Raw genomic sequence first — 57,003 nt, 5'->3', positions numbered from 1 at the left:
CGCTGGTCGGCGAATTCCGCGTCCACTATGCCGGTTTCTTCGATCCGGGTTTCGGCCATTCGGCCTCGGGCGGCACCGGCAGCCGGGCCGTGCTCGAAGTGCGCAGCCACGAAGTGCCGTTCATCCTCGACCACGGCCAGATCGTCGGACGGCTGGTCTACGAGCACATGCTGAAGCGGCCGCAGGCGCTCTACGGCACAGATCTCGGCTCGAACTATCAGGCGCAGGGCCTGAAACTGTCCAAGCATTTTCGCGCCGCGCGCTGATCGCCCACTATGATCAGACCATGCTTGCCTGACCTTACGGGTCGTGCTTGGCTGTCTTAGCCGTCAATACGGTTGGAACAAGGGGAACAAAAAATGCAGATTTCAAGATGGATCGCATCGGCAGCAACAGCCGTCATGCTGGCGATGTCAGTCGGGTCGCTGTCGGCGCAAGCACAGGAAAAGTTGAAGATCGCCACTGAAGGCGCCTATCCGCCGTTCAACACCATCACCGCGGATGGCAAGCTCGTCGGCTTCGACATCGACATCACCAATGCGCTTTGCGCTCAGATGAAGGTCGAATGCGAACTTGTCACGCAGGACTGGGACGGCATGATCCCGGCGCTCCAGGCCAAAAAATTCGACGCCATCATCGCGTCCATGAGCATTACCGAGGAGCGCAAGAAGCAGGTCTCCTTCACCAACAAATACTATACGACGCCGCTTTCGCTGGTGGCCTTGAAGGACAGCGATATTGCCTCGACCGAACCGGCGGCACTCGCCGGCAAGACAGTCGGCGCCCAGGCTTCGACCACCCAGGCCGACTATGCCCAGGATGTCTATGGCAAGGCCGGCGCCGAGGCGAAGCTCTATCCAACCCAGGAGGAGGCGGTCGCCGACCTGATGAACGGCCGTCTCGATGCCGTCCTTTCAGACAAATTCGTGCTGATGGACTGGATGAAGAAGTCGAGCGACGACTGCTGCAAGATGGTCGGCGACGTCAAGGGCACGGAGACCGAAGCCGGTATCGCCGTGCGCCAGGAAGACACTGCGCTGCGCGAAAAGCTCAACGCCGCGATCGACGCGATCGTCGCCGACGGCACCTACAAGAAGATCCAGGCCAAATATTTCGACTTCGATATTTATTGAGAGGTCGAAGCTGCCAATCTCCCCCCTTGAGGGGGAGATGGCCGGCAGGCCAGAGGGGGTCGGTCCGGCCGGGCCCGGCTCTCTTTATCGCAGACGCAGGGGGCTGGCGCTCTACGCGAGACGACCCCCTCTGTCGCCCTCGGCGACATCTCCCCCTCAAGGGGGGAGATCACGCCGTCACAGCGCCTTCACCGCCACCTTCACCGGCTGCTCGATTTCAAGCGGGTTGCGCAGCGGCAGGCCGAAATCCTTGGCCTCGATTTCGAAGACATCGCCGGCCTCGGTCCTGACGCCGTCGGCGAAGGACAGTGTCGCGGTGCCGAACATGTGCACATGCACGTCGCCCGGCTGGCGGAAGGCCGAATATTTGAAGTGGTGATGTTCTAGATTGGCGATGGTGTGCGACATGTTGGCCTCGCCCGACAGGAACGGTTTTTCCCACAGCAGCTGGCCGTCGCGGAGGATGCGCGAGGAACCCCTGACGTCGGACGGCAGCTCGCCGATCAGGATCTCCGGCCCGAACGAAGCGTTGCGCAGCTTGGAATGCGCGAGGAAAAGATAGTTCACGCGCTCGGTGACGTGATCGGAAAACTCGTTTGACAGCGTGAAGCCGACGCGGAACGGGACGCCGTCGTCGCCGATGACATAGATGCCGGCGACTTCCGGCTCCTCGCCGGCATCCTCGGCGAAGGCGGGCGACAGAAGTGCCGCACCGGGCGCCACTGCCATGGTGCCGTTGCCCTTGTAGAACCATTCCGGCTGCACGCCGGTCTGGCCCTTGGCCGGCTTGCCGCCCTCCAGCCCCATGCGGAACATCTTCATGGAATCGGTGAGTTGCTCCTCGCCGTCGCTGCTGAGCTTCTTGTGCATGGAATCGCGGGTCGCGGCGGAGCCGAGATGTGTCAGCCCGGTACCGGTGAGGTGGAGATGCGCCGGGTCGGGATGGTTGATCGGCGACAACAGCCGCCCCTTCTTGTAGGCGGCATCGAGGTCGACCGCTTCACCAAAACCCTTGCGCTCGATGAGGGCGACAAGCCCGGTGCCGGTGCGCGCGGCCTCCATCGCCAGCGAATAGACGCTGCGGGCGCCGTTGATGATTCTGGTCTTGCCGCCGTTGCGGGCGACGACGCGGATGGTCTCCGCCTCGTCGAGGATCTGGGAAATCAGCATGACGTACCCTCTCTCAATTGCCTTGGCCGGCCTGCCGGTCTGGCCAGCTTTTCCTGGCGCAGCTCGGACGTTGTCCGCGCCACGGGTGAAATTCTTCGTCCGGATTGCGCTCGCGGGCCCGGTCCCCTGGGGGGACTTCCTTGCGTCGCCCGGCAGCGCCGCGATGTGACCCGTGCCTCCTAAAAGCGCGCCGCGTTTGAAAACGGGCCCGCTTTAATCCTTGCTTTTATGCGTGCCGTTGTCCCAACACGCTGCACATTTTTGGCGACATGCATGAGTTCCCTCGCCCTCAAGCCTTGTTCTTGTTGTAGACGTCGAAGACCACGGCGCCGAGCAGCACAAGGCCTTTGACCACCTGTTGCCAATCGACGTTGACGCCCATGATCGACATGCCGTTGTTCATGACGCCCATGATGAAACCGCCGACCACCGCGCCAACAACCTGACCGACGCCGCCCATCGCCGAAGCGCCGCCGATGAACACAGCGGCGATGACGTCGAGCTCGCTGCCGAGGCCGGCCGCCGGCACCGCCTGGCCAAGGCGCGCCGCAATAATCAGCCCGCCGAGCGCCGAGAGCACGCCCATATTGATGAACACCATCAGGGTCAGCCGCTCGGTCTTGATACCCGATAGCTGCGCCGCCTTGGCATTGCCGCCCATTGCGTAGATACGGCGGCCGACCGTCATGCGTTTGGTGACGAAGACGAACAGCGCGATCAGCACGCCCATCACCACGAGAACGATTGGCAGACCCCTGTAGGTGGCGAATTGGTAGACCAGAAACAGCGCCAGGGCGCTGGTCACCAGGGTCTTGACGACGAACAGCGAGAACGGCTCGGCTTCGTAGCCGTGCCGCTCGCGGCTGCGCCGTGCCCTGAGCCCGAAATAAGCATAGGCGACCACGGCAATGAGGCCGAGCACGATCGTCGTCATGTGCAGCGTCAGGCCGCTGCCGACGATTGTCTTGCCGGCGGCGTTCACCACCGGCGGTATCAGCGTCAATGAGCCGATCACGTCGGGAATGAAGCCGGAACTGAGCGCCTTGAAGCCGACTGGAAGCGGCCCCACGGAAGACCCCCCACCCAGCAGCGCCTGGCAGATGCCGCGGAAGATCAGCATCCCCGCCAGCGTGACGATGAAGCTCGGTATTCGGTGATAGGCAATCCAGTAGCCTTGTGCCGCGCCGATTGCACCCCCGACGATCAGGCAGATGATCGACACCACCAGCGGATTGCTGAAAGGGCCGAGCGGCCAGATGACCATCATCATCGCCGCCAGCGCGCCGATGAAACCGGCGACGGAGCCGACGCTGAGATCGATATGGCCGGAGACGATCACCAGCAGCATGCCCAGCGCCATCACGATGATAAAGCTGTTCTGCTGCACCAGGTTGCTCAAGTTCACCGGCTTGAACAACGTTCCGGACGTCGTGTACTGGAAGAACACCATGATGGCGATAAGCGCCAGGATCAGACCGTATTCGCGCAGGTTGGTGACCAGCGCCGAGACGGCAATGCGCGGCCCTTGCTGCACATCTTCGGCGACGCCGCTTTTCGGGACGGGACCGCTTTCGGTGCTCATGATGCTTTTCCTTCTCCGCGAACGATGGCGCGCATGATCTTTTCCTGGCTGGCATCACTCGCCGCCATTTCGCCGACGATACGTCCTTCGTTCATGACATAGATACGGTCGGTGATGCCGAGCAGTTCGGGCATCTCGGACGAGATGACGATGATCGCCTTACCCTCCGAGGCAAGACGCGCGATGATCGTGTAGATTTCATACTTGGCGCCAACGTCGATGCCGCGCGTCGGCTCGTCGAGGATCAGCACCTCCGGATTGGCGAACAGCCACTTCGACAGCACCACCTTCTGTTGATTGCCGCCCGACAGATTGCCGGTCATCTGATAAACGCTGGACGAGCGGATGTTGGTCTTGGCCTTGTAGTCGTTGGCGACGGCGAGTTCCCGCATGTCGTCGATCACGCTATGGCGCGACACGCCGGGAAGATTGGCCAGCGTGATGTTGTGCTTGATATGATCGATCAGGTTGAGACCGTAGGTCTTGCGGTCTTCGGTGACGTAAGCAATGCCGTGTTCCACTGCCTTGCTGACTGAGGAGACATCGATGGGCTTGCCCTTGAGCAGCACCTCGCCGGTGATGTGGCGGCCATAAGAGCGGCCGAACAGGCTCATCGCAAATTCGGTGCGTCCGGCGCCCATCAGCCCGGCGATACCCACCACCTCGCCCTTGCGGACATCGATATCGATACCCTTGATCACTTGCCGCTCGGCATGGATCGGATGATAGACCGACCAGTTCTTCACCTGCAGCACGACCTCACCGATGTCAGGCTCGCGCGACGGATAACGGTCGTCCAGCGAGCGGCCGACCATCGAGGTGATGATGCGGTCTTCCGAGATGTCCTTCTTCGCCAGCGTCTCGATCGTCCGCCCGTCGCGGATGATCGTGACCTTGTCGGCGACCCGGTTGATCTCGTTGAGCTTGTGCGAGATCAGGATCGAGGTGATGCCCTGCCGCTTGAATTCGAGCAGCAGTTCGAGCAGAGCCTGGCTGTCCTTTTCGGACAGGCTCGCCGTCGGCTCGTCGAGGATCAGCAACTGCACTTCCTTGCTGAGCGCCTTGGCGATCTCGACCAGTTGCTGCTTGCCGACGCCGATATTGGTAATCAGCGTCTTGGGGTCTTCCTTAAGGCCCACCTTCTTGAGCAGGGCGCTGGTGCGCGTCTCGTTGGCGTTCCAGTCGATGATGCCGTAGCTGGCGTGTTCGTTGCCGAGGAAGATGTTTTCGGCGATCGACAGCATCGGCACCAGCGCGAGTTCCTGGTGGATGATGACGATGCCGCGGCGCTCGCTGTCGTGGATGCCTTTGAATTGGCACTCATCGCCGCGATAGACGATTTCGCCGTCATAGGTGCCGGCTGGATAGACGCCCGACAGCACCTTCATCAGTGTCGACTTGCCGGCGCCGTTCTCGCCGACAACGGCGTGGATCTCGCCTTCCTCGACGCTGAGGTTGACATTCGAAAGCGCCTTGACGCCGGGAAACGTCTTGGTGATGTCACGCATCTCCAAAATCGTCGAGGCCATCGGCAATACCACTCCTGCGAGGTCCGGAAACATACCGGGGTCGTTCACTGACGAAAAGGGGCCCTGCGTTGCGCAGGACCCCGGGTTTTACGTCTGCGGTTACTTCAGTTCTTCGGCCTTGATGTAGCCGGAATCGACCACCAGTTCCTGGTAGTTCGACTTGTCGACCTCATGCGGCGTCAGCAGGATCGAGGGGACGACCTTGACGTCGTTGTTGTAGGTCTTGGTGTCGAGGCCTTCCGGCTTGCCGCCCGAGAGCACCTTGTCGACGAGCTCGACCGTCGCCTTGGCGAGTTCGCGGGTATCCTTGAACACGGTCGAGTACTGCTCGCCGGCGATGATCGCCTTGACCGAAGCGGTTTCGGCATCCTGGCCGGTGACGATTGGCCATGGCTGATCGGCCGTGCCGTAACCAACGGCGCGCAGCGAGGCGATGATGCCGCGCGACAGGCCGTCATATGGCGAGAGCACGCCATCGACGCGGCTGCCATCCGAGTAGTGGGCGGAGAGCAGATTGTCCATGCGGGCCTGGGCGGTGGCTGCCAGCCAGCGGAGCGTGCCGACCTTGTCCATGCCCATCTGGCCGGACTTCACGACGAGGGTCTTGTCGTCGATCAGCGGCTGCAGAACGGACATGGCGCCGTCGTAGAAGAAGAAGGCGTTGTTGTCGTCAGGCGAGCCGCCGAACAGTTCGACGTTGAACGGACCCTTGTTCTCGGGATAGCCGAGGCCCTTGAGCAGCGATTTCGCCTGGATGACGCCGACGCCGAAATTGTCGAACGTGGTGTAGTAGTCGACATTCGGGGTTTTCTTGATCAGCCGGTCATAGGCGACGACGACGACGCCGGCGTCAGCCGCCTTCTGCAGCGCGTCCGACAAGGTGGTGCCGTCGATCGAGGCGATGATCAGTGCCTTTGGGCCCTTGGTGATTTCGTTTTCGAGCTGGCTGAGCTGATTGGGGATATCGTCCTGCGCATATTGCAGGTCGACAGTGTAGCCCAGAGCCTCGAGCTGGGACTTGACGGCGTCGCCGTCGTTGATCCAGCGCTGCGAGGTCTTGGTCGGCATCAGCACGCCGATGAGGCCTTCGCCTGCCTGCGCCGGGACCGTCATGGCCGCGATGCTAAGGGCCGCGACGGCGGCCAGTGTCTTGATGATCTTCACATTAACTCTCCCTGGTTGATGGACGCGCACCCTGGGTTTCGTGGGCCGCGCGATCGTGCAGGAGCGCCAAAACGCGCCGCTGCCGCCAAATCGATCTCCGGTATCCTCCCAATCGGCCCCGAGACTCTGGTTCCGGTCGATGCGATTTTTCTCGCTGGCGACGGTCAGGTTTCAGGACGCGCAAAGGTGTGGCGCTTTGCCATAACTGTCAAATGCGATCTTTGGTAGTTGCTATACCCAAACTGGTATACTGAAAGTGGCCAAAAGAATTGAAAGTAGCCAAAAAGATCGGGCCGGGATTGCCGGCCGGCCACCAGCGAGGAGCAAACGGACATCATGGCGGCGCTCCGGGATTTTCACGGACTTTCAGAGGGTTATGGGGAACGTCCTGGCAAGAGTGAGACCTTGCTTCGCAGCGGCCTCAGTCTGCGCCACATGCGCATGATCGCAGCCCTCGACGACCATGGCCGGGTCAGCGCGGCAGCCCAGGTCATGAACATCTCCCAGCCCGCCGCCTCGCGCATGATCGCCGAGATGGAGGCGGTGCTCGACGTCAAGCTGTGCGAGAGGCTGCCGCGCGGCATCACGCTGACGCCCTATGGCAAGGCGTTGGCGAGGCGCGCACGTTCGATCCTGCTCGAGATGCGCGAGGTCGACCGCGAGATATCCGAGCTCAAGGCGGGCAAGGGCGGCTCGGTGTTCCTGGGCGCGGTGACGGCCCCTGCAATCGAGCTCGCCGTGCCGGCGATCCGCGAGATCCGGCGCATCTATCCGCGTATCGAGATCACCATGCAGGTCGAGACCTCCAATGTGCTGGCGCGCGAACTGATCGCCACACGTCACGATTTCATCATCGCGCGCATCCCCGAGGACCTCAATCCGCGGCTGTTCGAGGCCCGCGTCATCGGCGTCGAGAAAGCCTGCCTCATCGTGCGCCGCGGCCACCCGCTGGCCAAGGGCAAGGCGGTGCGGCTGGAGGAGACTGCCGCCTATGACTGGGTTTTCCAGTCGGGCGGCTCGCCGCTGCGCCAGGCGATGGAGAGCAATTTCCTGAACCGCAACATCGCGCTGCCGGACCGCATCCTCAACACCAGCTCGCTGCTGCTCACCCTGGTCATGGTCGCGCAGTCGGACGCCATCGCGCCGGTGTCGATCCAGGTGGCGAAGTTCATCCAGAACCCCGAGGGGCTGGCCGGCGCCATCGACGTCGTCCAGACCGAATTCGACATCGAGGTCAGGCCATACAGTCTGATCACCGTAAAAAATCGCGTGCTTTCGCCGGCGGCCAAGATGCTGCACGACTTCATTTTGCGCGAGGTGGGCTGACGGCGTTAAAACAAGCGATCCATTGCCAATCCACTCTTCGGCCATGTCGCTTCAATCCCGGGTCGCTTCAATCAGAATATCGCTCGAGCGAAGGAACCACACCGGGCCGTGCCGCGTCATAGAAGCGGGCTCCTGTTGCAGGGCCCAGGGAGCTATCGATGATCAGGCTTCTCCTCGTCTTCGCCGCGATGCTTGCCGTCGCGTGCGGCGGGGCGCGTTCGGCCACGCTGGACCTGGCGACCGTCAATCAGGCCCAATTCACCGCTGGCGAACCGAAGGAGGTCGATCCGACGCTGCTCAAGGCGCAGATTCTTTTGGATCGCGCCCGCTTCTCGCCAGGGCTGATCGACGGTCGCCTCTCAGAGAACTTCGCCAAGGCACTAGGCGCCTTTCAGCAGGCGAACGGACTCCGATCCGATGGCAAGCTCACTGCGGAGACCTGGAGCAAGCTCACGGCGACCTCCGCCGACCCGGTGCTGGTCACCTATGAGGTGACGCGCAAGGATTTGCGCGGACCTTTCACCAGGCGTATTCCGGCTCGCATGGAGAGGATGGCCCGTCTGCGGCGGCTCGCCTATCGCAACGCGTTGGAGAAGCTGGCGGAGCGCTTCCATGTCAGCGGAAAATTGCTCAGGATGCTCAATCCGGGCGCCGGCTTCAGGAAGCCCGGCAAGACCTTGATCGTGCCTGATGTTGGCCGCGGCGATCCTCCCGCCGGCGTAGCCGGCATCGAGGTCGACAAGGGCGCTCGCCTGGTGCGCGTGCTCGATCCTGCCGGCAAATGGCTCGCAGTCTACCCCGCCTCGATCGGCAGCGATGAAAAGCCGGCGCCAAGCGGCACGGCGCAGGTCAAGCGCGTGGTGCGCAATCCGACCTATCACTACGATCCGGATTTTGCCTTCAAGGGAGTCAAGACCAAGCGTCCCTTCACCATCGCCGCCGGGCCGAACAATCCCGTGGGATCGGTGTGGATCGATCTCTCCATCGAAAGCTACGGCATCCACGGCTCGCCCGAACCTGGCAAGATCGGCACAACCTTCTCGCATGGCTGCATCCGATTGACCAACTGGGATGTCGAAGATCTCGGCTCCATGGTGCAGCCGGGCACGAAAGTCGAGTTCAAGGACGAGATCGCCCGCGCCGTCGACGAGCTTGCCCCGTAGCAAAGCGGACTGGCCCGCCACCTGCTCTCGCAAGGCCCGGGCGCGCGCCGGAGACGATGCCGGATGACGTCCTATGGACCCGGCCTTCAGGCCGGTGGCGAGCTACGAGGTGGCTGAAGACCCGTCCGACGGCAAACGATCGCGAATGGCTTCCTCGGTTCGCTTTGCCGTCGATTCGACAACTTTGCCGACCTTGCCTGCCAGCGTGTCGGCATCTCCACCCGAGCCTTGCCGGTCGGCCTCTTCCTTGACCGTTTTGTAGGTCTCGGCGGCAACTTGCTTTGCTTGCTCCAGGCCCGTTTCGAAAACCTCCTCCGCACTGTCGCGAATTTTGTCGCGGTAGGCGCCAAGTTGCTCATCCTCTGTGGCTGTGTGGGGCAGCATCACCCCGATGGCAGTGCCCAGCGCGAGGCCGAATGCGGCAAGGGCCAGCGGTTCGCGCTCGAACAGGTCTTGTGCCGATTGGCGCGTCCGAGCCGCTATGTCGCTGGCGCTTGAGCCGAGCTGGCCGGCGGTGTTTGTCATCCTCTCCTTGGCCCCCGTTGCGGCGTTTGCCGCAGCTTCGGCCGCGCCGCTTGCTGCCGATGTGACCGAACCGGCGGTATCCGAGAGCATCGCCCCGATTCCGGACGCTTGGCTGCCCTGGCTGGAATCATCGCCGCGCCGGTCGGAGAACGCGTCACCAGCCGTGCCTGTCCGATAAGCGGCAGCTGAGTTGGTGGCCGACGGGCCATTGCCGAGCATCAGCCAGGCCAGGCCGGCTCCAATCAACGTCAGCGCCAACGGGTTGTCCCTGACTTGCGACTTGAGGTTGCCAAGCATGGCAGATCCCTCGCCGCCTGCAAACATTCCGGTAAATTCGTCGAGCAATTGACCCGGTGTCATCTTGCTGCGGATCGATTCGGCGGTGTCTGCTACTTTGGCCCGGGCGATGTCGGCATCGCGTTCAAGCTCGGCTGCGGATTTGTCGCTCATCTCATTTGATCCTTGATCACGCGTGCATCGCGCTTCAGTTGGTCTTGTGTGCGATCGGGCGTCAGCTCGGAAGGAGCCATGCTTTTCGTGCCGGAGCGCAAGAGAATGACCCCCAATACCGCGACAATGATCCCGACCAGCAGCGAGGACCATCCCGCTCCCAGGCCGGCACTCGCCAGGGCGATTACAAGTGCTTGCAAAAGCACCATCAAGGCGGCGAGAAGGCATATTGCGCCGGCCAGAACCTCGGCGGCGCCTGCGCCGGCCTTGGTGATTTTTTCCGACATTTCGGCCCGCAGCAGCCTGCTTTCGGTTTGAAGCAGGGTTGTGACCTGCTGTGCCAGATCGCTGACGAGGGTTGCCAAGCCGCGACTTTCCTGGTTGTTGGTCATGACTTCCGCTCCAGGCTTTCGCCGGCCAATTCTCCACCGGCCAATTCATCGCCGGGCCTGTCGTCTCTGGGCTGCCCGTCGTCTCTGGGCTGCCCGTCGTCTCTGGGCTGCCTGTCGTCTCTGGGCTGATTGTCGTCTCTGGGCTGATTGAAGCGGGGCGGCGTCGTGTCAGGTGCCTCTGCCGATCGCGTGCCGGACTTATCCGAGTTCGAAATCGTGCCGGAAGGCCGTCCCGATCGACGCTGTGCTTCGGCGCGGGCAGATGGCGGCGAGCTCTTGATAAACCGCCCCAGCGCCAAGCCTGCCAATACTGAGCCGGCTATCAGTGCCCCTGAGTTTTCGCGGCCGAACGACCGCATCTCGCCAAGAACATCTTCGAATGGTTTGTCCTTCAACGAAGACGAAAGGCGTTCAAGCGAGCCGGCGGCATCGAGGGTGAACTTCGAAGCGGTCCGTTGATCATTATTGGCCAGATGCTCACTCGCTGCTCGCAAGGCTCCGCTAAAGGCCTTTAGGTTGGAACTGATATCGCGCTGTGTTCCCTCAGCCTTGTCGAACAACGCCTGCTTCGCTTCAGCAGCGTAGTCGCCCGCCTTCCTGGCGAGTTCGTCGCGAGCGTCGTGTAGCACCTCTGTCGCGGTCTGCGTTTCCTGCTGGAGCCGTTCGGACAGTTCGCTTCTGGTTGTTTCGAAATCGGCCGGCTTACGGCCCTGATCGTCTTGGCCCTGCATGGTATCTCCTAATGGAATCCGAGGAAGGAGAGGATCGCAAGCACGACGACGACAAGACCGATGAGATAAATGACACTGTTCATGGCGGCAATCTCCTCCATTGCCTAACGAACTTGCCGGGGGCAAACATGTTCCATCATTTACAGCTAAAATAGCAATCGCTAACCAATCGCTGAGCCGGGTGAGGTCTCTGGGAACTTCGCACGCGCCGTGAGCCAAGACGCGGACCTAGGCGGGCCATGCGGAGCGCCTCGGTGCACCGGACCTCAAAGGCTCATGGTCGGCTGCATAATGACGCGCCACGCCTAGCTCTCATTGAGGTCAAAGCTCACCGGAAGGTTGTAGTCTATTGCACGATTGGCAATCATGTTCGCCAGGTCGGAATCTGAGACCGAACATGCCGGTACGATCTGTTTGAGCGCCTTAACGGCGAGCCCCGTCGATATGAAACTATGGCGCCGCCTCCGACTATTTACATACTGTTCGATGAGATTTTCGAGTTCACGCATGTGCAATCCTTCTTTGACGTCAACTGTGCCAATTGAACCCAGCCGTAATCGATCCGGGGCGAGGGCTCATTCACATTGTTTAGTTGACGAGAAATCTTGATGCCGCATCAGTGCGCCGACACGTCCTGGCCGAGGGCGGTCACCGTGGCTCATGGAAGAGGTTTAGGTACGTCGCATCAAAGTCGGCTAGTAAGGCCAATCGCTGGAAATCAAGGATAACAATCCTCCGGTCTTTCCAGGTAACCAAGTCCTTCGCTCGAAGCTCCTGCAGCGTCCGATTCACGTGAACTACAGATAGACCAAGCACGTCGCCCATTTCCGCTTGCGTCAGTGGAATAGCGAACGTCTGGTCAGAGGCCAATCCGACTATCTCTAACCGGACATACAATTCGCAAATTATATGTGCGAGATGCTGTTTGGCGGAGCGACGCCCGAGGCAGGTTATCCAAGTCCTTTGGATCGAGGCGTCGATAGTCGTCGAAAGCCAGAGCATCCGGGTGAGATGTGGACTTCCACCCATTGCTGTAAGCAGGTCTTTGTGTCGAATGAAAACTACATTGCACGAACCCAGCGCGCTCACGCTGTGATCCATCACTTTTAGCAGTAAACTATGCAGGTCGACAAAGTCTCCCGGCACGTGAATTGCCGTTATTTGACGCTTTCCTTCCCGAATAGCCTGGTTTCGAACGGCGAACCCATTCGCGACAAGGCAGCTTTCGGTGGGGCGGGATCCCTCCCTGACGATCTCCTCATTGGGTCCGAAAGTTACCGGCCGAACCGGAAGAGCCTCAATGAGCGCGATCTCGTCTGGCGGCAGGGTGTCGCGGCGGTCGAGCATGCGAACCAGGAGGTCTTTGCCGAACATCGCGGTGCCTTTGAGCAGATCAGGCGTCGAGTTCCAGCGGCTCGTGCCAGTTGACATGCCGCAGGTCCCGAGCATCTACGACTTGGCCGCCTGTCGGACACAGATAGAAAAGGTCGCTCTCATGTTTGACTTCTTCGCTATGTCGCTTGCCGGTCATGGGTGGCTCTGGTTGTGAAAAGTTCGGTCGTCGTTCGAGATCCGTTCTTGTGTGGTCACGGCATTTCCGAGCTTCCGAGCCTCCCGATACAGGGTCTCGCGATCATTGCCGTGCTTGCCAAAGAGCTCGCGGATCTGCGGTATTGAGAGGCCGAACTTGGTAGCGAAATAGCGGAATTCATAGTCTTGGTCGCCCGCGACGCGGTTTCCGTCGCCAGAACCTCTATTGCCCTTGTCGTCGGCCATTTTGGTTCCTCCCTGGCTGGCCTTCAGATCAAACGCAACGCGGATCGGCATCTTTTGTTGCCGCCTCTTATTAGAATCACGTTATGTTCTGTTCAGCTGATATAGGCCGCTCACCTGGACCTGATCATGTGGTCCTGTGAGGTGCGGCGCCGGCCGGCCCGACTGGGTAAGCTGGAGCGGGTAGCGGGAATCGAACCCGCGCGTTCAGCTTGGGAAGCTGACAGGCTACCATTACATCATACCCGCGCAGCAGCCTCGTTACCACGCAAGCCGGCATTCGGGCAATCGTTATGCGTGCACTCGTGTGCACTCATGCCTTGCCAGCCGCCAGACTGTTATTCCGTCGTGGCAACGGCATCGTCTGAGGCAAAGGCCGGCCAGTATTTCGAAATTGCCAGCGTGGCCCCGACGGTAGAAAAATGGCCGTAGTCGAAATAGAGGAACTGGCCTGCGTCGGCGTAGGAGCAGCGTCCGGCGCTGCAGAGGAAATTCAGCGGATCGATGAAGGTGGCGCCTTTGGTAAATGCGCGCACACGGTTGTTGATGTCGGGATCCATGGCCATTGGCCACGATGTATCATCGAGATTTTCGCGCTTTGCGAAGAACGCGATTTTCCGAACATCGGTTATGAACTGTGGAGACTGGCCGATGACAAACACGCGCACACCCAGAGCACGAAGCGTATCGATCGTTTGCTGGAGACCGTCGAAACTTCTGGCCTCATAATCGGTCCACCGACCGCTGAGTACAACCGTCTTGATGCCAGCGTCCTGGATAATCTTCAGGGCTTGCTGATTGAACCGCATGCAATCCGGGCGTCCATAGGAGAAGTAGGAGAGAATCGGGGGACAGCCCGCGTAGGTGTATTCGACGATATTGGCCCGGAGTTGATTTATGTTGGCGTCCAGGCCTGGAACATAATGGGCGGCGAACGAGTCACCCCACAACAAAACGGTTGTAGGGAAGCCGCGTGTGCGCGTGCAATCCTCGATATTCCAGTTTTCGATCCGGCTGCCGCCCTCGTTGAAACAGGTGCCATTGCCCCAGTCCCCGACAGGAATCCGCTGTTGGACATAGTCTGGAAAGCGTTGCGGAAAGCCGTTGCCGAGCGCCCCGGCCGCCCCGCCAAGGCAAAGAACAGCGATTGCGCCCGCTGAAAAGGCGAAGATGGGCGCTGGGGCGGTGAAGCTCCTTTTCTGCCGAAACGGCTGCTCGACGTATTTCCAGGAAAACGCAGCCAGCGCGAAGCTTGCTACCGTCAACGCAACGGTCATCGACGGGTCGAATTCTTCCAGTGAGAGATAGTGCGCAAACGCATTGATCGGCCAGTGGACAAGATACAGCGAATAGGAGATGAGGCCGATCCAGACCAGCGGTCGGACTTCGAGCAGGCGGGTAATGATCGTCGAGGGGCTGTTTTGGCCGACATAGATAAGCAGGACCGTTCCGACGCAAGGATACAAGGCGTTGTAGCCCGGGAACGGATCGCTCTCCGAAATCGTGAAGAACCCGATGGCAAGAAGGCCAAATCCGGCCAACCCGAGCAGTTCCATAACAAACCGGCTGCTCAGGGGCGGGGGGCGTTTCAGCATGAGCACGGCGCCCAGCATGAGCTCCCAGATCCGTGTCGGCAGCAGGTAGAATCCCGCGTTTGGCGCCAGCCACGTCGCCATGACCGCCAGCACGAAGCTGCCGAGGATGATCGGCAGGAGTGTCGTCAGCCAGCGTTTGCCAAAATAGCGATAGATCAGGAACATCAGGATCGGGGCAAAGATATAGTACTGCTCCTCGACCGAAAGCGACCACGTATGCAACAGCGGTCGGAGCTCGGCATCGATCGAGAAGTAATTTGACGTTTTCCAGAAATAGATGTTCGACCAGAATGTCGAAGCCGCTATGACGCTGAGACTGAATTCATGCAGATCCGACGGTAGAAGAATGAACAAGGCCGCAATACAGGTGAGAAGCGTGACAAAGATCAGCGCCGGCAGGATGCGCCGGGCGCGGCGCCAGTAGAAGCTGACGATCGAAAACTGGCCGCGTTCAAGGTCGTCCAGCAGGCTTCCGGTGATCAGGTAACCAGATATGACGAAGAAGATATCGACGCCGGTAAAGCCGCCTGGAATTGCCGAGATGCCGAAATGGAAGAGTACGACCGGTAGTACCGCAACGGCCCGAAGACCATCGATATCGCGCCTGTACTTCATTCAAGAAGCCCTGTGTTCGCAAGTCACGGTGAGGCAGCGCAGTCCGTCCATCACCGGGCGATGAGTCTGGCAGTTCGATATCAACTGGTTACCCTCTGTCGCCCAATTTTGCTGCACTGCAACATAAGTGTCAAGAGCACAATTCGGCAAAGCGCCGACCGCAGCAACTGAGCGATCGCCTTGATGCCGGGCGGCCAAGTGCGTATTTCTGGAGCTGTGCCCGAATCGGGGCAACCGAATCTGGAGACACGCCTTGTCCGCACTGACGCGCTTTCTCGGCGACACGCCGCTCCGGGTGCTCCTGAAGCTGCTGGTGCTGTCGTTCCTCGTCGGCCTTGTCATGAACGCTTTCGGCTGGTCGCCGATGGATGTGCTCTACGGCATCCGCAATGTCTTCGTCGACCTCTGGAACCTGGGCTTCCGCGCTATTGACCGTTTCCTCGGCTACATCCTTCTCGGCGCGGCGATCGTCATTCCAGCCTTCATCCTGCTCAGGATCGCCAACTACCGGAAATAGAGCGGACGCCGAACCGAAGGTTAGCGTGCGATAACGGAAGCCGGATTCGAGGCCAAAACCGTAAGGCGGTTAGGCGAAGCCTGAGGCCGTTTCGAACAGGATGGCGTGGCGCGCGGCCAAAGCTGCCACGTCAGTCGAATAGCCTCCGCCGATAACGCCGCAGACCGGGATGCCGAGCGCGCGGAAATGACGGATCACCATGTCGTCGCGCGCACGCAGCCCGTCGTTCGACAGCGACAACCTGCCGAGCCGGTCCTCGGCATGAACGTCGACCCCGGCATTGTAGAAAACGATGTCCCAGCGCGCCCTGGCGGTGAGTTCCGGCAGGATGCCGCCCAACCTTTCGAGATAGGCCGGATCGCCGATGCCGTCGGGCAGGGCGATATCGAGGTCGGAAGCGATCTTGCGCGTCGGATAGTTACGATCGCCGTGCATGGAAAAGGTGAAAACGCGCCGTTCAGCGCCCAAAATGTCGGCCGTGCCGTCGCCCTGATGCACGTCGAGATCGACGATCAGGATATTGCCGGCGGCTGCTTCGGCAAGCAGCACCAGTGAAGCCACCGCAACATCGTTGAAGGTGCAGAAGCCGGCGCCTTGCGCGCGCCGCGCATGATGGCTGCCGCCGGCGGTATTGCAGGCGATGCCGTTCAGCAACGCCAGCCGCGCCGCCAGCACGGTGCCACCCGTTGCGAGCTGCGCCCTGAGCGAGACGCGCGGGCCTACCGGAAAGCCGATCTCGCGCTCGATTTTTTCTGGCACTTCGCAGGTCAGCACCTGGTCGACATAGCCGGCGGCATGGGCAAGCTTCAGCCATGATGCCGGGGCCGGCTCGGGCATGTTGAGCGCGGCGGGGCCGGCCAGTCCGCGCGCGCCCAAGGCTTCCATCAGCAGCTTGTATTTGCTCATCGGAAAACGATGGTTGACGGCAAAACCGGCGTCGTAGTCGGGATGATGAACGATCTGCAGGGGCATGAGCGGCAGCTTTTTAGAGCGACTTCGGGTTAGAGCGGCTTGGATGCCCATCGCTCGAGGCTGGTATCGCGCAACTCGCGCAGTGATTTGAGCCGTTGCATGTCGGCGAACCGGACCATACCCGCAACAATGCGGCCCGGCAGTGCCGGCCCGGCATAGATCATGCCGGTGTAGAGCTGGACGAGATCGGCGCCGGCGCGGATCTTTTCGAGTGCCGTCTCGGCGGAATCGACGCCGCCGACGCCGATGATGGCGGGGTCCGGGCCAAGCAGTTTGCGCATCTTTGCCAGCACGATGGTCGAGCGCTCGAACAGCGGTTTTCCCGAAAGCCCGCCGGTCTCGCCGGCAAGATCGGCGCTGCGCAGCCGCGGCCGCGCGATGGTGGTGTTGGAGACGATGACGCCGTCTATTGCTTTCTCGGTGACCTCGGCGGCGATGTCCTCCAGTTCGGCCTCAACCAGATCCGGCGCGATCTTCAGAAAGATGGCCGGCTGCGCGGCCGCTGCCGCACGTGCGGCCACGACGCGCGACAGCAACTCGCCAAGCTGTTCACGCGCCTGCATGTTGCGCAGGCCCGGCGTGTTCGGCGAGGAGATGTTGACCGTCAGATAGCTGGCGTAGGGCGCAAACCTGGCAACGCCGCGTTCATAGTCACCGACGCGGTCTGTGCTGTCCTTGTTGGCGCCGATATTGACGCCGACGATGCCGGCGCGGCGCTTGCGGGCGGCAAGCCGTTGTTCGGCGGCCGCGTGACCCTCGTTGTTGAAGCCCAGCCGGTTGATCACCGCGTCGTCGGATGTCAGCCGGAAAATGCGCGGCTTCGGGTTGCCGGCCTGCGGCAGCGGCGTGATCGTGCCGACCTCGGCAAAGCCGAAGCCAAGGCCAAGCAGCGCATCGGGAACCTCGGCGTTCTTGTCGTAGCCGGCGGCCATGCCGAGCGGATTGGGGAAATCGATGCCGCAGACGCTGATTTTCAGCCTGTCGTCGCGCACGGGTCTCCCGCCTATCGGCAGCCCGCATTTCAGTACCGCGATCGACAGGCCGTGGGCGGCTTCCGGATCGAATGCGAACAGGAACCTCTGGCCGAGCCGGTCGAGCACGCTCATTCGGCCTCCAGCGTCGGGAATTGGTGCAGGCCATCGGTGCCGAACGGCAATGGTTGCACCCAGACGACGGCGTTGAGGTCGAGCGGGCCGTAAAGATGCGGGAACAGCGCACCACCGCGCGAGACCTCGTATTTCAGCGCATCACCCAGTCTGGCTCCATCGACGGCGACCAGCAGCAGCCCGGTCTGGCCGGCAAAGTGTTTTGCTGCGGTTTCCCTAGCCTGGCCGGCGGTGGAAAAATGAATGAAGCCGTCGGCGACATCGATCGGCGCGCCGGTGAAGCGGCGATTTCTTTCGGCCTCGCGCCACAGCGGTTCAGGCACTATCTTGTAGATAAGCTGAGACATGGTTGCGCTATAGTCCGAACCAATCGTACGGGGAAGAGGCAAGCAGGTTCCGGAAAAGTGTCACACGGTTTTCCGACAGGAACCTGCGTCAAGGTAAAGGCCAGGGTTCTTCCCCATTTCCGGCGCAAACATGCGATAAGATTGCGCTTACTGGCCTATGGAGGACAAACGATATGCGTCCGCAGCACGTCTTGATCCCTGCAGCCCTCGTCTCGCTCGTCGCGGCATCGGCCTTTTCCGAGGAAGCCGACCGCTACCGGTTGGAAAAGTCGGCCACCGGCTATGTCCGCATGGACACGCAGACCGGTGCGATGTCGATCTGCGAGGAGCGTTCCGGCCAGCTCGTCTGCAAGATGGCGGCCGATGAACGCGCCGCCTTCCAGGACGAGATCGACCGGCTGCAAAATTCGGTGAAGGCGCTCGACCAGCGCGTCGTCAAGCTCGAGAACTCGCTTGCCGCCCGCTTTGAGTCGACATTGCCCAGCGAGGAGGATTTCAACAAGACGATGAGCTACATGGAGCGCTTCCTGCGCGGCTTCATGGGCATCGTCAAGGACATGGAAAAGGACAGCGGCGAGGATGGCGCCAAGCCCAATTCGCAAAAAACCTGAGCACCGTTCACCGGGGAAGCCCGGCGCACCGGCTTGCCGCTTGAAAACGGCTGATATCGCCGCATAATCGTTCGACTGATCCCGTAAGAAGCAGACAATCACCAAAGGGATTCGGGGAGGGCCATGTGTCGTCGGGCTATACTTTCGTCATCGCTGACGATCATCCGCTTTTTCGCGGTGCGCTGAGAGAGGCGCTTGCCGGCATCGGCGACGTCGCCGGCATTCACGAGGCCGGCGATTTCGAAAGCGCCAAGGCGCTGGTCGTGGCCAATGAGGACGTCGATCTGGTGCTGCTCGACCTGTCGATGCCGGGCGCGAGCGGCCTTTCCGGCCTGATCTCGCTGCGCGGCATCCATCCGACGGTGCCGCTGGTAGTGGTGTCGGCACATGACGACCCGGTGACCATCCGGCGCGCGCTCGACCTTGGCGCTTCGGGTTTCATCTCCAAATCGGCCAGCATGGAGGAGATCCGCAGCGCTGTGCAGTCGGTGCTTGCCGGCGACATCGCTGCGCCCACCGGCATCGATCTCGGCGTCGAGCGCGATCCCGAGATATCCGATCTGATCAAGCGGCTGCAGACGCTGACGCCGCAGCAGACGCGCGTGCTCGGCATGCTGGCGGAAGGTCTGCTCAACAAGCAGATCGCCTACGAGCTGGGTGTCTCCGAAGCGACGATCAAGGCGCATGTCTCGGCCATTCTGCAGAAGCTTGGCGTCGACAGCCGCACCCAGGCGGTGATCCTGCTGTCCAAGATCGGCAGCGACCCGCTGGCGGCGGCCGGCTGACCCTCCGGCTTTACTCGGCCGCCGACGCCAGCGGCCTGACCCTCGCCATCATCGAGCGCAGCACCGCTGGTTTGAGCGGCTTGTTGATCACCGGCACGTCGAGCCTGCCGGCGCTGGCGCGCACCTCGCTCGAGCGGTCGGCGGTGACCAGCACCGCCGGCATGTCATGGCCATGGATAGCGCGCAGTTTGGCGATGGCGTCAAGGCCGGTCTCGCCGTCGAGATGATAGTCGGCAAGCACGATGTCGGGCCGACGCATGCCGGACCCCTCGAGATCCCTCGAGCCGGCAAACGTGTCGACGCTGCAGCCCCAGCCTTCGAGCAGCAGCCGCATGCCGTCGAGGATGCGGGCGTCGTTGTCGATGCAGAGCACGCGGAGCCCGGCAAGCGAAGCAGCCGTGCGGACCGGCGCCTTGGCCTCGATCTCGCGCCGCGGCTCCTGCACTGCCGCGACCGGCAGGACGACGGAAAAGCGTGTGCCCTTGCTCGGGCTTGAAAATATCTGGAGTTCGAGGCGCAAGACGCGAGCGATGCGGTCGACGATCGAAAGGCCGAGCCCCAGGCCTTCGGCTTCGCGGGCGCCCTCATCGAGCCGGGTGAATTCGTGAAAGACCGTGTTCAGCTTGTCGGCGGCAATGCCGATGCCGGTGTCGATCACCTGTATCTCGGCCAGTTCGCCGCGCCGCCGCACGCCGACCAGGATGCGGCCATGGCGGGTGTATTTGATGGCATTGGATACGAGGTTCTGGATCAGGCGGCGCAACAGATTGCGGTCAGTCGTCACGCTGAGCGACGATGGCATGATCGTCAGGCTGAGTTTCTTCTCGGCGGCAAGCGGCTGAAAGTCGTTGCCGATCTGGCGCAGCAGTCCGTCCAGGCTGAAGGCCGTGTCGTCCGGTTTCATCGCGCCGGCGTCGAGACGGGAAATGTCGAGGACTGCGCCGAGAATGGTCTCGACCGATTCCAGCGAGGATTCGATGTTGATCGCGGCCTTGCCCGCAGGTCCCTTGCCGGCCTTTTCGATCAGCGACGAGCAATAGAGACGAGCAGCGTTCAGCGGTTGCAGGATGTCATGGCCGGCGGCAGCGAGGAAGCGGGTCTTGCCGAGATTGGCCTCCTCCGCCAGCATCTGCGCCTGTGCCAGCTCCTCGTTGACGCGGGTCAGTTCGACGGTGCGGTTCTTGACGCGCTGTTCGAGCGTTTCATTGGCGCGCTTCAGCGCCAGGTCCTGCTCAACGCGCCCGGAAATGTCGGCATAGGTGGCAACGATGCCGCCATCCGGCATCGGGTTGGAGCGCAATTCCAGGATGCGGCCGCTGGTCTTCAGCTCCATCTGCCAGGGGCTGACGAAGCTGGTGAGGCGGTTGAGCATCGCCACCCGCTGGTCGGCCGGAATGTCGCCGCGCTCGGCAAGGTGGCGCAGGATGCGGTCGAGCGAGACGCCGACCTGGCCCATCTCGTCGGGCAGGTCGAACAGCGCCCGATATTGGCGGTTCCAGCAGATCAGCCGGAAATCCCTGTCGAAGACGGTGATGCCCTGTTCCATCTGGTCGAGCGCGATCTGCAGCAGGTCGCGGTTGTGCTGCAGCGCTTCGGTGGCGTCGTCGAGCAGGCGAAAGGCGTCCTTCGCCTCTCGATCATTGCGGCGCAGCAGCAGCGACAGGATGAGCCGCGCCGAAGAGGAGCCGACGGCACTTGCCAGAAGCTGCTCGGAGAAACGGATGACGTCCATGCTGGCCTGCTCGTTGCCGTGCAGCGAAGCGCCGTTGCTCTTTTCGAACGACTGAAACGACCGTTCAGTGCGTTCGACGCCGAGATAGCGCGCGATGGTGTCCTTGAGGTCGTTGACGGTGACGGTGGTGCGGAAGCGGCGCAGGCTCGGCATCGGGCTCGCCTCGCGCGGCACGAAAATCGACGCCTGGATGCGCTCCAGCGGCACCGACGCGCGCGACAGCGAGCCTAGCACGAAGAACAGCGTGTTGACCGACAGGCTCCACAGGACACCGTGGTTCAGCGGCTCGGCGACGGTGCCGAACAATGCTTGCGGCCGCAACGCTTCGAAACCGAACAGGCCGTGGACGACGATGCCGGTATCGGACGCGGCGAGCGAAGGAAGCAGCAGCGTATAGCTCCAGACGACGATGCCGGCGACCATGCCGAGCGCCGCCCCCCTGCCGTTGGCGCCGCGCCAGATCAGCCCGCCGATCAAGGCCGGCGCGAACTGCGCGATCGCGGCGAACGACATCAGGCCGATCGAGGAGAGCCGCGCGCTGTTGGTGCTCTCGCGATAGTAGAGGAAGGCGACGAACAGCATGATGAAGATCGCCGCCCGTCGCACGTTGAGGATGAGCGCTGACCAGTCCTCGTTCTCGGATGTCGTGGTCTTGAGCAGGCGACGCACAAACAGTGGAATGACGAGATCGTTGGAGATCATGATCGACAGCGCGACGCTTTCGACGATCACCATCGCGGTCGCCGCCGACAGGCCGCCGATGAACGCCGCCATAGCCAACACATCGTGACCGCTGAGCAGCGGCAGCGACAGGACATAGAGGTCGCTGCTGGTCCTGGTGCCGACCAGCGCCAGGCCGGCGAGCGCGATCGGCAGCACGAAAAGGTTGATCGCCACCAGATAGAGCGGAAACACCCATGTCGCGGTGCGCAGTTCGGCCTCGCTGCGGTTCTCGACGATGGTGACATAGAACTGGCGCGGCAGCATGATGATGGCGAAACCGCTCAAACACGTCAGCACCAGCCAGGTTGCGAGCGAGGTGCTGTAGCTCATCGCTTGCTGAACTTGCGAATTCTCGGCGAGCTTGTCGACCATATCGCCCGGGCCGCCGAAGATCAGGAAGGTCACCATCAGGCCGATCGCCAGGAAGGCGGCGAGCTTGACCACAGTTTCGACCGCTACCGCCAGCACCAGCCCGTCCTGGTGTTCGGTGGCGTCGGCGTGGCGCGTGCCGAACAGCACCGCAAATAGCGCAAGCAGCATGGCGACGACCAGCGAGATGTCGCTGACGAATGGATCGAACGAAGGCGGCGAGCCGGTATAATGCTCGACCATCAGGCTGACCGAGCCGGAAATCGCCTTCAACTGCAGTGCCATGTAAGGCACCGCGCCGATCGTCGCGATCAGCGTGGCGATCGCTGCCACGGCAAAACTCTTGCCGTAGCGGGCGCCGAGGAAGTCGGCGATCGAAGTGATCTTCTCTGTCTTGGCCAGCCTGACGATGCGCCGAAGCAGCGGAAAGCCGAACACGAACACCAGCACCGGGCCGATATAGATGCCGAGGAATTCGAGGCCGCGCTCGGAGGAAAGGCCGACCGAACCGAAGAAGGTCCAGGAGGTGCAGTAGATCGCCAGGCTGAGCGCATAGATGAAGGGCCGGGCTCGGTCAGGCCCGGATGTCGTCGAGCGTTGGTCGCCGAGGCTGGCGATGACGAACAGCAACGTCACATAGGCGATCGCGATGATGACGATGAACCAGCCCTGCACGGCCCAAAAATCCTCCCTTGCCGGTTTTTGCATCCGGCCTGCTGAGACGCAATCACAGCTTGGCGATCAAGTCCATCGCGGCTTTCGGCGCAGGATGGCTGCGGCTTCGGGAAATTTTGGCCGGAACCGGTCTTTTGCCGATGCTGCAACCGTAGGTTTTTGCTATTGTGCCAGTGGGGGGAACGAAGCGGGGCCGAACGAAGCGGGCAGAGGCGGCGGCCTGGCCCGTCAGGACAAGGAGGGTCGGATGCTGAAAGAATTCCAGGAATTCATTTCCAGGGGCAATGTCATGGACCTGGCCGTCGGCGTCATCATCGGCGCCGCCTTCGGCAAGATCGTCGATTCCCTAGTCAACGACATCATCATGCCGATAATCGGGGCGATTTTCGGCGGACTCGACTTCAACAATTATTTCCTGCCCTTGTCCTCAGCGGTCAACGCCACATCGCTGGCGGAAGCCAAGAGGCAGGGCGCAGTCTTCGCCTATGGCAGTTTCATCACCGTGGCGCTGAACTTCATCATCCTCGCCTTCATCATCTTCCTGATGATCAAAGCGGTGAACGATCTGCGCAGGCGGCTGGAGCGTGAGAAGCCCGTTGCGCCTGCTGCCGCTCCGCCGGCCGATGTCGCGCTGCTCACCGAAATTCGCGATCTCCTCGCCAGGAAATAGCGCAGGGGCAAGATCTCTGGACCAAACCCCCGGTCGATTTCGGCCGGGGTTTTCTATTTTCGCCTGTCGCAAAACACGCTAGCTGTCCGGAAGGCGAAAAACGGATCCATCCATGACCCTGATCGAGAATTTGCGCGCCGAGGCCCGGGCCGCGCCCGAAAGCGGCATTGTCGCCGTCATGAACCGCGGCCGCGACCGCGACGGCATGATCCCGCTCTGGGCCGGCGAGGGCGACCTGCCGACGCCCGCCTTCATCACCGATGCCGCTGCCCGGGCGCTGGCCGGCGGCGAAACCTTTTATACCTGGCAGAAAGGCATCCCCGAACTGCGGCAGGCGCTCGCCCGCTATTACATCAGGCATTTCGGCAAGAGCTTCGCCGAGCAAGAATTCATCGTCACCGGCTCTGGCATGCATGCCATCCAGCTGGCGCTCGACGCTGTCGCCGGCAATGGCGACGAGGTCGTCTATCTGTCGCCGGCCTGGCCGAACTTCGCCGCAGCCGCCGGCGTGGCGGGCGCCGTCCCGGTCGCAGTCACGCTCGACCAGTCCGGCAATGGCTGGTCCTGTGACATCGGCAAGATCGAGGCGGCGATCACGCCAAGGACAAAGGCGCTGTTCGTCAACACACCGTCCAACCCGACCGGTTGGACCGCCGACAGGCAGACGCTGCAGGCGATCCTCGACCTTGCCCGCGAACGGGGGCTGTGGATCATCGCCGACGAGATCTATTCGCTGTTCCACTACGGCGACAGCCGCGCGCCGTCCTTCATCGACATCATGGCCGACGAGGATCGCATCCTGTTCGTCAACAGTTTTTCCAAGAACTGGTCGATGACCGGCTGGCGGGTCGGCTGGATCAAGGTCCATCCCTGCCTGCAGCAGGTGTTCGAGAACCTGGTCCAGTATTCGACCTCCGGCGTTGCCCAGTTCATGCAGCGCGGCGCGGTCGTCGCCCTCGACGAAGGCGACGCCTTCATCGTCGAGCAGGTGGAGCGGGCGAGGGCGGCGCGTGACCTGGTCTGCGGCATCCTGGCTGCGACCGGCAGGGCACGCTTTACCGTGCCGCAGGGCGCGTTCTATCTGTTCTTCGCAGTCGACGGCATCACCGATTCACGCGCCGCCGCCTTCGACATCGTCGACCGCGCCAATGTCGGCCTGGCGCCCGGAACCGCATTCGGTCCCGGCGGCGAAGCCTTCCTCAGGCTATGCTTCCACCGCCGCCTCGACCAGCTCGAGGAGGCCGCGCACCGGCTGGCGAAGTGGATGAAAAGTGTGTGAGGTTGTTGAGGTCCGCGCCAAGCCGGACAGCTGCGAACCGTTGCACTCCTTGGCCAACGTAACGGCATGGATCCTAGGGTCTGCGCCGCGTCGCTTCGCTCCTTGCTACGCCCCAGGAAGACGAAGGTAGCGGAAGCTCAGCCGCCGGACTTCGGCACCAGCAGCGGAATGACGCGGTCGCTTTCCCTCACCGCTGGCCGGCCCGCAGAACCGTAAGAGATGCCCAAGGCATCCCAGGTCTCGACCAGCGCGTCCTGAAGCGCCGCGATCAGCTGATCCGAATGGAATGGCGTCGGGGTAATGCGCAGCCGTTCGGTGCCGCGCGGCACGGTCGGGTAGTTGATCGGCTGGATGTAGATGCCGTGGACGCCGAGCAGGCGGTCGCTGGCCATCTTGCACAGTTCGGGATCGCCGACGAGCAGCGGCACGATGTGGGTAGCGGAGTCCATCACCGGCAGGCCCGCGGCGGTAAGAACCTGCTTGGTCCGCGTCGCCTGGCGCTGCTGCGCGGCGCGTTCGGCCTGTGAGCGCTTGAGGTGGCGGATCGACGTGGTCGCCGCGGCGGCAATGGCCGGCGGCAGCGCCGTGGTGAAGATGAAGCCCGGCGCATAGGAGCGCACGGCATCGATCACCGCACTTGTGCCGGTGATATAGCCGCCGAGCGTGCCGAACGCCTTGGCCAGCGTGCCTTCGATGATGTCGATACGGTCGGCCAGCCCTTCGCGCTCGGTGATGCCGCCGCCGCGCGGTCCGTACATGCCGACGGCATGCACCTCGTCGATATAGGTCATGGCGTTGTAGCGCTCGGCAAGTTCGACGATCTGTTTGATCGGCGCGATATCGCCATCCATCGAATAGACGCTCTCGAAGACGATCAACTTGGCGCGCTCGCGGCCCGCCGCCTGCAGCAGGCTTTCGAGATGCGCAACGTCGTTGTGGCGGAAGATCTTCTTCTCGGCGCCCGAACGCCGCACGCCCTCGATCATCGAGGCGTGGTTCAACTCGTCCGAGACGATCAGGCAGTTGGGCAGCAGCCGCGCAATGGTCGAGATCGAAGCTTCGTTGGAGACGAAGCCGGAGGTAAAGACGAGCGCGGCTTCCTTGTCGTGCAGGTCGGCCAGTTCCAGTTCGAGCTCGACCAGCGGATTGCTGGTGCCGGAGATGTTGCGGGTGCCACCGGCGCCGGATCCCATCTTGCCGGCGGCGTTCTGCATCGCGGCGATGACGTCGGGATGCTGGCCCATGCCGAGATAGTCGTTGGAGCACCAGACGGTGATTTCCTGGGCGCGGCCGTTGGCGCGCCAGATGGCGCGTGGGAAGTTCCCCACGATGCGCTCGAGGTCGGCGAAGATGCGATAGCGACGCTCGGCGTGGAGCTGGTCGATCGCGTCTTCGAAGAACCGCTGATAGTTCATTTCGGCTTCCCAATTTTTGCATGGGATCATAATCATTGCCCTATTCGCCGTCTACTTGGCCTTTTTGGTCAAAATGCCACGCCCCAAGCCTGTTTCCTAACGGCCACGGATCATGGCCTATTCCCTTGATGTGGATCAATTTTGTTTCAGGACGATGCCATGCGCCGATGAGACTGGTTACCGCAGGCACTGATGGAAATGGACTAATGGCCCAGTGGCAGACTTTCCAGTAAGGCGGGTGTTGAGACAGCTTCCGACAAATCTTGAGCAGCGAGGACACGGATGACGGTTTTGGTGACAGGCGGCGCCGGCTATATCGGCAGCCATATGGTCTGGGAACTGCTGGACGCGGGCGAGAGCGTTGTCGTCCTCGACCGGCTTTCGACCGGCTTCGAATGGGCGGTGGCGCCGGAGGCAAAGCTTGTCGTCGGCGATGTCGCCGACAAGGAGCTGGTCGGCGGGGTCATCCGCGACAATCATGTCGATGCGATCATCCATTTTGCCGGCTCCATCGTGGTTCCCGAATCGGTCGCCGACCCGCTCGGCTATTACGAGAACAACACCTGCAAGACGCGCACGCTGATCGAGACCGCGGTGCGCGAAGGCGTGCCCAATTTCATCTTTTCCTCGACCGCCGCCGTCTATGGCGGCGCCGGGCTGGAGCCGGTGCGCGAGGATGCGCGCCTTGCACCGGAATCGCCCTATGGCCTGTCCAAGCTGATGAGCGAATGGATGCTGCGCGACGCCGCAATCGCCCACGGCTTGCGCTATACGGCGTTGCGCTACTTCAACGTCGCCGGCGCCGATCCGAGGGGCCGCACCGGCCAGTCGACGCCGGGCGCCACGCATCTGATCAAGGTCGCCTGCGAGACGGCGCTCGGCAAGCGGCCCTTCATGGAGGTGTTCGGCACCGACTATCCGACGCCCGACGGCACTTGTATGCGCGACTACATCCATGTCAGCGATCTGGCGGCGGCGCATCGGCTGGCGCTGGAACGGCTGCGCGCCGGGGGACCAAGCCTCGTCGCCAATTGCGGCTACAGCCACGGCTATTCGGTGCTCGAAGTTATCGACAGCGTGCGCCGCGTCTTTGGCCATGATTTCGACGTGCGGATCGGCGAGCGCCGTGCGGGCGACGCGGCGGCGGTGGTCGCCAATTCGGAGCTGGCGCGCCGCGAGCTCGGTTGGACCCCGCAACGCGATGACCTCGACCGGATCGTCGCCGACGCGCTGGCTTGGGAGCGTATCCTGACCGGCAAGAATTCGGCGCGGAGCTGAAGTCCCGGTTTTTCCTCCGTGGGCTCGTAGATCGAGCGTGGAAGCGCTATTGAAGGAGCTGCGCGGCTGAAACGTGGAGGCGTTTCGGCCGCGTCTGATCCTTTGGGGGCGGCATGAAGATATTGGTCCTTGGCGCTGGCGTCGTCGGCACGGCGGCGGCCTACTATCTGGCGAGCGACGGCCACGAGGTGACCGTGATCGAACGCCATCCGATGGCGGCGCGAGGCACCAGCCAATCGAATGCGGGCCTGGTGTCGCCCGGCGACGCCACCGCCTGGGCCTCGCCCGCTGCGCTGAGGACGTTTTTGCGCGCGCTCTACAACCACGATCTCGGCATCAAGGTGCGGCTGCGCTTCGATCCTTATTTCTTCGCCTGGAGTCTGCGCTTCCTGCGCCAATGCACGCATGCGCGACTGCGCGCCAACACCGACATCAAGCTGCGCCTGGCGCTTTATTCGCGCGACTGCATCAACGCCATCTCGGCCGACACCGGCATTCACTATGACGAGCGCAAGAAGGGCATTCTCTATTTCTTCCGCTCGCAGCAGAGTTTTGATACCGGCACCGACAATTACCGCTATCTCGCCGAGCACGGTCTGCCGATCGAGATCGTCGGCCGCGACCGGCTGGTCGAGATCGAGCCCGGCCTTGCCGGGGCCAGGGACAGAATAGCCGGCGGCGTCTATTCGCCGATCGACCAGACCGGCGACTCCAGCCAATTCACCCGAAACCTCGCTGCCTATGCCGCCGAGAAACTCGGCGTCCAGTTCCTCTACGGCACGACGGTCGAAGGCCTCGACAGCGAAGGCGATCGGGTGCGCGCGGTGATGACCTCGGCCGGCCCAATAACAGCCGACGCCGTGGTCATCTCGATGGGGCCGGAGAGCGGGCTGCTCGGCCGCCGCTACGGCGTCGACCTGCCGGTCTATCCGGTCAAGGGCTATACCGCGACCGTGCCGCTGGAGGACGAGAGCAAGGGCCCGACCATGGGCGGCGCCGACGAGGATCAGCTTATCGGCTATTCCAGGCTCGGCAACCGGCTGCGGCTTGCTTCGACCGCCGAGTTCACCGGCTTCGACCGCAGCCACAAGCCGAGCGATTTCGCCGCCATGTTCAGGACCGGCAAGGAGCTTTTCCCGGGCGCCTTCGACGAGAACAAGGCCGAGCTCTGGGCCGGTCTGCGGCCGATGATGCCGAACTCGGTCCCGGTCATCGGCCGGGCGCGCTACAGCAATCTCTATCTCGATACCGGCCACGGCCATGTCGGCTGGACCATGGCCTGCGGCTCCGGAAAATTCCTTGCCGATGTGGTCGCCGGCCGCAAGCCGGAGATCGACCCGCAAGGGCTGGTCTATGTCAATTGAGGGAGAATTAATCGTCGTGTCGGCACCGGGAAGATAATGCGTCTAATACCGTGCACAAATTCTGAGTAGAAAAATGTCGGGACCGCAAGTCGCCATCGACCTTGGCCGCATCGAGCGCAATGCGCGCACCATCGTCGACCGCTGCGCCCTGTCCGGCATCAGGGTATTCGGCGTTACCAAGGGCACCTGCGGCATGCCGCAGGTGGCGCGCGCCATGCTGCGCGGCGGCGTCGCCGGCATCGCCGAATCGCGCTTCGAAAACATCCGCCGGCTGCGCGACAGCGGCATCACCGCCCCGATCATGCTGCTGCGCAGTCCGCCGATGGCACGCATCGAGGAGGTTGTGCGCACCGTCGACATCAGCCTGCAATCCGAACTCGCCACCATCCGCGAACTATCGCGCATCGCCGAGCGTATGGACCGCGTCCACGACATCATGCTGATGATCGATCTTGGCGACCTCAGGGAAGGTATCTGGCCGAACGACCTCATTCCGACGGTCGAACAGATACTGGCGCTCAGCGGCGTGCGCATCGCCGGCATCGGCACCAATCTCGGCTGCTTCGGCGCCATCATGCCGACGCAGGAAAATCTCGGACAGCTCGTTGCCCATGCCTACAAGACCGAGCGCCTGTCCGGTGCAAGGCTCGACTGGATCTCGGGCGGCGCGTCATCGTCGCTGACGCTGCTGCTCGAAGGCAGGCTGCCCGCCGGCATCAACAATCTGCGGGTCGGCGAGGCGATCCTGCAGGGTGGCGTCGAGACTTTTCGCGACACGCCATGGGCCGAACTCGAACCCGATGCCTGCCGGCTGACCAGCGACATCATCGAGGTCAAGCTGAAGCCGTCGCGGCCGATCGGCCAATCCGGCTACGACGCTTTCGGCAACCAGCCGGTGTTTGCCGACGATGGCGACCGGTTGCGCGCCATCGCCAATATCGGCCGCGAGGATGTCTTGATCGAAGGTTTGACGCCGATTGCCAAGGGCGTGCGGGTGCTTGGCGCCTCGAGCGACCATCTGCTTCTCGACGTGACCGATGCCGAGCCGCCACCCGCCGTCGGCGATCGTGTCGCCTTCCGCATGAGCTATGGCGCCATGCTGCTGGCAATGACCTCGGAATATGTCGAAAAGGCGCCAATGCACGATGTCGAGGATTTCTCCGGCCGCAAGATGGTGTCGATATCTGCCGAACCGGCGGCGGCCGGCATCCTGGCCAGGGAGGCGACCGGCGCCCGGCTGGAGGCGATGAATTTCGATGTCGTCGAACTGGCCGATATCGAGCGGCCGCCGTCCGGCCTGGTCCGGCTCACCGCCGGCAGCGACCGGCGCATCGCCCACACGGCGCTGACGGCGACCGCGCGGGCGACGCACTCGTTTGGCCTGATCTGGATCGATTCCATCGCCGCGCTGATGCCCGAGGACGAAGACGGCATCGACCTGCCGGAAGCTTCGGTGCTGGCGCGGGCGCTCGGCCTCGATCACAAGCCCGGCGCGCTGCAGCCACAACTGTCGCCGGAAAACGTCGTCATTGTCGGTTTGCGCCATGCAGATCCGGCCGAGGCCCGGGTGCTGAAGGATTCGCGCGTCTGCGCCTTCACCATGACCGACATCGACGCCATGGGCATGCGCGACGTGATGCACGAGGCGATCCGCATCGCCAGCTCCGGCACGCAAGGCTTTCATGTCAGCTATACGCCTGAGGTGACCGAATTCGCCGGCTGGGCGGCAGGCTCCGGCGGCATCACGGTGCGCGAAACGCATCAGGCCATGGAGGCGATCGCGTTGTCCGGCGGGCTGTTGTCGATGGACGTTTCCGGCCTGACATCAGCTCTGGAACCGCGATTGGCGGCGGAAACGGTCAATTTCGTCATGTCGGCGTTTGGCAAGCGGATTTTGTGATCAGCCCTGTGCGTCGACCGCCGCGCGCCATGAACGTGCGTAATCCGCCCAGGCCGGGTCGACCGGCGGTTCGAACCTTTCGCCGGCGCCTTGTACCGTTCCTTGGTCCGACGCCAACAGGGCGGCGCCGATGCTGGTGCCGGTTGCGGCCTCCGACGCGATGACGGCACGTGCGGTGGCTGCAGCGAGCATGCGCGTGAAAAGCCGGTTGCGGGCGAACGGCCCCTCGACGGTCGTCGGGCCGCCGGCGTCGATCAGGTCGAGGCAGGTCGCGGTCATCAGCGCCAGGTAGAAAGAGATGGCGGCAAAGCGCTGGCCGCCGTTGATGCCGTCTGCGTCGAGCCATGCTGCCCTGTGATGCGGGAACGGCCCCGAACCCTGTTGGGTCGAAGGCAGCAGGGACGTCTTCCGCGCGAGCGCTGTGGCGATATCCTCTTTGGTCCAGTCTTCCGATTGGCCTTCCGTCAGCAGCGAAAACTCACGGCCGCCCATGAAACGCGCCGACGGCACCGGATCACCGAGCGCGTTGACGTTGACGAGCGTGTCGCGGGCCGGGTCGAGCGCGATCTTGTTGCCGCCAACCGCCATCGACACCACCCAGGTGCCGGTCGAGACGACCGAGAACGGCGGCGTATCGGACAGGAGATGCGGCAGCAGCGAAGCGTTGGAATCGTGCAAGCCGCAAAACACCGGCGTTTGCGGATCAAGCCCGGTCCGTATCGCAAGCGCGGGCAGGATCGGGCCAAGGCGATCTTTTGCCGGCCGCACCGGCGCCATCAGATGACGCCATTGCATCTTGTCGACCAGCGACGAAAAATCGGCCTTCCACGGGTTCCACAGATCGGTGTGGCAGCCAAGCGAAGTCACTTCGTTGGCGGCGACGCTGGTCAGGCGCAAGGCCCAGTATTGCGGGTACATCAGCATCGCGGCGGCCTTGGCGAACTCCGCCGGGAAGCGCTTCTGCTGCCAGAACAGCTGCGCGCCGAGATTGAGGCCGACCGGCAGGCGCGGCGTGCCCGTCTCGGCGAAGGCCGGACGGTTCGTGTCATAGTCCTCGGCAAGGGTGTCGGGCCCGGCAAATTCATAGTCGAGCACCGGCAGCGCCAACTCGCCGGCAGTGTCCACCAGCACGCCCGTCGCGCCATGGGTGGTGATCGATATCGCGTCGATGCGCTGTTCGCGATTGATCTCGGCGAGGCTGTCGAGGATGAACGACCACAGAAGCTCAACATCGTGGTGCGGGTAGGGACCGTCAAGGACAGGCGCGTTCGCCATGCGGCGCAGCGCGATTTCGCGTACATCGGCGAGATCGACCAGCGCCACCTTGGCGTTGGTCTTGCCGATATCGATGACGGCGACGTAGCGGGTCATTCCATATGGAACATTGTTTCCAGCGGCACTGCCACCGGCTCGTTATCAGGCCCGGTCTCCATGATGTCGGCCATTTCAGCCCACCAGCGCTGCATCACCTTGTGCTTCGGCAATTCGTCCATGCCGTGGCCGTCGCGCCGCCACAGCACGCCGAACAAGGTGTTGGTCTCATCGTCGAGATGGATCGAATAGTCGGAAACGCCGGCCTGTTTCAGCAGTGCGACCAGCGACGGCGAGATGTCGTCATGACGCCTTTTGTATTCGGCCCTCATGCCGGGATTGAGCTTCATCTTGAACGCGTATTTCTCGGCCATCAGGTAAAACGCTCCCGCCGCACCCGCCGCCAGACGATGGGCAGCGCGATGACGATGATCAGCAGCAGGCCGATGAAGATCGACATGACGATGCCGGGCACATTGAGCAGCCCGAGGCCGAAAGTCACCAGCCCCATGATGAAGGCGGCGAGCACCACGCCCAAAATGCTGCCGGCGCCGCCCAGGATGCTGACGCCACCCAGCACCACCATGGTGATGACTTCCAGTTCATAGCCTTGCGCGATCGATGGCCGGGTCGAGCCGAGCCGCGAGGTGATCAGCACCGAGGCGATGCCCGCCATCAGCCCGGTCAGGCAGAACAGGATGAACTTGATGCGGCCGACGCGCACGCCGGAAAACTGTGCCGCGACCGGGTTGTTGCCGATGGCGAAGACGCGGCGGCCGAAGCTGGTTCGGTGCAGCAGGAACCAGTAGATGACCGCCGCGACGAGGAACAGCGTCAGCTCGAACGACACCACCCACCAGACATAGCCCTGGCCGAAGAAGGCGAAGCTGGAGGGATAGCCTTTGTAGGCCTGGTCGCCGAGGACGATGAAGGCGATGCCGCGAAATAGGCTCATCGTGCCGATGGTGACGACGATCGACGGCAGGCCGAGCCTGGTGACGAGCAGCCCGTTGAAGGCGCCGCAGCCGAGCCCGACCAGGATGCCGATCGCCACCAGCACCGGCGTGCCGGCGCCGGCCTGCACCGCCATGCCCATCATCGTCGAGGCCAGCGCAATGATGGCGGCGACCGACAGGTCGATCTCGCCCGAAATGATCAGCAGCGCCATGGCAAGCGCGATTAGCGCCTTTTCGGTGAAGTTGAAGGTCAGATCCGATAGCGACCACGCGTCGAGGAAATAGGGCGAGGCGAAGCTGTTGACGGCGAAGATGGCGACCGCCACCGCGACCAGCAGCGCCTCCCACGAGAAGATCGCCGAGTTGAGCGGCGTGTCGAGCCGGTCGGGAATGTGGCGTGGAGCTGGGGTGTCGGTCATGCCGCTTCCGCCTTCTTGAGGATGATGCGGCCTTGCCGGCGTTCGCCGCGCGCATTGAGCACCACGGCCAGGATGATGGCGCTGCCCGAAATCGCCATCTGCCAGAACGGCGAGATGTTGATGACCGGCAGCGCGTTGGAGATGATGCCGAGGAACAGCGCGCCAAGCACCGCGCCGCCGACCGAGCCGATGCCGCCGGCGATCGAGATGCCGCCGATGACGCAGGCGGCGATGATGTTGAGCTCGTAGCCATTGGCGACCTCGACCGAGGCGATGACGTAGCGCGAGATCCAGAGATAGCCGCACAGACCGGCGGCCATCCCCGAGATGCAGAAGACGATGAACTTGGTGCGGCCGACATCTATGCCGGCGTAGACCGATGCGGTTGGATTGACGCCGATGGCATAGATCGAGCGGCCGAGCGCGGTGCGCGTCATCAACAGGAAGAACAAGGCGATGACCAGTATGGCGATCCACGACAGCACCGGAATGCCGAGAAAGGCCGCACGCTGCAGCCCAATGAAATCAGGGCTCATCTGATCGGCATTGACCCAGGCGCCGCCTGAAATGACGAAGGTGGCGCCGCGATAGATGGTGAGCGTGCCGAGCGTCACCACGATCGAAGGAATGTTCAGGCGCCATACCAAAAAACCGTTGATGGCGCCGAGCACCAGGCCGACCAGAAGTGCGATGACGATCAGCAGCGGGATCGGGATTGCCGGATGCGCGGCGTTCAGCATCGCCACCACCATGCCGGTGAAGCACAGGTTCGACGCCATCGACAGGTCGATCGAGCGGGTCAGGATCACCACCATCTGCCCCAGCGCCAGGATCATCAGGATCGAGGTGTCGTTGAACACCTGGCGCAGATTGCCGAAGGCAGCAAAGCCCGGAAAGCGCATCGAGATCAGCCCGATCAGCACGACGATTGCCGCGAGCAGCCAGACTTCGCGATATTTGAGCAAAACCTTCATGCCACAATCCCTGCTGCCGTCTTGACCAGCGTTTCGGCGTCGAGCCCCTTGTTGTCATAGATCGAGACGATGCGGCCCTCGCGCATGACGATGACCCGGTCGGACATGCCGAGGATTTCGGGCAGTTCGGACGACACCATGATCACCGACAACCCTTGAGCGACCAGCTCGGCCATGAAGCCGTGCACGGCGGCTTTCGAGCCGATGTCGATGCCTTTGGTCGGCTCGTCGAGGATGATCACCTTGGGCGCGGTCGCCAGCCATTTGGCGATGACGATCTTCTGCTGGTTGCCGCCCGACAAAGTGCCGACGTCCTGGCTGAGCGAGGCGGCGCGCAGATCGAGCCGCTCGGTATAGGAACGGGCTAGCGCGAACTCTTCGGCCAGCTGCAACACACCTGACTTGGATGTTCGCTTGAGCGAGGGCAGCGAGATATTCTGGAAGATCGGCAGGCCGATCACCACGCCTTGCTTGCCGCGTTCTTCCGGCACGTAGACGATGCCGGCGTCGATCGAATCTGCCGCCGATTTCGGCATGATCGCGTTGCCTTCCAGCGTGATGGTGCCGCTGCCGGTGCGGGTGATGCCTGATATCGCCTGCATCACCTCGCTGCGCCCGGCGCCGACAAGGCCGTAGAAGCCGAGGATCTCGCCTCTGTGCAGCTCGAAGCCGATGTCCTCGAACTCGGTCGGGTGCGACAGGCCGGAGACGGCAAGCACCGGGGCGCCGATCTCGGCCTTGCGTTGCGGAAAGATGTGATCGACGGCGCGGCCGACCATCATGCGCACGATCTGGCTCTGGCCGGCATCCCTGATCAGGCCTTCGCCGACCATCTCGCCGTCGCGGAACACCGTGTAACGGTCGGCGATGCGATAGATCTCGTCGAACTTGTGGCTGATGAACAGGATCGCCTTGCCTTCGCTTTTCAGGAACTCGACCAGCAAAAACAGCTCCTCGATCTCCTTCAGCGACAGAGCTGCGGTCGGCTCGTCCATAATGACGATCTGGGCGTCGATCGACATGGCGCGGGCGACTGCGACGAGGTGCTTATTGGCGATGCCGAGATCCTTCAGCCGCGCATCGGCGTCGATGTGGCCGGCGCCCATGGTGTTCAGTACTTCACGGGCATTCTTGCGCATGGTGCGCCAGTCGATGGTGCCGAAGCGCGATCGCGGCGCATGGCCGAGAAAGATGTTTTCGGCCACCGTCAGGTCGTCGAACAGCACGGTTTCCTGGTGGATGGCGGTGATGCCGTGCCCGAAGGCGGCATGCGCGCTGGGCAAGGTGACGGCCTGGCCATCGATACTGATCGTGCCTGTGTCAGGCTGGTAGATGCCTGTCATGATCTTGACCAGCGTCGACTTGCCGGCGCCGTTCTCGCCGATCAGCGCGGTCACCTGACCTGGGTAGAGCGACAGGCTGACATCATGCAGCGCGCGCACGCCGGGAAAATTCTTCGAGATGCCGGCCAGGGTCAGGCGTGGAGCCGCAGCCAAAGGCTGCTCAGTGGTCGGGTCGAGTTGGGCTGTCGTGTCCATAGTCGTATCAAGCCCTGAAGCAAGGTTCGTTTGAAGGCGCAGCGGAACTTGAGTCCCGCCGCGCCGGCTTGAAGGGCTCCAGGATCAATAGATCTTGGAGAACTCTTCGATGTTCGACTTGTCGAACTTGAAGGGCGGAGCCATCGCGGCCGAGTTGGTGTCGTCGAGGGTGACCTTGCCGACACGGCCGATCGACAGCGTCGCACCCGGCTTGGCTTCTTCCTTCTTCACCGCCAGATCATGGGCGAGGTAGACGGCCGAGTAGCCGAGATCGATCGGGTTCCACAGTGCGACAGCCTGGCTGGCGCCGTTGTCGATGAACTTCTTGAACTCCGACGGCAGCGCCAGGCCGGTGACATTGACCTTGCCGATCAGGCCCTGGTCGGTCACCACTTGGGCGGCGGCCACGACGCCGACGGTGGTCGGTGCGATGATCGCCTTGAGGTTCGGATAGGATTTCAGCAGGCCCTTGGCCTCGTCCGTGCTCTTGGCCGAGTCGTCGTCGCCATAGACGGTGGCGACGAGATTGATCTTGGGGAATTTCTCCGGCAGCACCTTCTTGGCCGCTTCGATCCAGGCGTTCTGGTTGGTCGCGGTCGACGAAGCCGACAGTATGGCGACATCGCCGCCTTCCGGCAGATAGTCGGCGGCAAGCTTGATGATGGTCTCGCCGATCAGGTTGGTGTCCGACGGGTTGAGGTGGAGCTGGCGGCCTTCCGGAGCGACGCCGGAATCCCACGAGATGACGGTGATGCCGCGATCCATCGCCTTCTTCAGCGCCGGCACCAGCGCGTCGGCGTCATTGGCCGAAATGGCGATCGCGTTGACCTTTTGGGCGATCAGCGAATTGATCACCTCGATCTGCGCTTCGGCGGTCGCCTTGGTCGGGCCGGTGTAGATGATGTCAACGTCGCCGAGTTCCTTGGCCGCCTCTTCGGCGCCCTTGTTGGCGGCATCGAAGAAGCCGTTGCCGAGCGACTTCACCACCAGCGCGATCTTGACGTTCTCGGCATAGGCCGCATTCACGAACATGGCGGCCGACAACGCCGCCGTGACCATCAATTTCTTCAGAAAGCTCATCGAATATCCTCCCTTGAGCGTTGCATTCCATCGCCGCTGCGAACCCTCAGGCCTGCAGCGAAGATTCTTCCCTATTGCCTGCCGTTGTGCGGGCGACGACCAGCGTCACACCGGCGGCCTCCAACATCTTGGCCTCGCGATCCTCGATGCCGTCGTCGGTGATGACCGTGGCAATGCGCGACAGGCCGCACAGGATCAGGCTCGAGCGTTTGCGGAATTTTGACGAGTCGACCAGCACCACCAGTTCGTCGGCCTGATCGATCAGTTTCTGCTCGGCCTGGATCAGCAGCGGATCGCCTTCCATCAGGCCGAGTGGCCCGAGCCCTTGCGCGCCCATGAACATGCGGCGTGCATAGAAATTGCGCGTCACGTCATTGTCGAAGGGCGACAGGATGATGTTCTGCTCGCGGTAGATGGTGCCGCCCGACAGCATCACCGTGTTCTTGGAGTGCTTGAGCAGGTGCTCGGCGATCGGAAAGGAATTGGTGAAGATCGGCATGCGGCGGCCGGTCAGGAAATGCACCATCTGGAAGGTGGTGGTGCCGCCATTGATGATGATCGGCTCGCCGTCCTTGCACAGTTCCACGGCGTCCCGCGCGATCGCCCGCTTCTGCGCAGCGTTGATCGTCTCGTTGACGGAAAAAGGCCGGCCGGCAAGGCCGATGAATTGCGGCGGGGTGATCGCCTCGGCGCCGCCACGCACCCGGCGCAGGCGCTTTTGCACATGCAATGCAGCGATGTCGCGCCGGATCGTCGCCTCGGATGAATCCGTCAGGTCGACCATCTCCTGCACCGTCACCACAGGCTTTTCCTGGACGGCGGACAAAATGATCCTGTGGCGCTCTTTTTCGTGCATGGTTCCTCCCTGCCAGCACATTAGGCATTCAAAACGCGCAGTGTCAATCATTTCCGATCAGATAAATTCATTGTGCAGTGCAATATGATCGATGTTGATCGTTTGTGATTGACAACGCCGCCGCTTGCGTAGAAATTCTGCCCAAAGGGACCGCACCGTTTGCGCGTCTCACGTCACGGGAGGATTACCTATGCTTGACAAGCGCTCCGGCACGCGCCTCGCCAATCTTTGGGATGAGGCGACAGCCCTGGGAATAAGCGAGCCGGAACGTCTCGTCTATCGCTCGAATGTTCTTGGCTCCGACAAGCGCGTCACCAACTATGGCGGCGGCAACACCTCTTCCAAGATATGGCAAAAGGATCCGCTCACCGGCGAAAGCGTGGAAGTGCTGTGGGTGAAGGGCTCCGGCGGCGACAGCGCCTCGATTAAAACAGACGGTTTCGCCACCCTCTACATGGACAAGTTGCGCGCGCTGAAGGGTCTCTATCGCGGCCTCGAGCATGAGGACGAGATGGTCGCCTATCTGCCCCATTGCACCTTCAATCTTAACCCACGCGCGGCCTCGATCGACACGCCGCTGCACGCCTTCGTGCCGAAGCCGCATGTCGACCACATGCATCCCGACGCCATCATCGCGATTGCCGCCGCCAAGGATTCGCAGGCGCTGACCAGGGAGATCTTCGGTGACGCGATCGGCTGGCTGCCATGGAAGCGTCCGGGCTTCGAGCTCGGCCTGTGGCTGGAAAAATTCTGCTCCGAAAACCCCGAGGCCAAGGGCGTTGTGCTGGCAAGCCATGGCCTGTTCACCTGGGGCGACACTCCAAAGGAATGCTACGAGACGACGATCTCGGTGATCAACCAGGCGATCGACTGGTTCGAGCGCAAGTCTGAAGGCAAGCCGATCTTCGGCGGCGAAGTCGTCAAATCGCTCGATGCGCCGGCGCGTCGCGCCGTGGCGGCAAGGCTGATGCCGAGGATCCGCGGCCTGATCTCGGAGAAAAGCCACAAGCTCGGCCATTTCGACGATTCGCCGGCCGTGCTCGAATTCGTCAACTCGAAGGATTTGCGCCCGCTGGCGGCGCTCGGCACCTCCTGCCCGGATCATTTCCTGCGCACCAAGATCCGGCCGCTGGTCATCGAATTCGACCCCAAAAATCCTGATGTCGACGCCGTCATCGCCCGTCTCGCCGACGATTTGGCGGAGTATCGCGTTGGCTACCAGGCCTATTATGACAGGTGCAAGCATGCGGATTCGCCGCCGGTGCGTGATCCGAACGCCGTGGTCTATCTGATGCCCGGCGTCGGCATGTTCACCTTCGCCGGCGACAAGGCGACGGCGCGCATTTCGGGCGAATTCTACGTCAATGCCATCAATGTCATGCGCGGTGCCTCGACAGTGTCGACCTATGTCGGCCTGCCCGAGCAGGAAGCCTTCGACATCGAATACTGGCTGCTCGAAGAGGCAAAGCTGCAGCGCCTGCCCAAGCCGAAATCGCTTGCCGGCCAGATCGCGCTGGTCACCGGCGGCGCCGGCGGCATCGGCCGGGCGACGGCCAACCGGTTGCTGCGCGAGGGCGCCTGCGTCGTGCTGGCCGACATCGACGAGACCGCCCTTGCCAGCGCCAATGACGAATTGGCCAAGGCCCATGGCAAGGACTTCGTGCGGCCGGTGGTGATCGACGTCACGTCAGAGGACCAGGTGATCTCCGGTTTCGCCGAGACGGCGGTCGAGTTCGGCGGCATCGACATCCTGGTGTCGAATGCCGGCCTGGCAACCTCGGCGCCGATCGAGGAGACGACGCTGGCGCTGTGGAACAAGAACATGGACATCTTGTCGACCGGCTATTTCCTCGCGTCGCGCGAAGCATTCCGGCTGTTTCGGGCGCAGAAGATCGGCGGCAATGTCGTCTTCGTCGCCTCCAAGAACGGGCTTGCCGCATCGCCCAATGCCGCCGCCTATTGCACGGCCAAGGCCGCCGAAATCCATCTGGCGCGCTGCCTGGCGCTGGAAGGCGCGGAGGCCCAGATCAGGGTCAATGTCGTCAATCCCGACGCCGTGCTGCGCGGCTCGAAGATCTGGACCGGCGAGTGGAAGGAACAGCGCGCCGCCGCCTACAAGATGTCGACTGACGACCTTGAGGAACACTACCGCTCACGCTCGATGCTGAAGCGTTCGGTGTTCCCCGAAGACATCGCCGAGGCGATCTATTTCTTCGCCTCCGACATGTCGGCCAAGTCGACCGGCAATATCGTCAATGTCGACGCCGGCAACGCCCAGAGTTTTACGCGCTAGGCGATCATTTTTTGAGGGTGGCGCTGCCCCTCACCCTTACCCTCTCCCCGCGAACAACGGGGAGAGGGGGTCGCCAATGCCGGACACGCTTGTCCTTCTCCCCGTCGCTATACGGGGAGAAGGTGCCGGCAGGCAGATGAGGGGCAGCGCCAACCGAACGCATTTGGGAGGAAGCACCATGTCCGAAACCATCATCTCAGCCGACATCGTCGACAAGGACAATCTCGCGCGCGCGGCCGAGCTCAAGCGCGATTACGATGCGCTCGGCGAACGCCTCGACCGCCGCGGCATCGCCGTCGACGCCATCCGCGACAAGGTCGAAAAATTCGCCGTGGCGATCCCGTCCTGGGGCGTCGGCACCGGTGGCACCCGCTTTGCCCGCTTTCCCGGCGCCGGCGAGCCGCGCGATATCTTCGACAAGATCGAGGATTGCGCCGTGATCCGGCAGTTGACGCGGGCCACACCCACCGTCTCGCTGCACATACCGTGGGACAAGGCCGACCCAAACCGGCTGAAACAGGCGGCCTCCCGCTTCGGCCTCGGCTTCGACGCCATGAACTCCAACACCTTCTCCGACGCCAAGGACCAAAAACTGTCCTATAAATTCGGCTCGCTGTCGCATGCCGACGCCGGCACCCGCCGACAGGCCGTCGAGCACAATCTCGAATGCATCGAGATCGGCAAGACGCTGGGCTCCAAGGCACTGACGGTGTGGATCGGCGACGGCTCGAATTTCCCCGGCCAGGTCAAATTCGCAAAGGCGTTCGAGCGCTATCTCGACGCAATGAAGGAGATCTACGCCAAGCTGCCGGACGACTGGAAGCTGTTCACCGAGCACAAAATGTACGAGCCGGCCTTCTATTCGACGGTCGTGCAGGATTGGGGCACCAACTACATCATCGCCAAAGAGCTCGGCGACAAGGCGTTCTGCCTGGTCGACCTCGGCCATCATGCGCCCAACGTCAACATCGAGATGATCGTGTCGCGGCTGATCCAGTTCAAGAAACTCGGCGGCTTCCATTTCAACGATTCGAAATATGGCGACGACGATCTCGACGCCGGCTCGATCGATCCCTACCGGCTGTTCCTCGTCTTCAACGAGCTGGTCGATGCCGAGCTTGCCGGTGCCGAAGGTTTTGATCCGGCTCACATGCTCGACCAGAGCCACAATGTCACCGACCCGATCGAAAGCCTGATGTTGTCGGCGGTCGAGGTGCAGCGCGCCTATGCGCAGGCGCTGCTGGTCGATCGCCAGGCGCTGGAAGGCTATCAGGATGCCAACGACGCGCTGATGGCGACGCAGACGCTGAAGTCCGCCTATCGCACCGATGTCGAGCCGATCCTCGCCATGGCGCGGTTGAACACGGGCGGCGCCATCGATCCGGTCGCCACCTATCGCGCCGCCGGCTACCGAGCCAAGGTCGCGGCGGAACGGCCGGCGGTTGCCGGCGGCAGCGGTGGGATTGTTTGATGTCGGCCTGAAACAAAAAAACCCGCCTGAGGCAAACAGGCTTGCGTGCCTTCAGCGTTGGAAGTTGGCGAAAACCGAAGGCGAAATCCGATCTCCCCCCTTGCGGAGGAGATGTCCGGCAGGACAGAGGGGGGTGGGAAGGATCGCCAATTTTCGACTTCTGCTTTCCTAGCCGTCGGAGGGACAGCACCCCCCTCTGCCCTGCCGGGCATCTCCCCCGCAAGGGGGGAGATCGGCAGCTTCGCCGACGGCGCATGACAGCATACCCGAATCTTTCCCCTCACAGCCATGGACTCAACCTCTCCAAACGGCTTTTCTAGGCGCATCCCACGCCTCGGAGAACGGCCATGCACCGCCGCACCCTAATCGCACTCAGTCTTTCCCTCACCTTGACCTTTGCGCCGCTGGCGGCCGCATTGGCCGCCTCGCCGCAGCCGGCGAAGGGCGAGCATGGCATGGTGGTGACCGCCCAGCATCTGGCGTCTGAAGTCGGCGTCGAGGTGCTGAAGAAGGGCGGCAACGCCGTCGATGCCGCAGTCGCCGTCGGCTACGCACTGGCTGTGGTCTATCCAAACGCCGGCAATATCGGCGGTGGCGGCTTCATGACCATCCGCTTCAAGGACGGCCGCTCGACGTTCCTCGATTTCCGCGAGCGCGCGCCGCTCGCCTCGACGAAAACCATGTATCTCGACAAGGACGGCAAGCCGGTGAAAGGCGCCAGCCTCGACGGCTATCTCGCTGTCGGCGTGCCGGGCTCGGTGGCCGGCTTCGAGACCGCACGGGAAAAATACGGCACGCTGACGCGGCAGGACTTGATGGCGCCAGCCATCCGCTATGCCAGGGATGGTTTTGTGCTGGAGCAGGGCGATGTCGCCTCGCTCGAAGGCGGCGCCGCGCGGCTGGCCAAGGACCCGGCCGCGGCCGCCATCTTCCTGAAGCCTGACGGCAAGCCCTATGCCGTCGGCGAGCGCCTTGTCCAGGCCGATCTCGCCGCCTCGCTCTCGGCCATCTCGGAACGAGGTCGTGATGCCTTCTACAAAGGACCGATCGCCGACGGCATCGTCAAGAGCGCGCAGAAGGGCGGCATTCTGGCCAAGGCGGATTTCGAGACCTACGCGGTCCGCGAGCTCGAGCCGGTGACCTGCAATTACCGCGGCTATGAGATCACCTCCTCGCCGCCGCCGAGTTCGGGCGGCGTCATCATCTGCGAGATCCTCAACGTGCTGGAATTCTACCCGCTGTCCTATCTCGGCGCGGGTTCTGCCGAAACCGTCAGAGTCATGGTCGAGGCGATGCGCCATGCCTATGTCGACCGCAATTCGGCGCTCGGCGATCCCGACTTCGTCGACAATCCGGTCGAAAAGCTGCTCGACAAGAACTATGCGAAAGAAATCCGCGAAAAGATCGATCCGTTCCGGGCCGGCGTGTCGCAGGATCTGATGCCGAAGGGTTTTGGCGAGAGCCAGGAGACGACGCATTATTCGATCGTCGACAATGACGGCAACGCCGTCGCGGTGACCTATACGCTGAACGGCTCGTTCGGCGCCGCCGTCGTCGCCGGCGGCACCGGCATCCTGCTCAACAACGAGATGGACGATTTCACCCAGAAACCGGGCGTGCCCAATCTTTACGGCCTCGTCCAGGGCGAGGCGAATGCGATCGCCCCGAGGAAGACGCCGCTATCGTCGATGAGCCCGACCATCGTCGCCAAGGACGGCAAGCCGTTCATGGTTATCGGCAGCCCCGGCGGATCGCGCATCATCACCATCACGCTGGCAGCGATCGTCAATGTCGTCGATCACGGCATGAACATCCAGGAGGCGATCGACGCGCCGCGCATCCATCACCAATGGCTGCCCGACACGGTCTATGTCGAACCGTTCGGCCTGTCGCCCGATACCGAAAAACTGCTTGCCGGGATGGGCTACCGCCTCGACGTCACCGATTCGACCTGGGGTCAGGCGGCCGGTATCCTGGTCGGCGGCAAGAGCCTGGCCGAGATCGAAAAGGGCGGCGGCGCCCGCTACAATGGCGCCATCGACAGCCGCGCCGCGTCCGGCGAGGCGATCGGATATTGATTTCTTTCGGTCAGATGACCAGCGTGATGGTGGACGCAATCAGCATCACCGCCGCGATGCCGACGAACAAGGCATAGATACGCGGCCGATCGAGCAGCAGCGCATTTCCCGATATCCACGCCGCGGTGGCGCCGCCAAGCGCGTACAGGAAGCCGTTGCGGTGCCCCAGGGCAAGGTTTGCGGCCATCAAGCCGCCAATGATGAGGGCGCCGAACACAATGATCACGGCGACCGCGTATTTCTCGAAATCGTTGCTGGCCACACCCGGACCCATCACGTTCAACGTCGTCAGGTCGTCCGGGTCGAAGGGGCTGGCCGACCCATATTCGTCTTGACCGGCAGGCTCGTGCATCATTCATTCTCCTTGAAGCGGCAACAAATCATCAAGCCTTGCCGAGTGCAACCGGATCGCGACACGTTCAATGCCATCGGCACGGTCTTCAACACTTTATGGCCGCGGCTTGCTACCGTCTTTTTGGATTTAATGCATGTCGCGCACAAGCATGCCCTCGGGCCTGACCCGAGGGTGTGCAGCGGTTTTGCGGTAACGACATGCAAAAAAACAACAACCTGAAGCGCGTCGCCGGTCAAACGCGACGCGCTTCAGGTCGGATCGTGCTGCCGTTCCAGGCGATCTGTCGCACTGGAATCGCCAGTCAGGGCCGTTTTGTCATGAAAGGCCGCCGCTCTGGATTAAGAACCACGGTCCTGGCTTCGGCCTGACCGCGCGTGACGTTGCCGGTGGCGAAGATTGGGCCGGTGGCCAAGATTGGGCCGGCGGCGAAGATTGGGTTGGTGGTGAAGAGTGGCCGGCGCCACTTTGGGGGGGCGTTGGGGTAGATTGCCTGATGGGCGCCGGCCAAGCGGAAATCAGGTCCGCCGCGAGCAAACATAGCAAGGAATGGCGCGGTATGGCAGTGGTGTGATCGCGGAAGATGGTTCGCGCTTTCCCGGTGCGGTGTCCCATTATCGGTCAACCCGTCTGGCACCTGAATTGCACAGTAACCAATGCCGGGGCAACGGCCCGGAAGTCGTTCCCGAATATCGGGCCTCGCCGCTTCGCAAATGGAGCGGCGGGCCTTTTTTTGGCTAGAGCATCGGCCCCGAACGTGGCTACCGGTTGCGGCAGCGTTTCGCAGCCCGCCGAGATTTGTCAGGCGGCGGGAGCCGGCGGCAGTTCGAACAGTTGGGCGCCATTCTCCTGGCCCCGCTCGACATAGCCGATTATCCGGAACCATTTTGCGACGTCCGGTCTCTGGAGCCAGCTGCGCGAGTGAATGGGGAGGTTGCCTGCAAGCGCCTGGATATGGCGAATGTGCCGCTTGCAGAAGCGAACGGTCGCGGCGCTGAAGAAATCTTCCTGCGCGGCGAACAGCGTATCGGCAGCGTCGCTATTCTCGTGCCAGGCGATGAGCGCTACGGTTTTTTCGCCCTGCACGAGCGCATGAGCACGGCCTTCCTTCAAGTTCATCATCAGATTGTCGTAGGCGATCTTGCTGTCCTTGCCGGCCGCGACGTACTCGTCCGATATCCGCTTGGACAGATCACGGAAAACACTTTCCAGATCTCCAACCGTTGCTGCGCGTGCTCTCATTTCGCCTCCTGGAGCCCCAGCGGGCAGTTTGCCCTAAGGATAGGGGATCACCAAGCAAATCAAATCCGTCATTCGCCCAATGCGAGCAAACAGTTTCGCCAGTGCCGGCCCTGTCGGGCGCGGGAAAAATGATTGGAGATCGCCGAGAACCGCTACGCAACCTGCCGCAACACGGCGACCTGAATTCCCCCAACCGATTTCAGCCAAGCGGGCGTCATGCGCAACTTGCTGACTGAAATTGCCTTGGAAAAATGGTGCCCAGAGGCGGAGTCCAAGCGATGGAAAACTCGCTCTGTTTCCAAATGGTTAGGGCTCCGCTATAGCAGGACTAGCCAACAAAAATACCAACAAAATATTTCTGTGGATTGGTTCGGTTCCCGGTTATCGTTCTATTCGCTTAATACCATCGCGTCCCAACCTTATCTCAAAAGCCCATGCTGTCGCTACTCGAGTTTGGTCCAGATAGGTCCTCTCGATCGCATTGCTGGTGCGTGAGCTAATCGCAGGTCCGCTGCCTCCGATTCCCGACCTCTGATCGCTCTACCATTGAAGATGGCGGAGAGAGCGTCTTTCGATTCCCTTCCCATCCCATTGGAAATAACTCCATCCTGCTCGCAGAACTACAGTCAGTCTGCGATGTGCCCGTTTCCTGAGCGAGCCGAGATCGGGCAGCAGGTGCTCGTGGAAATGCTTCACATTCCATCCAAGGTAGCGATAACGATAAAGTTCCAGCATCTCTTCAATCGCTTCGGCAGGCACCCGACGGGTCGAAATCTTGCCCAAACGCCGGTCGAGCAACCCAACTTCCCCAGCCTCTTGTAACGGTCGCGGGCGAGACTGCCGCCCCGACATGCCAAGCAACTCGCCTGCCTCCGTTATCGAAAGATCGCCGCCATTCCAGCGGCGCAAAACCACTACAAACTCCTGCATTCTCCGGTCATTTAGCCATGCTGCCCGCTTCATACCCACCTCCGTGCGCTGGCGAAAACCGGACGACTCACGTGCGACCTAATCTGGACAACTCATCTGCTTACGACACGCGCTGATGCGGCGCTTGCTTGACGCATGAGGCTATATTTTGCCTCAAATGGAATGGAGAGTGATATGCTAGCGCTCGGAAATGTCGCCGACGTGTTGGGGCTGCCCGTCAAAGAGGTGGCGGCGCGATCTCCCTGATCGAGGATGGACTTCCCATTGGCGCACTTGAGCGCGTTGCGCATCTTCTGGCGCCTGGCGATGCTCAGTTCAAAATACCGGCTGGTCCCAAAGGCGACCTATGAGCGGCGAAAGGCGGTCCATCGCCTCTCGTCGGACGAGGGCACACGATTGGCCCGCGTGGCGCGCGTCTGGGGCCTTGCTGTCGATGTCTGGCAGAACGAAGAGGAAGCGCGTGATTTCTTGCTTCGGCCGCACCCGATGATTGAGTACAAGCGACCGATCGACGTCATTATCCTGAGCGAGTTCGGTGCCGAAATGGTAGATATCCTCGGAGATCTGAAGTACGGTAGCGCTGCGTGACGGTGCAGACTCTCGATCGGACCTTATCGTCCTTTCGCATCGGCCATCCGGCCGGCACCTACCCGATCTTCGACGCGACCGGCTCGACAATCACGCCAGGGCGATGGAACACGCCCGGAAGTCCTGTCATCTACACCAGCGAGCACTATTCGACGGCCCTGTTGGAAAAGCTGGTGCATGGCAGCGGCCGCCTCGGCCTCGGCCGACGAGGCAAGCCCGGCGCGCAGGGAATGGCCGGAGGACTTTTGGCCTCGTTCGCCTTCCCGACAGGTCGCCGCGCACGCCGGTGGCAAGCGCGACTGCCTCGGAACCAATTGTCCTGGAGCTGACGCTGCAAACTGTGATGTGTCGGATCGATCTGCGACGCAGACGATTATCCGCGCCGCCCGCCCGAGCGTGCGCTCGGCATCGTTGTAGTAGTTCGACGCCTGCTGCACCGAGCGATGCTGTGACTGCTGCATGGCTTCGGGCAGCGGAATGCCGCGGCGGGCGGTTTCGGTGAGATAGCCGGAGCGCAGGCCGTGGGCGGAAAATGCCATCGGATCAAGCCCGGCCTCGGCGACGCGTCGCTTCAGGATCAGGTTGACCGCCTGCGGCGTCAGCGCGCGTTTTTTGAGATTTCCCCAGCGGTCGATGCCGCGGAAGACGGCGCCCTCAGATATTTCAGCGCGTTCGAGCCACGATTGTAGCACTGTAACCGGCCGGCCGACGAGCAGCACGAAGGCGTCGCTGTCGGCTTGTGTCGTCTTGGTCCGGCCGAGACGGATCGACAAGCTCGGGAGTTTTTCGCCGCCGGAATTCTTGGGGTCGGCGGTCACCGGCTCTTCTTCGACGATCTGCTCGAACCTGAGCGAAGCAATCTCGCTGCGGCGGCGGCCGCCGGAGGCGAAGGCGGTGATAAGAAGGGCACGGTCACGCAGGTCGACGAGACGGTCGCCGGCGCAGGTGTTGAGCAGGGTGGTCAAAATATCGGCGGTCACCGCCCTTTTGCTCTTGCGGCCCCGGGGGCGGGCGCTGGCGCGCACGGCGAGTTTTATGGCGCTGCGCAGGCCTGGCGCGCTGAATTTTCCCACAAAACCGCGCCAGCCGGTCAGCGTCGGCCAGTTGGACAGACGCCGGCGTACGGTGTTCGGCGCGTGCGGTCCATCGACGCGCAACAGTTTTGCCGAAAGGCCGCGGTCACGTCTTCCGACCGTGCGAAACGTCGGTTTCACGCTTTGCGATCCCACGGGTGGGCGATGAATTCTATCACCAGTACCTCCGGCGTCGGCCGGCAGGGATGAGCCCGCCGCAGCCAGAGACCATGCTTCGAGGTAACCGAGAACTGAGGCCAAGGCGCGCAGGGATTCTCGCCGATGCCTTCTTTGGCGAGATGGCGCAGTGTGGCGACATCGTCGTCGGCGAGGATTTCGGCTAGAAAATCGCGCCGGTCGAATGGCAGCACCGAATCCAGCGCATTGAGCGCCTCCGCACGGCGCAGTTTTTGGTCGGGTACGGGCTTTGGCAGGCCCGCATCCATGTCGGCGCTCAGAACAGCAAGCGCCGGTCGGCCCAGGCGAGCAGCACCGCGGCGTCTCGATCGGGCAAATGCACCGACGGCTTGCCTCGCGCTGTTCCTTGTCGATGCGCGCCAGGCGCGCCAAGAAACTCCGCATGTGAACGATGCCACCACCGGCGCGTCCGCGCAGCAAGTAGGCTGGTCCTGCGAGCTGCTGCGCCTCGGCAGCGGAATCGCGAGAACCCAGGTCGGCTGGAAGAGATGCTCGACGCCGTTGGAGCGGTAGTCGAGATCAACTACGGGGCCGGCTAGGATCTCGATCTCGCGGCCGAGCGAGATTGTACGAAGTCGGCGACGCCCGGCCCGGTCGGCGCAAAGGCGAAGGCGCCGCGCCATTCGGCGAATTTTCCCCGTCCCGATTGTCGTCGCCAGCGGGCTCTGCAGGGCGATTCTGGCTGATTTGGGCGGCGAGATCAATCACTATCGATAAGAGGTCATTATCGATAGTGAGAAAGACGCGAGACAAAATCCCCGGCAAGTCAATCTAACATCGAGATAGCTTGACTAACGCGAATCAGCCATCATGAAAACAATGGCTTACGACTTCGGCGATTTGTCCCTGAAGACCCTGATCGGCCCGGTCACGCGCACGACTGTCGGTTTTACTTCCCGACTTCAAGTGAAGCGCTAAGCTGAATTTTCGAACCGCGGTTTCTACGTTACGGTTTCAATTGGTTGAGGGGAGGGGCCCTTCGGAGCCCTGACGCGATGCCGCCGAAGCGGATTCAGCGCAGTCCGAATTCATGATGGCTGGTGGATCTGGGAGCCCGCGTACCGCGCCGCCGTTTCCATTGGCGCAGCCAGTCGTGCGGGCCAAGCGGTGGCTCATTCGTCGCCTGCGAGACCGTCGAACGCCTCGATCAGCGCATCGACGATCGCCTGGCCGAGCGCCTGTGCTGTCTCACCGATTTGGGCTTGGTTTCCATTGCGGGCCGCGGTGGCGAGTTCCGAACCCTGATCCGTCAGGATCGCATTGGACCTATCGATCGCCCATTGCGCGAAATCGTTCCGGCTGTCGATGATCCTCGTTTCCATGGATGCGCGCTCCCGCGTTTACGATTTGTTGGCCAATCAGGGCGCGCGATGGGTATTGCGTTCGCGCCACAACACTCCTCGATTCTTGCAGCATCAGGCCTCGCTGGCAAGCCGCTCCGCCTCGCGTAGATAGGGAGCCTGAGGCCGTGCCCTGTCGTCCTAGGACGAGCCTCCGATAAGCAGACTCCCGCTGCTACGCACTGAGTAGCGGCAGGGCAGGGGACTTATGGTCCCTACAGCCCGCTCGCCTTGGTGAGATTGGTCCGGAACCGATCGCGCTGGCGCTGATATTTGCGGGTCATCTCGGCCGAGGCGTGGCCGAGCTGCTTCTGGACGTAGCGTTCCTGGATGTCCGCGGAGGAGGCAAGCCCAGCGCGCAGCGAGTGCCCTGAGAACAGCAGCGCACGCTCCGCTTCCGGAAGATCGGAGCGGACGCCGGCGGCGAGCGCCGTCTGCTTGACCAGGCGGGCGACGTGCTTGTCGGAAAGCCGCTCGACGTCGACGGTTTTGTTGTCCCGAAAAATGCGGCGGAAGAGGGGGCCTCGCGCGATGCGGCCGAAGCGGATCCAGGTTTCCAGCGCGACAACCGGGCAAGAAAAATCGCTGGAGCCGCGGCCGACCTCGACCTCACGCCAACCGGTCTTGCCGCGCAGCGTCACCAGCACCCCTTTGTCGGGAAAAATCTCGATCCAGCCGGCGCCGTCGCTCTTGTCGTCGCGCACGACGTCGAGGCCGACGATTTCCGAGCGCCGCAACCCGCCGGCAAAGCCTAGGAGCAAAATAGCGCGGTCGCGCAGCCCGCGCAGATCGTGCCCGAGCGTCGCGATCATTGCCTTGATGTCATCGCCGAGGACGGCCTCCTTCTGCCGCGGCGGCTTTGCGTGTTTTCTGCGGATACCGGCGAGCACGGTGGCAATATGGCGCTCGGCACGGTCGAGAGAAAATCCGCGCTGGGTAAAATTCCAGGCCAGGCCGGAGAGGCGCCGCTCGATTGTTGCGACCGAAAGGGCGGGAATGCCGCGTTTCGGCTCGCCGGCGGCGGTGCCTGAGGCACAGGCGCTGATATAGAGGCCGATTGTTTGTACCTCTGGGGGCAAGGGCTCAAAACCGTTGCGGCGACACCAGGACGAATAATGCGAAAAGTCCTTGGTGTAGGCGTCTCGCGTGTTTTCGGAGCTGGCGGCCTTAGCGTAGTCTTTTGCCGTCTCGACGAGCGCTTCGATATGCGCCGGCGACCGCGATGGGCGTCCCATCTCCATGACTAGATCGACGATGTCGGGCAGATCTGCGAATTCGCCGGGCGGGCTGTTTTCGCGACGCCGGGCGGCTTGCGGGTCTTGATGGGAGTCCGCGCCATCTGGTTTCAGTAGCTTGTCCATGGCTCAATTGTGCGATTGAATCAGAAGAGTCGAGTCGGCGCCAGCTTGCAGCCAAACAGCGAGGCTGTCCATTGCATCGGCATCTCACGCCCCCGCAGGCTTAGGCCCATATCCGTACACGCCAGCGCGACAGCGACCTGCCCGAAGGGAACCTCGGTGATCAAGAAAGCGATCAAGAAATCAACGCAAGTCCCCGCTGATCCCTATCGCAAGGCCAGGTTTCGTGAGATGGCCCGGGACATCGTGGCCAAGGACCGCCATGACCGGAAATACGGCATGGCCGTCGACACGGCGGGCGCCATCGCCCGGGCGCTGGAAAAGGCCTATCGCCAAGGCTTTGAGGACAACCGGGTAGGCCGGCCGTCGCAAAGCCAAGAGCCGGCGGCGCAGGACGGTCCGCTCGATTGGGCGCTCATCCCGCCGCGTCCGCGAAACGCCTTCTGGAGCATCTGCCTGTTCACCTCGGGGCATGGGGAGTCGCCATCGGAAATGGTCTATCTCGCGGCGGCCACGACCGAGCGCGGAACGCCGGGATGGCGCCTTGTCGTGCCCGGGCTTTCGTACCATGACAAGTCGATCGGCGAAAAGACCATCATCCCGCTCATCCGTCTGGGTTTGATCGAGCCGGCGCTGGATGAGCCTCACTGGCTGGTCGTTTCAACGCGCGGCGCGCAAACGTGGTGGCTGTTCCACGCGCGCGGTGGCCGATATCCCGAGGATCTGACTGACGTGTAGAACCTCTAGCGGTACGGGACCGGCTGTCGGCCAACCGGTGTTCGGCGGCGGCACCGCAGCGTTTGCAATCCATAGCACCTGGTGCTATATAAGACCATGACGCAGCGGACGTTCAAGACGGCCTGGTTCGCAAAGGCGGCGCGCAAGGCGCGAATCAGCGACGTGGCCGCTTCTTGAACACGCCACCGCCAAGATCTTCGGCTTGTCCCAACGCCACCTGCGCAATCGCCTTGCACAGTGCCTGAACGACAACCGGCACCGATCGATCATCCTGGCTGGTTTCGACGAGTTCTGGGTCTATGAATATCTGTTCGCCAAGCAGGACAGGGCCAACATCGATGACCATGAACTGGCGCAGTTCCGCAAGTTGGCCAAGGCCTATGCTGGGCTGACCGATCGGCAGCTCGGCGAACTGCTGGCAGACGGAGATTTTTTGGAGATATGCACATGAGCAGGGCTAGAAAATACAAGTCCGACGCCTTCGCGGCGATCCACAGCTCGGTGAGCGCGCTCTACAAGGTCGGGGCGATCGACAAGGCGACGATGCGCAGCTTCGACGAGAGCTGCCTGACGGTGCCGCCGGCGATCGAGCCCGACGAGATCAAGGCGCTGCGCGAGAAGAACCATGTCAGCCAGCCGGTGTTTGCGCGCTATCTGAACACATCCGAATCGACGGTGCAGAAATGGGAGAGCGGGGCGAAGCGGCCGAGCGGCATGGCGCTGAAGCTGCTGTTTGTGGTCGACAAGCACGGGCTGGAGGTGCTGCGCTAGCGGCTCTTCGGTTATGTCCGATAATGCAACCTTACCGGACATTATCTGACCACGACAGGCGCGGCGGTTTGTTCGTATTGTCGTTGTTAAAAGCGCCGCGATGAGTCATGCTGTCGACGATGATTCTCCACGCCAAACCGCCTTCGCGACACGCAGTCCAGCCGCTCGGCGCCGCGCCGATCGCGCCCATGACGGCTGTGCCATCCTGGCTGCGCAGGGCAGTCGAGACGGCGCAAACCCGTGGGGATGCTGCGCTTGCCGCCGGCGCGGCGCTGACCGCGCTCGATGCTGTCGTGCGCCGGGACGAAAAATGGGCGGGCGCCTGGCGGCAACGTCTGGCACTCGGCGCGGCCGCGACAACGGCGCGGCAGGCGGGGCGCACCGAGGACGAGGCCGCGCTGCGCGATTCTTTTCTCCTTACCCGCCCCGGCGACGATTGTGGGCCGGGCGGTCTTTTGCTCCTCGCCTGGCGCCGGCTGGCAGCCCGGCCCGCAGAGGATCTTCTGACGGAGAAAAACCTCACCGTGGTCTTGGAAGAATTCGGTTTTTTCGCCCGCAACGGCGCGGCGGGCGGCGATCTCCTCGAGGATCTCCGCCAGCTGTCTACGGCAGCCGGCGTTGTCGAGATGCTGACCGGCGCATTTGCGAGTGCGGAACGCGATGGCTTCGGACGCAATTTGGGTTCTTGGCTCGCCGACGCCCTGCTCGCGCAAAGACTGGGATGGCCGCATGCGGTGCCGCTTCTGGGAGCGCAGCCGGGATCGGGCGGAAGCACGCGTGGCGTGCGGGTGAGAACAACCAGTCTGACGGAGAGGGATCGGGCGCCAGGCGGGGAGAGGGTGCAGGGCCTGCTCGTGGCCCAGGCGCGCGCAGCGCTGCGGGCGATCGACCTCTCGACCGAGCTCGGCCGCCGCGCCGAGCGGCTCATTTCCGTCGCGCCGAAACTGCGGGCGAAGGGTGCGGATCTCGTCGTCGAAAAGCTGCTGTCCGACGACGCGCTCGTGGCGTCGCGCGGGGACAAAAAGACCGGGATGAGCGATCGCGGCCTGCGCCGCCTGTTCGACCGACTGGTCGATCTCGGCGCCGTGCGCGAGCTGTCCGGCCGCACCACGTTCCGCATCTACGGGCTTTAGGAAATGGCTGAAGCGGCGCGCAAGAGGCGAGGGCAGGGCCGGTCAGATGACCATCGATCAGGCGACCGTCGTTCATATGACCATTTGTTCGATCGCGATCTCGACCACCTGCCGGCGGAGGTTCGCTGGCGGGAGTGGATGAACCGCGTCGAGGCCACGATTTTTGCCGCTAGTGAACCGGTCGGCCGCGAGACGCTGACGCGCATCGTCGGCAAGAGCTGCAGCATCGACCTTCTGATCGACGATATTCGAGAGGAGCTACGCGGCCGGCCCTATGACCTGGTCGCCGTCGCCGGCGGTTTTCGGCACCTGACCCGGCCGGCCTATGCCGATGCCATCCGCAGTGCATTTGGCACCGCCGGCGGCGACAACAGGCGTGCCGTAGACCTGACGCAGTCGGACGTGCTGGTTCTTATGTGCATCGCCTACTTCCAGCCGATCACGCGCGGAGAACTGTCGTCGTTTTTCGGCAAGGAGATCAGCCGCGATTTTATTGGTCATCTGCGCGGTGCCGGTCTGATCGCTTCCGGCCCGCGTAGCCCGACGCCGGGCGCGCCCTACACCTACGTGACGACAAAAGAATTCCTGCTGCAGTTCGGGCTCGACACTCTGCGCGATCTCCCCGACATCGAAGCGCTCGAGGATGCAGGCCTGCTGTCGAAGGAGAAGCTGCTGGCGGGCGACATCACGCCGGGGTTTTCCAGTGACTGGGAAGAAGATGCGGGCGTTGCCGGTGATGAATAGCATGCTGCTCACCAGGGATGGGTGGTTCGCGGGCAGCAATCCTATCCGCGTGGGACCGCAAGAACACGGTGACGCTTCGTTTTGATCGCATCGTCAGTGGCGCGCGAATAGGCCGCGAGCAGAGCAGCAAGGTCGGCGCCGGTCGAGGGTGACCGCACAGACCTCGGCGATCCTTGATGCGTGTCCATGAAATCCGAGAAGTGCGCAATCAACCGGTCATGGCCGCCTGCAGCCAGGACGAGCCGACGCCGCCGGGCAACAAAGAAGAGTGTTGGGGTCGAGCCAATCAATGTCGCCCTTGGCGCGAGAACAGGATGGTACGCTCTTGGGGTACCGCATTTCCGCTACGACACTAGGCGACCTGTCGGCTGATCTTCACCAGGTGCAGTGACGCCGGAGCCTGCGGCAGTTCGTGGATCGTCACGCTCGGACACACCTTCCGCGCGAGGTCGCAGCGGTGCTGATGGTGGGTGAAGCACACCACCTGTCCCACCTTCGCCATTCCCGCGAAGAGCCGGAAGGCTTCCTCTGCGCGGAAATCGTCAAAGGTCTCCATGATGTCCTCGGCCAGGAATGGCACCGGCCGATGCGAAGAAGCGAACTCATGATATCCGGCGACGCGAAGGGCCAGATTAAGCTGGAACCGCGTTCCCTTCGACAGCGCGGCCGCCACCTTTGATCCGCCGTCCGCGCTTATGGCGACGAGCATCTCGGTGTCCTTGTCAGGCTGGGTCACGAGCCCCCGGTAGTTGCCCCTGCTGATCGTATGAAACGCCTCAGACGCTTGAGCCATCATGGAACTCCGGTGGCGGTCCCGGTAGAGGCGAAGTGCCTGTTCGGCCGCCACGACACCAATCCGCAGCTTGAGATAGCGGAGAGCCTTCTCGTCGATCTGGAGCGACGCGGTCCGGCGACGCTCTTCGATCCGAGCAGCGGCATCGTCATCTCCTATCGCATTGACCGCGTCTGCCGCCTTGCTGTGTTCGGTGAACAGTTCCCGGCTCCGTTGATCCTGATCCTCGAAGCGGCCTTTGAGTTCTGCCGCTTCCGTTTCAAGGGTCACTCTTGTCAACCCGAGATACACCCAAGGTCAATGTGACTTGGGGTTGTCCGAGCTGTCGGATATGCGACGTCAATGTCGGTCGTCCGACGCAGCCGGTCCGATCGATCGCCTTGATCTAAAGGGATTTTCCTTTGGCGCGCATATTGCTTCGTGTCATCCGGATACGGATCAACGGACTGACGCCAGCCATGCAGAGAATGCCGATCGCCAACGCTTCGTGCCGGGCTCAATTCCGGCCGTTTCCGGTGCAGGAACAGCAAGGAAGTGTGATTGCAAGGCGCCATCGGGATTTGAATATTTGTGACATGGAAAATACCCTGCTGGCTCGGATGCCAACTCTTCAGTCTGGTTCACCCGGCCAGTTCCTGGATATCCGCGTAGGCGCACGGGTCATGTTGACTGCCGTCTCGGCCGCACCCGCGTGCTGACGCCTTCGAGCAACGCTCAACACTGCTGCACACCGGCGATGAAAAGCCAGATCCAACAATGCGTCTCCCGAAAACCGAAAGAGGTGAACAGATATGGTCGAGATCGGCGCTTCGGCGCTCGCGTCATTAATTCAAGAGGCATCGGGATCGGCAACCGCTCGGGTGCTGGCCAACGATTCGAATGGTGCACATCCACCGCTGGCGCTGGCGGATTTCGAGCGGGCACTTACGATCAACGATCGCTATAGCGGACTCAGTGCCAATGTCCCCGAAATGCCTTTTTGGCTGACTGGGGGTGAAGCCTTCGTCTACCGCCGGACTAGCCACGGCGAGCGCCAGTTCATGCGGGTCGATGCTGCCACGGGTTTGAAACGGGCCGCCTTCGACCAGGCCCGTCTGGCGGCGGCGCTAAATGAAGCGAGCCATAAGAGCTATCAGGCCGGCGATCTTCCCTTCGAGCGTTTCGAACTGACCGAGGATGGTCGCAGGCTCGACTTCATGATTGAGCAGGTCCGGTGGAGCTGCGACATTGAAAGCTATGCCTGCACCAGCACAAACTTGGATGTGGACGCCCCGAAGTTTCAGCTCAGCCACCACTACACGCCACCGGCTGAGAACAACCGCGACCAGAGGAGCGTCTCGCCCGACGGCAAATGGATCGTCTCTATAAAGAACTGCAATGTTTTGCTGCGCAGCAAGGACGGATTGCAGGATGTTGCGCTGAGCCGGGATGGATCAGAGGGCAATTACTACGTCTTTTCGACACTGAGCTGGTCGCCGGACTCGCGCCATCTCGCGGCCTACCGCGTTCGCCCCGGCTACAAGCGGGAGGTCCACTACCTCGATTCGTCGACGGACCAGTTGCAGCGCGAATATTCGACAATGGTCTATCCCAAGCCGGGCGATGTCCTTCCGCTGCCCCAGCCGGTCCTGTTCGACATTGCCGGCCGCCGCCAGATCGTGATCGACAGCGCCCTGTTCTCCAACCCCTTCGAACTTTCCCCTTTCCGGTGGTGGGCGGACGGTCGCGGGTTTACTTTCGAATATAACCAGCGCGGGCATCAGCTCTATCGGCTGGTCGAGGTAGACGCCGCCACGGGCCGCGCACGCTCGCTGATCGAAGAGACCAGCACGACCTTCGTTGATTACCGGCCGCTGGTGATGAACCAGCGCCGTAC

The 57,003-nt window shown here is 62.4% G+C and carries 50 protein-coding genes, 1 tRNA gene and 4 pseudogenes (1 of these 55 only partly in view); 24 read left to right on the top strand and 31 right to left on the bottom strand.

Going from position 1 to position 57,003, the window contains the following annotated elements; all coding sequences use genetic code 11:
- Positions 1-266: the final stretch of a 2'-deoxycytidine 5'-triphosphate deaminase gene (locus AC0L17_RS22540; protein ID WP_023802190.1), read on the top strand. Its footprint begins 829 nt before the window's first position; 266 of the gene's 1,095 nt are visible here — the last part of the coding sequence; the start codon falls outside the window, past its left edge; it ends in the stop codon at positions 264-266.
- A gap of 93 nt (positions 267-359) precedes the next feature.
- Complete coding sequence (locus AC0L17_RS22535; RefSeq protein ID WP_091600343.1) at positions 360-1,133, top strand: ABC transporter substrate-binding protein; 774 nt, start codon at positions 360-362, stop codon at positions 1,131-1,133.
- Positions 1,134-1,310: 177 nt separating this feature from the next.
- On the opposite strand, the gene araD1 is transcribed toward AC0L17_RS22535, so the two are convergent.
- The 4 genes from araD1 to chvE form a co-directional block, all read right to left on the bottom strand.
- A complete protein-coding gene (gene araD1, locus AC0L17_RS22530) occupies positions 1,311-2,303 on the bottom strand; it encodes an AraD1 family protein (RefSeq protein WP_023802192.1) in 993 nt (330 codons plus the stop codon).
- A gap of 289 nt (positions 2,304-2,592) precedes the next feature.
- Positions 2,593-3,885, bottom strand: coding sequence for a multiple monosaccharide ABC transporter permease (gene mmsB / locus AC0L17_RS22525; protein WP_473517452.1), 1,293 nt, complete (start codon positions 3,883-3,885; stop codon positions 2,593-2,595).
- Positions 3,882-5,414 (bottom strand): multiple monosaccharide ABC transporter ATP-binding protein, encoded by a 1,533-nt coding sequence (gene mmsA, locus AC0L17_RS22520; RefSeq protein WP_473517451.1) that lies wholly within the window; start codon positions 5,412-5,414, stop codon positions 3,882-3,884. Before mmsA ends, mmsB begins: the two co-directional genes overlap by 4 nt.
- Before the next feature lie 99 nt (positions 5,415-5,513).
- Positions 5,514-6,578, bottom strand: a complete 1,065-nt coding sequence (chvE, locus tag AC0L17_RS22515) for a multiple monosaccharide ABC transporter substrate-binding protein (protein ID WP_473517450.1) — start codon at positions 6,576-6,578, stop codon at positions 5,514-5,516.
- Positions 6,579-6,914: 336 nt separating this feature from the next.
- On the opposite strand from chvE, the gene AC0L17_RS22510 reads away from it, so the two are divergent.
- Both AC0L17_RS22510 and AC0L17_RS22505 read left to right on the top strand, forming a co-directional pair.
- On the top strand, positions 6,915-7,904 hold the full coding sequence (locus AC0L17_RS22510; RefSeq protein ID WP_091600229.1) for a LysR family transcriptional regulator: 990 nt from the start codon (positions 6,915-6,917) through the stop codon (positions 7,902-7,904).
- Positions 7,905-8,062: 158 nt separating this feature from the next.
- Complete coding sequence (locus tag AC0L17_RS22505; protein WP_473517449.1) at positions 8,063-9,067, top strand: L,D-transpeptidase family protein; 1,005 nt, start codon at positions 8,063-8,065, stop codon at positions 9,065-9,067.
- A gap of 102 nt (positions 9,068-9,169) precedes the next feature.
- Here the strand turns inward: AC0L17_RS22505 and AC0L17_RS22500 are convergent, their stop codons facing one another.
- The 8 genes from AC0L17_RS22500 to AC0L17_RS22465 all read right to left on the bottom strand — a co-directional run bounded on the left by AC0L17_RS22500 (position 9,170) and on the right by AC0L17_RS22465 (position 15,148).
- Positions 9,170-10,042, bottom strand: a complete 873-nt coding sequence (locus AC0L17_RS22500; protein WP_473517448.1) for a hypothetical protein — start codon at positions 10,040-10,042, stop codon at positions 9,170-9,172.
- On the bottom strand, positions 10,039-10,434 hold the full coding sequence (locus AC0L17_RS22495) for a phage holin family protein (protein WP_473517447.1): 396 nt from the start codon (positions 10,432-10,434) through the stop codon (positions 10,039-10,041). Before AC0L17_RS22495 ends, AC0L17_RS22500 begins: the two co-directional genes overlap by 4 nt.
- Positions 10,431-11,165: a hypothetical protein gene (locus AC0L17_RS22490; RefSeq protein WP_473517446.1), complete on the bottom strand. Its 735-nt coding sequence runs from the start codon at positions 11,163-11,165 to the stop codon at positions 10,431-10,433. Before AC0L17_RS22490 ends, AC0L17_RS22495 begins: the two co-directional genes overlap by 4 nt.
- Before the next feature lie 305 nt (positions 11,166-11,470).
- Positions 11,471-11,674 carry a hypothetical protein gene (locus AC0L17_RS22485; protein WP_051407927.1) on the bottom strand — a complete coding sequence of 68 codons (204 nt, stop codon included), beginning with the start codon at positions 11,672-11,674 and terminating at the stop codon, positions 11,471-11,473.
- A gap of 139 nt (positions 11,675-11,813) precedes the next feature.
- The gene (locus AC0L17_RS22480) at positions 11,814-12,596 is read right to left on the bottom strand and encodes a Crp/Fnr family transcriptional regulator (RefSeq protein WP_473517445.1); all 783 of its coding nucleotides are present in this window, start codon (positions 12,594-12,596) and stop codon (positions 11,814-11,816) included.
- 96 nt (positions 12,597-12,692) lie between these two features.
- Positions 12,693-12,941 (bottom strand): DUF3606 domain-containing protein, encoded by a 249-nt coding sequence (locus AC0L17_RS22475; protein ID WP_473517444.1) that lies wholly within the window; start codon positions 12,939-12,941, stop codon positions 12,693-12,695.
- Positions 12,942-13,113: 172 nt separating this feature from the next.
- Positions 13,114-13,187 (bottom strand) — tRNA-Gly (locus AC0L17_RS22470).
- A gap of 89 nt (positions 13,188-13,276) precedes the next feature.
- The gene (locus tag AC0L17_RS22465; protein WP_473517443.1) at positions 13,277-15,148 is read right to left on the bottom strand and encodes an acyltransferase family protein; all 1,872 of its coding nucleotides are present in this window, start codon (positions 15,146-15,148) and stop codon (positions 13,277-13,279) included.
- A gap of 253 nt (positions 15,149-15,401) precedes the next feature.
- Here AC0L17_RS22465 and AC0L17_RS22460 point away from each other — a divergent pair, with 253 nt between their 5' ends.
- Positions 15,402-15,665 carry a DUF6460 domain-containing protein gene (locus AC0L17_RS22460; protein ID WP_027155530.1) on the top strand — a complete coding sequence of 88 codons (264 nt, stop codon included), beginning with the start codon at positions 15,402-15,404 and terminating at the stop codon, positions 15,663-15,665.
- A 69-nt stretch (positions 15,666-15,734) separates the two neighbouring features.
- On the opposite strand, the gene AC0L17_RS22455 is transcribed toward AC0L17_RS22460, so the two are convergent.
- Genes AC0L17_RS22455 through AC0L17_RS22445 form a run of 3 tightly spaced genes read right to left on the bottom strand, consistent with a single transcriptional unit; the run spans position 15,735 to position 18,090 of the window.
- Positions 15,735-16,637, bottom strand: a complete 903-nt coding sequence (locus AC0L17_RS22455) for a histone deacetylase family protein (protein ID WP_473517442.1) — start codon at positions 16,635-16,637, stop codon at positions 15,735-15,737.
- A gap of 29 nt (positions 16,638-16,666) precedes the next feature.
- Complete coding sequence (locus AC0L17_RS22450; protein ID WP_473517441.1) at positions 16,667-17,743, bottom strand: quinone-dependent dihydroorotate dehydrogenase; 1,077 nt, start codon at positions 17,741-17,743, stop codon at positions 16,667-16,669.
- Positions 17,740-18,090: a DUF952 domain-containing protein gene (locus AC0L17_RS22445; protein ID WP_473517440.1), complete on the bottom strand. Its 351-nt coding sequence runs from the start codon at positions 18,088-18,090 to the stop codon at positions 17,740-17,742. Before AC0L17_RS22445 ends, AC0L17_RS22450 begins: the two co-directional genes overlap by 4 nt.
- Before the next feature lie 173 nt (positions 18,091-18,263).
- On the opposite strand from AC0L17_RS22445, the gene AC0L17_RS22440 reads away from it, so the two are divergent.
- Entirely contained in the window at positions 18,264-18,701 is a 438-nt protein-coding gene (locus AC0L17_RS22440; RefSeq protein WP_128169125.1) for a hypothetical protein, read from the top strand.
- Positions 18,702-18,826: 125 nt separating this feature from the next.
- Complete coding sequence (locus AC0L17_RS22435; RefSeq protein ID WP_473517439.1) at positions 18,827-19,486, top strand: response regulator transcription factor; 660 nt, start codon at positions 18,827-18,829, stop codon at positions 19,484-19,486.
- A gap of 10 nt (positions 19,487-19,496) precedes the next feature.
- On the opposite strand, the gene AC0L17_RS22430 is transcribed toward AC0L17_RS22435, so the two are convergent.
- A complete protein-coding gene (locus tag AC0L17_RS22430) occupies positions 19,497-22,985 on the bottom strand; it encodes a hybrid sensor histidine kinase/response regulator (protein ID WP_128169186.1) in 3,489 nt (1,162 codons plus the stop codon).
- 247 nt (positions 22,986-23,232) lie between these two features.
- On the opposite strand from AC0L17_RS22430, the gene mscL reads away from it, so the two are divergent.
- The gene (mscL, locus tag AC0L17_RS22425) at positions 23,233-23,655 is read left to right on the top strand and encodes a large conductance mechanosensitive channel protein MscL (RefSeq protein WP_023803298.1); all 423 of its coding nucleotides are present in this window, start codon (positions 23,233-23,235) and stop codon (positions 23,653-23,655) included.
- Between the two features lie 112 nt (positions 23,656-23,767).
- Positions 23,768-24,934 carry a pyridoxal phosphate-dependent aminotransferase gene (locus AC0L17_RS22420; protein ID WP_128185244.1) on the top strand — a complete coding sequence of 389 codons (1,167 nt, stop codon included), beginning with the start codon at positions 23,768-23,770 and terminating at the stop codon, positions 24,932-24,934.
- A gap of 137 nt (positions 24,935-25,071) precedes the next feature.
- Here the strand turns inward: AC0L17_RS22420 and hemA are convergent, their stop codons facing one another.
- Positions 25,072-26,349 (bottom strand): 5-aminolevulinate synthase, encoded by a 1,278-nt coding sequence (gene hemA, locus AC0L17_RS22415; RefSeq protein ID WP_077376755.1) that lies wholly within the window; start codon positions 26,347-26,349, stop codon positions 25,072-25,074.
- A 282-nt stretch (positions 26,350-26,631) separates the two neighbouring features.
- On the opposite strand from hemA, the gene galE reads away from it, so the two are divergent.
- From galE to AC0L17_RS22400, 3 genes are all read left to right on the top strand, one after another.
- Positions 26,632-27,627, top strand: a complete 996-nt coding sequence (galE, locus tag AC0L17_RS22410) for a UDP-glucose 4-epimerase GalE (RefSeq protein WP_128169123.1) — start codon at positions 26,632-26,634, stop codon at positions 27,625-27,627.
- 113 nt (positions 27,628-27,740) lie between these two features.
- Positions 27,741-28,991: a D-amino acid dehydrogenase gene (locus AC0L17_RS22405; RefSeq protein ID WP_473517438.1), complete on the top strand. Its 1,251-nt coding sequence runs from the start codon at positions 27,741-27,743 to the stop codon at positions 28,989-28,991.
- A gap of 73 nt (positions 28,992-29,064) precedes the next feature.
- Positions 29,065-30,891 (top strand): alanine racemase, encoded by a 1,827-nt coding sequence (locus AC0L17_RS22400; RefSeq protein WP_473517437.1) that lies wholly within the window; start codon positions 29,065-29,067, stop codon positions 30,889-30,891.
- Here the strand turns inward: AC0L17_RS22400 and AC0L17_RS22395 are convergent, their stop codons facing one another.
- The 7 genes from AC0L17_RS22395 to AC0L17_RS22365 all read right to left on the bottom strand — a co-directional run bounded on the left by AC0L17_RS22395 (position 30,892) and on the right by AC0L17_RS22365 (position 38,025).
- The gene (locus AC0L17_RS22395) at positions 30,892-32,262 is read right to left on the bottom strand and encodes an FGGY-family carbohydrate kinase (RefSeq protein WP_473517436.1); all 1,371 of its coding nucleotides are present in this window, start codon (positions 32,260-32,262) and stop codon (positions 30,892-30,894) included. It lies immediately after the preceding gene.
- On the bottom strand, positions 32,259-32,576 hold the full coding sequence (locus AC0L17_RS22390) for an L-rhamnose mutarotase (protein ID WP_473517435.1): 318 nt from the start codon (positions 32,574-32,576) through the stop codon (positions 32,259-32,261). Before AC0L17_RS22390 ends, AC0L17_RS22395 begins: the two co-directional genes overlap by 4 nt.
- On the bottom strand, positions 32,576-33,577 hold the full coding sequence (locus AC0L17_RS22385) for an ABC transporter permease (RefSeq protein WP_023803290.1): 1,002 nt from the start codon (positions 33,575-33,577) through the stop codon (positions 32,576-32,578). The genes AC0L17_RS22390 and AC0L17_RS22385 overlap by 1 nt, the downstream gene beginning before the upstream one ends.
- A complete protein-coding gene (locus tag AC0L17_RS22380) occupies positions 33,574-34,551 on the bottom strand; it encodes an ABC transporter permease (RefSeq protein WP_473517434.1) in 978 nt (325 codons plus the stop codon). Before AC0L17_RS22380 ends, AC0L17_RS22385 begins: the two co-directional genes overlap by 4 nt.
- Positions 34,548-36,089 carry a sugar ABC transporter ATP-binding protein gene (locus AC0L17_RS22375; protein ID WP_473517433.1) on the bottom strand — a complete coding sequence of 514 codons (1,542 nt, stop codon included), beginning with the start codon at positions 36,087-36,089 and terminating at the stop codon, positions 34,548-34,550. The genes AC0L17_RS22380 and AC0L17_RS22375 overlap by 4 nt, the downstream gene beginning before the upstream one ends.
- Positions 36,090-36,173: 84 nt before the next feature.
- Entirely contained in the window at positions 36,174-37,169 is a 996-nt protein-coding gene (gene rhaS, locus AC0L17_RS22370) for a rhamnose ABC transporter substrate-binding protein (RefSeq protein WP_236389130.1), read from the bottom strand.
- 46 nt (positions 37,170-37,215) lie between these two features.
- Entirely contained in the window at positions 37,216-38,025 is an 810-nt protein-coding gene (locus AC0L17_RS22365; RefSeq protein ID WP_027155512.1) for a DeoR/GlpR family DNA-binding transcription regulator, read from the bottom strand.
- Between the two features lie 190 nt (positions 38,026-38,215).
- Here AC0L17_RS22365 and AC0L17_RS22360 point away from each other — a divergent pair, with 190 nt between their 5' ends.
- From AC0L17_RS22360 to ggt, 3 genes are all read left to right on the top strand, one after another.
- Complete coding sequence (locus tag AC0L17_RS22360) at positions 38,216-40,318, top strand: bifunctional rhamnulose-1-phosphate aldolase/short-chain dehydrogenase (RefSeq protein WP_473517432.1); 2,103 nt, start codon at positions 38,216-38,218, stop codon at positions 40,316-40,318.
- A gap of 178 nt (positions 40,319-40,496) precedes the next feature.
- The gene (gene rhaI / locus AC0L17_RS22355) at positions 40,497-41,789 is read left to right on the top strand and encodes an L-rhamnose catabolism isomerase (RefSeq protein ID WP_473517431.1); all 1,293 of its coding nucleotides are present in this window, start codon (positions 40,497-40,499) and stop codon (positions 41,787-41,789) included.
- 347 nt (positions 41,790-42,136) lie between these two features.
- Positions 42,137-43,867 carry a gamma-glutamyltransferase gene (gene ggt, locus AC0L17_RS22350; protein ID WP_473517430.1) on the top strand — a complete coding sequence of 577 codons (1,731 nt, stop codon included), beginning with the start codon at positions 42,137-42,139 and terminating at the stop codon, positions 43,865-43,867.
- 10 nt (positions 43,868-43,877) lie between these two features.
- Here ggt and AC0L17_RS22345 read toward each other — a convergent pair whose 3' ends face one another.
- The 3 genes from AC0L17_RS22345 to AC0L17_RS22335 form a co-directional block, all read right to left on the bottom strand.
- The gene (locus AC0L17_RS22345; protein ID WP_036263803.1) at positions 43,878-44,222 is read right to left on the bottom strand and encodes a hypothetical protein; all 345 of its coding nucleotides are present in this window, start codon (positions 44,220-44,222) and stop codon (positions 43,878-43,880) included.
- Between the two features lie 798 nt (positions 44,223-45,020).
- Entirely contained in the window at positions 45,021-45,461 is a 441-nt protein-coding gene (locus AC0L17_RS22340) for a hypothetical protein (RefSeq protein ID WP_091600250.1), read from the bottom strand.
- A 540-nt stretch (positions 45,462-46,001) separates the two neighbouring features.
- Complete coding sequence (locus tag AC0L17_RS22335) at positions 46,002-46,424, bottom strand: hypothetical protein (RefSeq protein WP_473517429.1); 423 nt, start codon at positions 46,422-46,424, stop codon at positions 46,002-46,004.
- A gap of 141 nt (positions 46,425-46,565) precedes the next feature.
- Between AC0L17_RS22335 and AC0L17_RS22330 the strand changes: the two are divergent.
- Both AC0L17_RS22330 and AC0L17_RS22325 read left to right on the top strand, forming a co-directional pair.
- A pseudogene (locus AC0L17_RS22330) lies at positions 46,566-46,979 on the top strand (antitoxin Xre-like helix-turn-helix domain-containing protein).
- Positions 46,976-47,173: pseudogene (locus AC0L17_RS22325) on the top strand (RES family NAD+ phosphorylase); the annotation flags it as partial. The pseudogenes AC0L17_RS22330 and AC0L17_RS22325, both read left to right, overlap by 4 nt.
- A gap of 174 nt (positions 47,174-47,347) precedes the next feature.
- Here the strand turns inward: AC0L17_RS22325 and AC0L17_RS22320 are convergent.
- The 3 genes and pseudogenes from AC0L17_RS22320 to AC0L17_RS22310 form a co-directional block, all read right to left on the bottom strand.
- Positions 47,348-48,498: pseudogene (locus tag AC0L17_RS22320) on the bottom strand (site-specific integrase); the annotation flags it as partial.
- Positions 48,499-49,362: 864 nt separating this feature from the next.
- Positions 49,363-49,572, bottom strand: coding sequence for a hypothetical protein (locus AC0L17_RS22315; protein ID WP_473517428.1), 210 nt, complete (start codon positions 49,570-49,572; stop codon positions 49,363-49,365).
- A gap of 233 nt (positions 49,573-49,805) precedes the next feature.
- Positions 49,806-50,951, bottom strand: coding sequence for a tyrosine-type recombinase/integrase (locus tag AC0L17_RS22310; protein ID WP_473517427.1), 1,146 nt, complete (start codon positions 50,949-50,951; stop codon positions 49,806-49,808).
- Positions 50,952-51,107: 156 nt separating this feature from the next.
- Here AC0L17_RS22310 and AC0L17_RS22305 point away from each other — a divergent pair, with 156 nt between their 5' ends.
- From AC0L17_RS22305 to scpB, 5 genes and pseudogenes are all read left to right on the top strand, one after another.
- Positions 51,108-51,686: a hypothetical protein gene (locus tag AC0L17_RS22305; RefSeq protein WP_473517426.1), complete on the top strand. Its 579-nt coding sequence runs from the start codon at positions 51,108-51,110 to the stop codon at positions 51,684-51,686.
- Between the two features lie 96 nt (positions 51,687-51,782).
- Positions 51,783-52,137 (top strand): annotated as a pseudogene (locus tag AC0L17_RS22300) (type II toxin-antitoxin system RelE/ParE family toxin).
- A complete protein-coding gene (locus tag AC0L17_RS22295) occupies positions 52,134-52,457 on the top strand; it encodes a helix-turn-helix domain-containing protein (RefSeq protein WP_065008690.1) in 324 nt (107 codons plus the stop codon). The pseudogene AC0L17_RS22300 and the gene AC0L17_RS22295 overlap by 4 nt, the downstream one beginning before the upstream one ends.
- A 107-nt stretch (positions 52,458-52,564) precedes the next feature.
- The gene (locus AC0L17_RS22290) at positions 52,565-53,590 is read left to right on the top strand and encodes a DUF1403 family protein (RefSeq protein ID WP_473517425.1); all 1,026 of its coding nucleotides are present in this window, start codon (positions 52,565-52,567) and stop codon (positions 53,588-53,590) included.
- Positions 53,591-53,593: 3 nt separating this feature from the next.
- Positions 53,594-54,334 carry an SMC-Scp complex subunit ScpB gene (scpB, locus tag AC0L17_RS22285; RefSeq protein ID WP_473517424.1) on the top strand — a complete coding sequence of 247 codons (741 nt, stop codon included), beginning with the start codon at positions 53,594-53,596 and terminating at the stop codon, positions 54,332-54,334.
- A gap of 352 nt (positions 54,335-54,686) precedes the next feature.
- Here the strand turns inward: scpB and AC0L17_RS22280 are convergent, their stop codons facing one another.
- Positions 54,687-55,397 (bottom strand): ATP-binding protein, encoded by a 711-nt coding sequence (locus AC0L17_RS22280; protein WP_473517423.1) that lies wholly within the window; start codon positions 55,395-55,397, stop codon positions 54,687-54,689.
- 131 nt (positions 55,398-55,528) lie between these two features.
- On the opposite strand from AC0L17_RS22280, the gene AC0L17_RS22275 reads away from it, so the two are divergent.
- Positions 55,529-55,825: a hypothetical protein gene (locus AC0L17_RS22275; protein ID WP_473517422.1), complete on the top strand. Its 297-nt coding sequence runs from the start codon at positions 55,529-55,531 to the stop codon at positions 55,823-55,825.
- Positions 55,826-55,918: 93 nt separating this feature from the next.
- On the top strand, positions 55,919-57,003 hold a 1,085-nt coding region (locus AC0L17_RS22270; protein ID WP_473517421.1), incomplete at its 3' end, for a DPP IV N-terminal domain-containing protein.

The sequence above is a fragment of the Mesorhizobium sp. WSM4829 genome, from assembly GCF_055811475.1.
Note: the sequence above shows the minus strand (reverse complement) of the source record. Positions and strands in the feature narration are given on the sequence as shown.

Coding starts and splice junctions, on each gene's coding strand:
- AC0L17_RS22535 (WP_091600343.1), top strand. CDS start 360: ATGCAGATTTCAAGATGGATCGCATCGGCAGCAACAGCCGTCATGCTG.
- araD1 (WP_023802192.1), bottom strand. CDS start 2,303: ATGCTGATTTCCCAGATCCTCGACGAGGCGGAGACCATCCGCGTCGTC.
- mmsB (WP_473517452.1), bottom strand. CDS start 3,885: ATGAGCACCGAAAGCGGTCCCGTCCCGAAAAGCGGCGTCGCCGAAGAT.
- mmsA (WP_473517451.1), bottom strand. CDS start 5,414: ATGGCCTCGACGATTTTGGAGATGCGTGACATCACCAAGACGTTTCCC.
- AC0L17_RS22510 (WP_091600229.1), top strand. CDS start 6,915: ATGGCGGCGCTCCGGGATTTTCACGGACTTTCAGAGGGTTATGGGGAA.
- AC0L17_RS22505 (WP_473517449.1), top strand. CDS start 8,063: ATGATCAGGCTTCTCCTCGTCTTCGCCGCGATGCTTGCCGTCGCGTGC.
- AC0L17_RS22500 (WP_473517448.1), bottom strand. CDS start 10,042: ATGAGCGACAAATCCGCAGCCGAGCTTGAACGCGATGCCGACATCGCC.
- AC0L17_RS22495 (WP_473517447.1), bottom strand. CDS start 10,434: ATGACCAACAACCAGGAAAGTCGCGGCTTGGCAACCCTCGTCAGCGAT.
- AC0L17_RS22490 (WP_473517446.1), bottom strand. CDS start 11,165: ATGCAGGGCCAAGACGATCAGGGCCGTAAGCCGGCCGATTTCGAAACA.
- AC0L17_RS22485 (WP_051407927.1), bottom strand. CDS start 11,674: ATGCGTGAACTCGAAAATCTCATCGAACAGTATGTAAATAGTCGGAGG.
- AC0L17_RS22480 (WP_473517445.1), bottom strand. CDS start 12,596: ATGTCAACTGGCACGAGCCGCTGGAACTCGACGCCTGATCTGCTCAAA.
- AC0L17_RS22475 (WP_473517444.1), bottom strand. CDS start 12,941: ATGGCCGACGACAAGGGCAATAGAGGTTCTGGCGACGGAAACCGCGTC.
- AC0L17_RS22465 (WP_473517443.1), bottom strand. CDS start 15,148: ATGAAGTACAGGCGCGATATCGATGGTCTTCGGGCCGTTGCGGTACTA.
- AC0L17_RS22455 (WP_473517442.1), bottom strand. CDS start 16,637: ATGCCCCTGCAGATCGTTCATCATCCCGACTACGACGCCGGTTTTGCC.
- AC0L17_RS22450 (WP_473517441.1), bottom strand. CDS start 17,743: ATGAGCGTGCTCGACCGGCTCGGCCAGAGGTTCCTGTTCGCATTCGAT.
- AC0L17_RS22445 (WP_473517440.1), bottom strand. CDS start 18,090: ATGTCTCAGCTTATCTACAAGATAGTGCCTGAACCGCTGTGGCGCGAG.
- AC0L17_RS22440 (WP_128169125.1), top strand. CDS start 18,264: ATGCGTCCGCAGCACGTCTTGATCCCTGCAGCCCTCGTCTCGCTCGTC.
- mscL (WP_023803298.1), top strand. CDS start 23,233: ATGCTGAAAGAATTCCAGGAATTCATTTCCAGGGGCAATGTCATGGAC.
- AC0L17_RS22420 (WP_128185244.1), top strand. CDS start 23,768: ATGACCCTGATCGAGAATTTGCGCGCCGAGGCCCGGGCCGCGCCCGAA.
- hemA (WP_077376755.1), bottom strand. CDS start 26,349: ATGAACTATCAGCGGTTCTTCGAAGACGCGATCGACCAGCTCCACGCC.
- galE (WP_128169123.1), top strand. CDS start 26,632: ATGACGGTTTTGGTGACAGGCGGCGCCGGCTATATCGGCAGCCATATG.
- AC0L17_RS22405 (WP_473517438.1), top strand. CDS start 27,741: ATGAAGATATTGGTCCTTGGCGCTGGCGTCGTCGGCACGGCGGCGGCC.
- AC0L17_RS22400 (WP_473517437.1), top strand. CDS start 29,065: ATGTCGGGACCGCAAGTCGCCATCGACCTTGGCCGCATCGAGCGCAAT.
- AC0L17_RS22395 (WP_473517436.1), bottom strand. CDS start 32,262: ATGACCCGCTACGTCGCCGTCATCGATATCGGCAAGACCAACGCCAAG.
- AC0L17_RS22390 (WP_473517435.1), bottom strand. CDS start 32,576: ATGGCCGAGAAATACGCGTTCAAGATGAAGCTCAATCCCGGCATGAGG.
- AC0L17_RS22385 (WP_023803290.1), bottom strand. CDS start 33,577: ATGACCGACACCCCAGCTCCACGCCACATTCCCGACCGGCTCGACACG.
- AC0L17_RS22380 (WP_473517434.1), bottom strand. CDS start 34,551: ATGAAGGTTTTGCTCAAATATCGCGAAGTCTGGCTGCTCGCGGCAATC.
- AC0L17_RS22375 (WP_473517433.1), bottom strand. CDS start 36,089: ATGGACACGACAGCCCAACTCGACCCGACCACTGAGCAGCCTTTGGCT.
- rhaS (WP_236389130.1), bottom strand. CDS start 37,169: ATGAGCTTTCTGAAGAAATTGATGGTCACGGCGGCGTTGTCGGCCGCC.
- AC0L17_RS22365 (WP_027155512.1), bottom strand. CDS start 38,025: ATGCACGAAAAAGAGCGCCACAGGATCATTTTGTCCGCCGTCCAGGAA.
- AC0L17_RS22360 (WP_473517432.1), top strand. CDS start 38,216: ATGCTTGACAAGCGCTCCGGCACGCGCCTCGCCAATCTTTGGGATGAG.
- rhaI (WP_473517431.1), top strand. CDS start 40,497: ATGTCCGAAACCATCATCTCAGCCGACATCGTCGACAAGGACAATCTC.
- ggt (WP_473517430.1), top strand. CDS start 42,137: ATGCACCGCCGCACCCTAATCGCACTCAGTCTTTCCCTCACCTTGACC.
- AC0L17_RS22345 (WP_036263803.1), bottom strand. CDS start 44,222: ATGATGCACGAGCCTGCCGGTCAAGACGAATATGGGTCGGCCAGCCCC.
- AC0L17_RS22340 (WP_091600250.1), bottom strand. CDS start 45,461: ATGAGAGCACGCGCAGCAACGGTTGGAGATCTGGAAAGTGTTTTCCGT.
- AC0L17_RS22335 (WP_473517429.1), bottom strand. CDS start 46,424: ATGAAGCGGGCAGCATGGCTAAATGACCGGAGAATGCAGGAGTTTGTA.
- AC0L17_RS22315 (WP_473517428.1), bottom strand. CDS start 49,572: ATGGAAACGAGGATCATCGACAGCCGGAACGATTTCGCGCAATGGGCG.
- AC0L17_RS22310 (WP_473517427.1), bottom strand. CDS start 50,951: ATGGACAAGCTACTGAAACCAGATGGCGCGGACTCCCATCAAGACCCG.
- AC0L17_RS22295 (WP_065008690.1), top strand. CDS start 52,134: ATGAGCAGGGCTAGAAAATACAAGTCCGACGCCTTCGCGGCGATCCAC.
- AC0L17_RS22290 (WP_473517425.1), top strand. CDS start 52,565: ATGCTGTCGACGATGATTCTCCACGCCAAACCGCCTTCGCGACACGCA.
- scpB (WP_473517424.1), top strand. CDS start 53,594: ATGGCTGAAGCGGCGCGCAAGAGGCGAGGGCAGGGCCGGTCAGATGAC.